The sequence below is a fragment of the Streptomyces marokkonensis genome (assembly GCF_008312835.1).
Taxonomy (GTDB): domain Bacteria; phylum Actinomycetota; class Actinomycetes; order Streptomycetales; family Streptomycetaceae; genus Streptomyces; species Streptomyces marokkonensis_A.
In genome coordinates, this window is the sequence record NZ_VSKS01000028.1 from 1 (window position 1) to 56,589 (window position 56,589).

At 72.1% G+C, this 56,589-nt stretch carries 52 protein-coding genes, 1 tRNA gene and 1 pseudogene (1 of these 54 only partly in view); 27 read left to right on the forward strand and 27 right to left on the reverse strand.

Annotated elements, in window-relative coordinates; translation table 11 throughout:
• Positions 1–171: 171 nt before the first annotated feature.
• The 3 genes from F1615_RS32360 to F1615_RS32370 all read right to left on the reverse strand — a co-directional run bounded on the left by F1615_RS32360 (position 172) and on the right by F1615_RS32370 (position 2,210).
• Entirely contained in the window at positions 172–975 is an 804-nt protein-coding gene (locus tag F1615_RS32360; protein WP_149552601.1) for an SAM-dependent methyltransferase, read from the reverse strand.
• Between the two features lie 89 nt (positions 976–1,064).
• Positions 1,065–1,349 (reverse strand): DUF397 domain-containing protein, encoded by a 285-nt coding sequence (locus F1615_RS32365; protein ID WP_208818461.1) that lies wholly within the window; start codon positions 1,347–1,349, stop codon positions 1,065–1,067.
• Positions 1,350–2,210, reverse strand: a complete 861-nt coding sequence (locus F1615_RS32370) for a helix-turn-helix domain-containing protein (protein ID WP_149552602.1) — start codon at positions 2,208–2,210, stop codon at positions 1,350–1,352.
• Between the two features lie 223 nt (positions 2,211–2,433).
• Here F1615_RS32370 and F1615_RS32375 point away from each other — a divergent pair, with 223 nt between their 5' ends.
• Both F1615_RS32375 and F1615_RS32380 read left to right on the forward strand, forming a co-directional pair.
• A complete protein-coding gene (locus F1615_RS32375) occupies positions 2,434–3,147 on the forward strand; it encodes an ATP-binding protein (protein ID WP_149552603.1) in 714 nt (237 codons plus the stop codon).
• Complete coding sequence (locus tag F1615_RS32380) at positions 3,144–3,584, forward strand: hypothetical protein (RefSeq protein ID WP_149552604.1); 441 nt, start codon at positions 3,144–3,146, stop codon at positions 3,582–3,584. The genes F1615_RS32375 and F1615_RS32380 overlap by 4 nt, the downstream gene beginning before the upstream one ends.
• A 27-nt stretch (positions 3,585–3,611) precedes the next feature.
• On the opposite strand, the gene F1615_RS32385 is transcribed toward F1615_RS32380, so the two are convergent.
• Both F1615_RS32385 and F1615_RS32390 read right to left on the reverse strand, forming a co-directional pair.
• Positions 3,612–3,794, reverse strand: a complete 183-nt coding sequence (locus F1615_RS32385) for a hypothetical protein (protein WP_149552605.1) — start codon at positions 3,792–3,794, stop codon at positions 3,612–3,614.
• 407 nt (positions 3,795–4,201) lie between these two features.
• Positions 4,202–6,061 (reverse strand): FUSC family protein, encoded by a 1,860-nt coding sequence (locus F1615_RS32390; protein ID WP_149552606.1) that lies wholly within the window; start codon positions 6,059–6,061, stop codon positions 4,202–4,204.
• 449 nt (positions 6,062–6,510) lie between these two features.
• On the opposite strand from F1615_RS32390, the gene F1615_RS32395 reads away from it, so the two are divergent.
• The gene (locus tag F1615_RS32395; RefSeq protein WP_208818462.1) at positions 6,511–7,344 is read left to right on the forward strand and encodes an MIP/aquaporin family protein; all 834 of its coding nucleotides are present in this window, start codon (positions 6,511–6,513) and stop codon (positions 7,342–7,344) included.
• 32 nt (positions 7,345–7,376) lie between these two features.
• Positions 7,377–8,894, forward strand: a complete 1,518-nt coding sequence (gene glpK / locus F1615_RS32400) for a glycerol kinase GlpK (protein ID WP_149552608.1) — start codon at positions 7,377–7,379, stop codon at positions 8,892–8,894.
• Positions 8,895–8,911: 17 nt separating this feature from the next.
• Here glpK and F1615_RS32405 read toward each other — a convergent pair whose 3' ends face one another.
• Complete coding sequence (locus tag F1615_RS32405) at positions 8,912–9,103, reverse strand: hypothetical protein (protein ID WP_149552609.1); 192 nt, start codon at positions 9,101–9,103, stop codon at positions 8,912–8,914.
• A gap of 207 nt (positions 9,104–9,310) precedes the next feature.
• Here F1615_RS32405 and F1615_RS32410 point away from each other — a divergent pair, with 207 nt between their 5' ends.
• From F1615_RS32410 to F1615_RS32420, 3 genes are all read left to right on the forward strand, one after another.
• On the forward strand, positions 9,311–10,447 hold the full coding sequence (locus F1615_RS32410) for a glutathione-independent formaldehyde dehydrogenase (RefSeq protein ID WP_149552610.1): 1,137 nt from the start codon (positions 9,311–9,313) through the stop codon (positions 10,445–10,447).
• A gap of 90 nt (positions 10,448–10,537) precedes the next feature.
• Positions 10,538–10,951, forward strand: coding sequence for a RidA family protein (locus tag F1615_RS32415; protein WP_149552611.1), 414 nt, complete (start codon positions 10,538–10,540; stop codon positions 10,949–10,951).
• Positions 10,948–11,412, forward strand: a complete 465-nt coding sequence (locus F1615_RS32420) for a GNAT family N-acetyltransferase (protein ID WP_149552612.1) — start codon at positions 10,948–10,950, stop codon at positions 11,410–11,412. The genes F1615_RS32415 and F1615_RS32420 overlap by 4 nt, the downstream gene beginning before the upstream one ends.
• 10 nt (positions 11,413–11,422) lie before the next feature.
• Here F1615_RS32420 and pip read toward each other — a convergent pair whose 3' ends face one another.
• Positions 11,423–12,394 carry a prolyl aminopeptidase gene (gene pip, locus F1615_RS32425; protein ID WP_149552613.1) on the reverse strand — a complete coding sequence of 324 codons (972 nt, stop codon included), beginning with the start codon at positions 12,392–12,394 and terminating at the stop codon, positions 11,423–11,425.
• Positions 12,395–12,426: 32 nt separating this feature from the next.
• Positions 12,427–13,149: a uracil-DNA glycosylase gene (locus F1615_RS32430; protein WP_149552614.1), complete on the reverse strand. Its 723-nt coding sequence runs from the start codon at positions 13,147–13,149 to the stop codon at positions 12,427–12,429.
• Positions 13,150–13,224: 75 nt separating this feature from the next.
• On the opposite strand from F1615_RS32430, the gene F1615_RS32435 reads away from it, so the two are divergent.
• Positions 13,225–13,893 carry an RNA-binding S4 domain-containing protein gene (locus tag F1615_RS32435; protein WP_149552615.1) on the forward strand — a complete coding sequence of 223 codons (669 nt, stop codon included), beginning with the start codon at positions 13,225–13,227 and terminating at the stop codon, positions 13,891–13,893.
• Positions 13,894–13,935: 42 nt separating this feature from the next.
• On the opposite strand, the gene F1615_RS32440 is transcribed toward F1615_RS32435, so the two are convergent.
• The gene (locus tag F1615_RS32440; RefSeq protein WP_149552616.1) at positions 13,936–14,409 is read right to left on the reverse strand and encodes a DoxX family protein; all 474 of its coding nucleotides are present in this window, start codon (positions 14,407–14,409) and stop codon (positions 13,936–13,938) included.
• Between the two features lie 93 nt (positions 14,410–14,502).
• Positions 14,503–15,189, reverse strand: coding sequence for a class I SAM-dependent methyltransferase (locus F1615_RS32445; protein WP_149552617.1), 687 nt, complete (start codon positions 15,187–15,189; stop codon positions 14,503–14,505).
• 172 nt (positions 15,190–15,361) lie between these two features.
• Between F1615_RS32445 and F1615_RS32450 the strand changes: the two genes are divergently transcribed.
• A complete protein-coding gene (locus F1615_RS32450; RefSeq protein WP_208818463.1) occupies positions 15,362–15,616 on the forward strand; it encodes a DUF6343 family protein in 255 nt (84 codons plus the stop codon).
• 31 nt (positions 15,617–15,647) lie between these two features.
• Here F1615_RS32450 and F1615_RS32455 read toward each other — a convergent pair whose 3' ends face one another.
• The 4 genes from F1615_RS32455 to rpsA form a co-directional block, all read right to left on the reverse strand.
• The gene (locus F1615_RS32455; RefSeq protein ID WP_149552619.1) at positions 15,648–16,028 is read right to left on the reverse strand and encodes a tetratricopeptide repeat protein; all 381 of its coding nucleotides are present in this window, start codon (positions 16,026–16,028) and stop codon (positions 15,648–15,650) included.
• A 50-nt stretch (positions 16,029–16,078) separates the two neighbouring features.
• Positions 16,079–16,699, reverse strand: a complete 621-nt coding sequence (gene coaE, locus F1615_RS32460) for a dephospho-CoA kinase (RefSeq protein WP_149552620.1) — start codon at positions 16,697–16,699, stop codon at positions 16,079–16,081.
• Between the two features lie 45 nt (positions 16,700–16,744).
• Positions 16,745–17,683, reverse strand: a complete 939-nt coding sequence (locus F1615_RS32465; RefSeq protein ID WP_149552621.1) for a PAC2 family protein — start codon at positions 17,681–17,683, stop codon at positions 16,745–16,747.
• Between the two features lie 257 nt (positions 17,684–17,940).
• The gene (gene rpsA / locus F1615_RS32470; RefSeq protein WP_037937712.1) at positions 17,941–19,434 is read right to left on the reverse strand and encodes a 30S ribosomal protein S1; all 1,494 of its coding nucleotides are present in this window, start codon (positions 19,432–19,434) and stop codon (positions 17,941–17,943) included.
• 365 nt (positions 19,435–19,799) lie between these two features.
• On the opposite strand from rpsA, the gene F1615_RS32475 reads away from it, so the two are divergent.
• Both F1615_RS32475 and F1615_RS32480 read left to right on the forward strand, forming a co-directional pair.
• The gene (locus F1615_RS32475; RefSeq protein ID WP_149552622.1) at positions 19,800–20,612 is read left to right on the forward strand and encodes a class I SAM-dependent methyltransferase; all 813 of its coding nucleotides are present in this window, start codon (positions 19,800–19,802) and stop codon (positions 20,610–20,612) included.
• Between the two features lie 4 nt (positions 20,613–20,616).
• On the forward strand, positions 20,617–23,367 hold the full coding sequence (locus F1615_RS32480; protein ID WP_149552623.1) for an ATP-dependent RNA helicase: 2,751 nt from the start codon (positions 20,617–20,619) through the stop codon (positions 23,365–23,367).
• A 108-nt stretch (positions 23,368–23,475) separates the two neighbouring features.
• Here the strand turns inward: F1615_RS32480 and F1615_RS32485 are convergent, their stop codons facing one another.
• Complete coding sequence (locus F1615_RS32485) at positions 23,476–25,209, reverse strand: lytic transglycosylase domain-containing protein (RefSeq protein ID WP_149552624.1); 1,734 nt, start codon at positions 25,207–25,209, stop codon at positions 23,476–23,478.
• 287 nt (positions 25,210–25,496) lie between these two features.
• Between F1615_RS32485 and F1615_RS32490 the strand changes: the two genes are divergently transcribed.
• Positions 25,497–26,360, forward strand: coding sequence for a DUF4184 family protein (locus F1615_RS32490; protein WP_149552625.1), 864 nt, complete (start codon positions 25,497–25,499; stop codon positions 26,358–26,360).
• Here the strand turns inward: F1615_RS32490 and F1615_RS32495 are convergent.
• Together F1615_RS32495 and polA are read right to left on the reverse strand one after the other, a co-directional pair.
• Positions 26,278–26,712, reverse strand: coding sequence for a hypothetical protein (locus F1615_RS32495; RefSeq protein ID WP_208818464.1), 435 nt, complete (start codon positions 26,710–26,712; stop codon positions 26,278–26,280). The genes F1615_RS32490 and F1615_RS32495 overlap by 83 nt on opposite strands.
• Positions 26,713–27,457: 745 nt before the next feature.
• Positions 27,458–30,184 carry a DNA polymerase I gene (polA, locus tag F1615_RS32500; protein ID WP_149552626.1) on the reverse strand — a complete coding sequence of 909 codons (2,727 nt, stop codon included), beginning with the start codon at positions 30,182–30,184 and terminating at the stop codon, positions 27,458–27,460.
• A gap of 193 nt (positions 30,185–30,377) precedes the next feature.
• Between polA and F1615_RS32505 the strand changes: the two genes are divergently transcribed.
• The 9 genes from F1615_RS32505 (at position 30,378) to F1615_RS32545 (ending at position 40,329) form a co-directional block, all read left to right on the forward strand.
• On the forward strand, positions 30,378–32,657 hold the full coding sequence (locus tag F1615_RS32505; RefSeq protein WP_149552627.1) for an FdhF/YdeP family oxidoreductase: 2,280 nt from the start codon (positions 30,378–30,380) through the stop codon (positions 32,655–32,657).
• A gap of 52 nt (positions 32,658–32,709) precedes the next feature.
• The gene (locus F1615_RS32510) at positions 32,710–33,192 is read left to right on the forward strand and encodes a PaaI family thioesterase (protein ID WP_149552628.1); all 483 of its coding nucleotides are present in this window, start codon (positions 32,710–32,712) and stop codon (positions 33,190–33,192) included.
• A 77-nt stretch (positions 33,193–33,269) separates the two neighbouring features.
• On the forward strand, positions 33,270–33,704 hold the full coding sequence (locus F1615_RS32515; protein WP_149552629.1) for a hypothetical protein: 435 nt from the start codon (positions 33,270–33,272) through the stop codon (positions 33,702–33,704).
• Positions 33,701–34,303 carry a Tat pathway signal sequence domain protein gene (locus tag F1615_RS36630; protein WP_149552630.1) on the forward strand — a complete coding sequence of 201 codons (603 nt, stop codon included), beginning with the start codon at positions 33,701–33,703 and terminating at the stop codon, positions 34,301–34,303. The genes F1615_RS32515 and F1615_RS36630 overlap by 4 nt, the downstream gene beginning before the upstream one ends.
• A gap of 288 nt (positions 34,304–34,591) precedes the next feature.
• A complete protein-coding gene (locus F1615_RS32525) occupies positions 34,592–35,827 on the forward strand; it encodes a branched-chain amino acid ABC transporter substrate-binding protein (RefSeq protein ID WP_149552631.1) in 1,236 nt (411 codons plus the stop codon).
• A 110-nt stretch (positions 35,828–35,937) separates the two neighbouring features.
• Complete coding sequence (locus tag F1615_RS32530; protein WP_149552632.1) at positions 35,938–36,870, forward strand: branched-chain amino acid ABC transporter permease; 933 nt, start codon at positions 35,938–35,940, stop codon at positions 36,868–36,870.
• A gap of 5 nt (positions 36,871–36,875) precedes the next feature.
• Positions 36,876–38,702, forward strand: a complete 1,827-nt coding sequence (locus tag F1615_RS32535) for a branched-chain amino acid ABC transporter permease (RefSeq protein WP_149552633.1) — start codon at positions 36,876–36,878, stop codon at positions 38,700–38,702.
• Between the two features lie 5 nt (positions 38,703–38,707).
• Positions 38,708–39,616 carry an ABC transporter ATP-binding protein gene (locus tag F1615_RS32540; RefSeq protein WP_149552634.1) on the forward strand — a complete coding sequence of 303 codons (909 nt, stop codon included), beginning with the start codon at positions 38,708–38,710 and terminating at the stop codon, positions 39,614–39,616.
• Positions 39,613–40,329 (forward strand): ABC transporter ATP-binding protein, encoded by a 717-nt coding sequence (locus F1615_RS32545; RefSeq protein WP_149552635.1) that lies wholly within the window; start codon positions 39,613–39,615, stop codon positions 40,327–40,329. Before F1615_RS32540 ends, F1615_RS32545 begins: the two co-directional genes overlap by 4 nt.
• 89 nt (positions 40,330–40,418) lie before the next feature.
• On the opposite strand, the gene F1615_RS32550 is transcribed toward F1615_RS32545, so the two are convergent.
• The gene (locus tag F1615_RS32550; RefSeq protein ID WP_149552636.1) at positions 40,419–41,075 is read right to left on the reverse strand and encodes an ANTAR domain-containing response regulator; all 657 of its coding nucleotides are present in this window, start codon (positions 41,073–41,075) and stop codon (positions 40,419–40,421) included.
• A 105-nt stretch (positions 41,076–41,180) separates the two neighbouring features.
• On the opposite strand from F1615_RS32550, the gene F1615_RS32555 reads away from it, so the two are divergent.
• Positions 41,181–41,253: transfer RNA gene (locus F1615_RS32555), tRNA-Leu, on the forward strand.
• Positions 41,254–41,354: 101 nt separating this feature from the next.
• Here F1615_RS32555 and pyk read toward each other — a convergent pair.
• Positions 41,355–42,791: a pyruvate kinase gene (gene pyk / locus F1615_RS32560; RefSeq protein ID WP_149552637.1), complete on the reverse strand. Its 1,437-nt coding sequence runs from the start codon at positions 42,789–42,791 to the stop codon at positions 41,355–41,357.
• Positions 42,792–42,918: 127 nt separating this feature from the next.
• Positions 42,919–43,605 carry an SIMPL domain-containing protein gene (locus tag F1615_RS32565; protein ID WP_149552638.1) on the reverse strand — a complete coding sequence of 229 codons (687 nt, stop codon included), beginning with the start codon at positions 43,603–43,605 and terminating at the stop codon, positions 42,919–42,921.
• Positions 43,606–43,756: 151 nt separating this feature from the next.
• On the opposite strand from F1615_RS32565, the gene F1615_RS32570 reads away from it, so the two are divergent.
• Positions 43,757–45,562 (forward strand): 5'-nucleotidase C-terminal domain-containing protein, encoded by a 1,806-nt coding sequence (locus F1615_RS32570; RefSeq protein ID WP_149552639.1) that lies wholly within the window; start codon positions 43,757–43,759, stop codon positions 45,560–45,562.
• Positions 45,563–45,575: 13 nt separating this feature from the next.
• Here the strand turns inward: F1615_RS32570 and F1615_RS32575 are convergent, their stop codons facing one another.
• From F1615_RS32575 to F1615_RS32595, 5 genes are all read right to left on the reverse strand, one after another.
• The gene (locus F1615_RS32575) at positions 45,576–47,003 is read right to left on the reverse strand and encodes a lysine N(6)-hydroxylase/L-ornithine N(5)-oxygenase family protein (RefSeq protein WP_149552640.1); all 1,428 of its coding nucleotides are present in this window, start codon (positions 47,001–47,003) and stop codon (positions 45,576–45,578) included.
• On the reverse strand, positions 47,000–48,370 hold the full coding sequence (locus F1615_RS32580; protein ID WP_149552641.1) for a pyridoxal phosphate-dependent decarboxylase family protein: 1,371 nt from the start codon (positions 48,368–48,370) through the stop codon (positions 47,000–47,002). The genes F1615_RS32575 and F1615_RS32580 overlap by 4 nt, the downstream gene beginning before the upstream one ends.
• A 167-nt stretch (positions 48,371–48,537) precedes the next feature.
• A complete protein-coding gene (gene pepN, locus F1615_RS32585) occupies positions 48,538–51,033 on the reverse strand; it encodes an aminopeptidase N (RefSeq protein WP_149552642.1) in 2,496 nt (831 codons plus the stop codon).
• 48 nt (positions 51,034–51,081) lie between these two features.
• Positions 51,082–51,624: a response regulator gene (locus F1615_RS32590; protein WP_149552643.1), complete on the reverse strand. Its 543-nt coding sequence runs from the start codon at positions 51,622–51,624 to the stop codon at positions 51,082–51,084.
• Positions 51,625–51,735: 111 nt separating this feature from the next.
• On the reverse strand, positions 51,736–52,113 hold the full coding sequence (locus tag F1615_RS32595) for a chorismate mutase (RefSeq protein ID WP_149552644.1): 378 nt from the start codon (positions 52,111–52,113) through the stop codon (positions 51,736–51,738).
• Between the two features lie 109 nt (positions 52,114–52,222).
• On the opposite strand from F1615_RS32595, the gene F1615_RS32600 reads away from it, so the two are divergent.
• Positions 52,223–53,122, forward strand: a complete 900-nt coding sequence (locus F1615_RS32600) for a hypothetical protein (protein ID WP_149552645.1) — start codon at positions 52,223–52,225, stop codon at positions 53,120–53,122.
• Positions 53,123–53,154: 32 nt separating this feature from the next.
• Here the strand turns inward: F1615_RS32600 and F1615_RS32605 are convergent, their stop codons facing one another.
• Entirely contained in the window at positions 53,155–53,877 is a 723-nt protein-coding gene (locus F1615_RS32605; RefSeq protein WP_149552684.1) for a vWA domain-containing protein, read from the reverse strand.
• A gap of 142 nt (positions 53,878–54,019) precedes the next feature.
• Here F1615_RS32605 and F1615_RS32610 point away from each other — a divergent pair, with 142 nt between their 5' ends.
• The 3 genes and pseudogenes from F1615_RS32610 (at position 54,020) to F1615_RS37235 (ending at position 55,439) form a co-directional block, all read left to right on the forward strand.
• On the forward strand, positions 54,020–54,940 hold the full coding sequence (locus F1615_RS32610; protein WP_149552646.1) for a rhomboid family intramembrane serine protease: 921 nt from the start codon (positions 54,020–54,022) through the stop codon (positions 54,938–54,940).
• Positions 54,941–55,065: 125 nt separating this feature from the next.
• Positions 55,066–55,245: pseudogene (locus F1615_RS37230) on the forward strand (chitosanase); the annotation flags it as partial.
• A 59-nt stretch (positions 55,246–55,304) separates the two neighbouring features.
• Positions 55,305–55,439 carry a hypothetical protein gene (locus tag F1615_RS37235; protein WP_425385674.1) on the forward strand — a complete coding sequence of 45 codons (135 nt, stop codon included), beginning with the start codon at positions 55,305–55,307 and terminating at the stop codon, positions 55,437–55,439.
• Positions 55,440–55,568: 129 nt separating this feature from the next.
• Here F1615_RS37235 and F1615_RS32620 read toward each other — a convergent pair whose 3' ends face one another.
• Positions 55,569–56,589, reverse strand: partial view of a glutamate synthase subunit beta gene (locus F1615_RS32620; protein ID WP_149552647.1) — the 3' portion only. It continues 443 nt past the right edge of the window; the window shows 1,021 of its 1,464 coding nt (coding positions 444–1,464); its start codon lies off the right edge, out of view — the gene reads right to left on this strand; its stop codon occupies positions 55,569–55,571.

Consider the following 56,589-nt stretch of genomic DNA (forward strand, 5'->3'; position numbering starts at 1 on the left):
CCCTCCTCCGCCTCGCCCGCCACCGCATCAGCGTCCTCTTCGCCATGCTCCGCGACGGAACCTTCTACGAGCCGAGGAGCCGTCGGCTCGCTTGACGAAGGACATAGAGGCACCCCCCCCGGTTGCCCGGCCGGGGGAGGTCGTGCGGCCCGCGTGCGGCAGCAGCGGTGTTTACGGTTTGCGGGCCACCGCTCCGTAGCCGGGGATCACGCCGTCGTCCTGGCCCGGGACCGGGTCGCCCAGTTCGGGGTGCCACTCGTGCGGGACCCGGACGCCCGGGTCGACGAGGTCCAGGCCGTCGAAGAAGCGGGTGAACTCGTCCCGGGAGCGCAGGGCCAGGGTGACGCCCGCGGCCTTGAGCTTCTCGGTCGCCTTCTTCGACTCCGCGGGTGTGAAGTCGGCCGTCGCGTGGGTGACGACCAGGTGACTGCCGGAGGGAAGGGCCGCCAGCAGCCGCCCGACCAGTTCGTGCGCGCCGTCCTCGTCGGGGACGAAGTGCAGCAGCGCGATGAGCGAGAGCGCGACCGGCTCGTCGAAGTCGAGGATCTTCCGCGCGCCCTCCAGGATGGCGTCCGGTTCGCGCACGTCGGCCTGGAGGTACTCGGTCACCCCCTCGTCCGTGCCCCGCAGCAGCGCCGCCGCGTGGGCCAGCACGATGGGGTCGTTGTCGCAGTACACGACGCGGGCGTCCGGCACGATCCCCTGAGCCACCTGGTGGAGGTTGGGCTCGGTGGGGATGCCGGTGCCGATGTCGAGGAACTGGCGTATGCCGTGCCCGGCCAGCCAGCGCGTGGCCCGCTGCATGAACGCGCGGTTCACCCGTGCCATCACCGGCACCCGCGGGTCCAGCGCCAGCATCTGCCGGCCCATGGCCTCGTCGACCGGATAGTTGTCCTTGCCGCCGAGGTACCAGTCGTACATCCGAGCGGGGTGCGGCCTGCTCGTGTCGATCTCCGCGGGGTGCTGCCCGGTCATGACGGACTCCGTGATTCTTCGCAACTGTTAGTAGTCAAGTCAGTGCCACATCAGAAAGCGGAACGCAAAGGTAGAGCGGACAACAGGTCTCAGGACAGCAGGAAATCCGCCTCTCCCGCCTTCGCTCCCTCGATGAAGGCCGTCATCTCGGCGGAGGTGTAGATGAGCGCGGGGCCGTCCGGGTCGGTGGACTGGCGTACGGCGATCCGGCCGTCGTCGAGCTTCATCGCCTCCAGGCAGTTCCCTCCGTTGCCGCCGCTCCACGGCTTGTGCCAGCCCTCGCTGCCCAGGTCCCGCGCGGGCATGCCGTTGTAGATCCTTCCGGCGTGCGCCTGCGGGCGGGGCAGCGCCTTCGGGGGCTTCATGAGTTCCATTCACAGCTCCTTGCGGAGATCCCGGAGGATCTCCTTCGTGCGATGTGCCGTAGCGGCCTGCGCCGCCATGCGGTCCATGACCTCGAGGTGGGTCGCCACCTCGGTGCGCGCGTCCAGGTAGACGGCGCCGGTCAGGTACTCGCTGTAGACCATGTCCGGCAGTTCGGGCATGGCAAATCGGAACAGCACGAACGGCCCGTACGTGCCGGGGTGCGGCCCACAGGCGAAGGTCGCGACCTGCAGCGTCACATTGGGCAGCTTCGTGGCCTCGAGCAACTTGTCGATCTGGGCACGCATCACCTCCGGGCCGCCGACCTGGCGGCGGAGCACGGTCTCGTCCATCACGACCCACAGTCGGGGCGCGTCCTTACGGGTGAGCAGTTCCTGCCGTTGCATGCGCAGGTCGACGTGGCGCTCGATGTCCTCGGGCCGGGTCTGCCCTATGGCGCCGGAGCGCAGCACGCCACGCGCGTAGTCCTCGGTCTGGAGCACTCCGGGGACGAAATGGGGTTCGTAACTGCGGATGAGGGAGGCCGCGCCCTCCAGGCTGACGTACATCGAGAACCAGCCGGGCAGGATGTCGTGGAAGCGCTGCCACCAGCCGGGGCGGTTGGCGTCCTCCGCCAGTTGCACGAAGGCGTCGGCCTCGTCGTCGGAGACGCCGTACGCCTTCAGCAGGAGCTGGAGGTAGGGGATCTTGAGCGCGACCTCGGCCATCTCCATGCGGCGCACGGTGGCGGGGGCGACCCGGAGGATGCGGGCGGCCTCCTCGCGCTTCAGTCCCGCGCGTTCCCGCAGGTCCAGCAGGCGCCGGCCGAGGACGACCTGACCCACCGTCGGCGCGGACCGGGGTTCGCTCACACTCCACCTCCCTCGAACAAATGCTGACAGCCCGGCGGCGCCATTCGAAGATCTTTTCGAAGATCCATTCGACACGAACTCTCGTTCGAATAAATCTCCGGCGATCCCAACTGGCGCCGCGTGAGGTGCTGTTGCGAGCAGTGTGCCACGGCCGTCCAGACCGTCACACAGCACTCTGCATTTTTCAGAGTGACACTTGCCAAGTGTTCACGGCGGGGCGATAGTGGCAAGCGTGATTCCGTCCGCGCCCTTAGGAACAGACGCCGCCGCAGGTTCCATCGGCCTCGGTGCCGCCTCGGCACCCGCCCCGTCGGGGACCCTTGCCGAGCGCCGGTTCCGCTTCGAACTGGCCGCTCATCCGGGTTCCCCGGCTCATGCCAGACGCCTGACGAGGGCACGGCTGACCGGCTGGTCGGTGTGCGAGGACATCTGCGACACGGCGGAACTGGTCGTCTCCGAACTGGTCACCAACGCCATCGTGCACACCGCGAGCAGCCACATAGTCTGCGAGCTGCACGACGGTGACGATCTCGTGCGCATAGCCGTGCGGGACGAGGGCTGCGCACCGGGCCGGCCGCGGGCGAACACCCGGCAGCGGCCGGAGGAGGAGCACGGGAGGGGACTGCTCCTCGTCGACGCCCTGTGTCATGCCTGGGGCGCCCACGAGCACGGCCCCGGACTGCTGGTCTGGGCCGATCTCCCCCGCGCGGCGGTCACCCCGCGCGCCCCCGCGGAGCCCCGCGACGACCTGGGGTGGGGCGCCCGCCCGAAGCCCGGCCCGGGCGGCGACCCGGACGACGGTGGTGGCGAGGACGACGAGACCACCCGGTCGCACCGGGTCACGGCGACCCCGGCGACAGCCCGGGACGCACACCCGGCGGCGACCGCGGACTCGCCCCCGCACCAGCGCGTCCACCGGGACGGGGGACGGGCGTGACAGGAGCCGCCGGCACCCGCGTGCTGAGCCTGGACTCGCTGGTCCGCCTCCGGCGCGGACGGAACGCCTCGGCCACCCCCCGGCGGCTGCCGGTACCCGACGGCATGACGGCACCCATGGGCTGCGACGCGGTGGCGGTACCCGCCCGCTTCGGCCCGCTGGTGCTGCCCCGCCTGCCCAGGGTGGGCTGCGTCTACGCCGATGAGGCGCACTGGTGGTGGCTCGTTCCGTCCGACTCCGACTACGCGCTGGAGTGGCCCGCGCCCGCGCACTACGCCGCCGGCGCGGTCCTCCCCGACGCCGGGGCGCCCGAACTGCCCGGTCTGATCCACCGCCCCGACGGCACGCTCCCCTACACGCCGCCGATACCGCTCTACCTGGCCCTGTGCCGCCTGACCGACACGACTCCGACCTGGTCCCGCCCGGTCAGCGCGTAGCAGCCCTCGGCCGTCCCCCGCGTCCGCTCACGCCGTCACGTCACCGCCGCCGTCGCCACGGACGATCACCAGGAACATGTCGGTAGCGAGGTCCATGACAACCTCGGCGGGCAGTCCCTCCAGGCGCCGCGCGTGCGCGAACTCCTCCGCCGGCCACGAGCCACGCGGTCCACCTGCGGGAAAGCGTTCGAGCACTGTTCGCCCGTTCACCCTGCCACCTCCATGTTGCGCTGTACTCGTAGAGTTAAACGCCAACCATGGGGCGAACGCCTCGCCCAGTGACGGTACTGAGACGTAGTTGACACCCGTTCACCGCCAAGTGTGAGCGGGCTCTCGGCTTTCCGGAGCAATCCGTCACCGTCCGTGCCGGCCGCCGTACTCGCCGTGGCAGCGGACATGCTCACCTTCCGCCGGCGCCCCGGGAGCCGACGCGCGCCCCTCGGGTCACCGACACGTTCAGGCCGGCGGGCAGCCGTCGCCCCGCCGCGACGTTCCGCTCAGGTGTCGTACTCCTGGATCCGCCGCCCGTGACTCCGGTGGTCGCGTGGTGCAGGGCCTGACGCGCGGCGCGGCGGGCTCGGACCACGCGCCGGTGTGGGTGGCCTGAGCGGGGCGCTTCACCCGGCGACGCGCAGCTGGGGAACCTTCAGGCCCACGCGGTCGTGGCGCCGGGCGAGTTCGTCCCGGAGTTCGGCGAGCCGCGCCACGTGCCGGGGGTCGAGCCGGCCGGTGTCGTCGAGGTGGACGGCGCAGGCTGTGGTGGTGTCGACGAGCAGTTCGAGGGTGGCGGCGATCTCGTCGGTGCCGTCGGCGTGCCGGGCGAGCGTGGGCAGTTCGGCCGAGGCGAGGGCGATGGCCGTACGGGCTTCCGCGAGGGTGCGGTACGCCTCGCGGCGCAGGGCCCAGCGGGCCTCGCGGTCGTCGGACCCGCCGAGGACGTGGTCGAGGTAGGCCCGGGCGGCACCGCCCGCTTCCGCGAGCCGGGCGCGGATGGCGTCGCCGCGCTGTCCCGGCATCGGAAGATGGCCGACGACCAGCACGATGGCGCAGGCCAGCAGGGTCTCGCCGATCCGGCCGACGGAGGCCTGCGGTTCGCCGCCGGCCATCACCAGGGCGAGCACCAGCACGGTGACGACGGCGGTCTGCGCGGCGAAGTGCCGTGCGGCGAAGGGGATCAGCGCCCCGCTGACCACGACCAGGGCGACGAGCCCTTCCGGCCGGGGCAGTACCGCGGCGAAGGGGGCGAACAGGAGCGCCCCGAGCACGGTTCCGGCGGCCCGGGACAGCACCCGGGAGGCGAGCGGACCGAGGTCGGGCTTGACGAGGAAGACGGCGGTGGCGGGCAGCCAGTACCAGTGGGTGTGCTGCCCGTACCAGCGGGCGTGGTGCAGGGCCTGGGCGACGGCGACGCTCACCCCGAAGCAGAGGGCGACCCGCATCCCGTACTCCCGGCCCCGGGCGCCGAGGACGGTCCGCAGACGGTCGGCCCGGGACCGCTTGCGACTGTGCAGGTCGCCGCCCTCGCCTCCGTCGAAGGCCTCGGCGGCGCGCAGCAGGGCGTCGTCGAGGGCGCGCAGGGCCGGCGCGGAGCGGGAAGGAGCCGGCAGCGGCCCGGTCGGGATGCCGCCGCGTACGGCGGCGGCGAGGCGCCGGGGGCCTTCGGACGCGCGGGCCGGTACCGCCTCCCCCGCCCAGGCCAGCGCGGTCGCGGCCTCGGCGAGCGGCAGGGCGGCCGCGTACTGGGCGTGGAGCCGGCGTTCGGCCGCGGAGGAGACGTAGCGGCGCAGCCGGGGTCCGGCGAGCGCGTCCTGTGCCTGGTCGAGGGCGGCGGTGAGCGCGGCCCTGCGTGCGGTGGCGGCGTCCGTCCCGGTGGCGTCGAGCAGCGCGGCGACGGCGTCGTACACCCCGGCGACGGCGCCCCGCTCACCGTCGAAGCGGAAGTCCAGCCGGAAGGTGCCGGCCAGTGAGCCCGGCAGCGCCAGCCGGAGCCCCAGCAGCCACCCGGCGCCGGCGAGGAGGGCGAGCGCCCGCTGCCATCCCGGTTCGGGCAGCGGCATTCCGGCCCCGACGGCCGCGCCGACCAGCAACTGCGTGCCGACGGCGGATCCCACGGGCCCCGGCGCGCTGACCGCGCCGGCGACCAGTCCGAGCGCGGTCAGCAGCAGCGTGAGCAGTACGGCGGACAGATGGTCCCCGGCATACGTTCCGATGATCAGCCCGGCCGCCCCCGCGAGAGCGGGTCCCCCGATCCGTCCCACCGAGGCCCGCCGGCTGCCGGGCCGGTCGTTGATCCCGGCGAACATGGCCCCGATCGCGGCGACGACCCCCAGGGTGGGCCGCCCGGCGAGAACCGCCGCGAGCAGCAGGGGCCCGCCACCCAGCGCGCCCCGCACGACCGCACTCCAGGGAACCGGCCCTCGCTGGGTCCGCAGGGCATGGGCGAGCCACGGGGGCACGGCGGGGGCGTGACGGCTCACGGGGCTCCAGGGGTCACATCGAGGGACTTCGCATCGAAAGCGGGCGACGGTGACCGGGCGGAAAGCCGGGTCCCACGGTAACCGACGGCGCTGACGACGAGTGCCCGCGCGTGTTTCCGGGAGGTGACGACGCCGACGCCACGAGCACTCCGGGCACCGGCACGCACGACCGGAGGAAGCACGCGTTCCGTGCGCTCGGTGCCGCTGCCGCGCTGAGCACCGCATGCGGCGAGCACGAGGGGAGCCGGGCGGCCACTCGAGAGGTCGCGCATTGCTCTGTTGGACGGAAAGATGACGCCCCGCGCGCCCGATCACCGTGCTACGCATACGCTTCCGGCAGGGGGAGGAAAGGCCCACGCCATTCCTGCCGAGGAGAGCCGATGGCTGAACGCATTACGGCTGAACGCAATACACGCCGACGTGGTTATCGAGAAGGTGTCGGCGGTGAGATGCTCGCCGAATTCCTAGGAACCTTCGTCCTGCTTCTGCTGGGCATCGGGTCGGTGGCCGTCGCCGTCGTCGGTCTGCCCGGATCCGGCCGACAGGCGGTGGAGTTCGGGCCGGCGAACTGGCTCATCATCTCGTGGGGCTGGGGTCTCGCCGTCGTCTTCGGCGTCTATGTCGCCGGCGGCATCAGCGGCGCCCACATCAATCCCGCGGTGACGCTCGCCTTCGCCGTGCGCAAGGACTTCCCCTGGCGGAAGGTCCTGCCCTACTGGCTGGCCCAGGTCCTGGGCGCCTTCGTCGCCGCCGCGCTCATCTACGCCTGTTACCGGTGGGCCATCGACGCGGCCGACACGAAGGCGGGAATCCCGCGGGACGAATCGCTGGGCACGTATTCCATCTTCGCCACGTTCCCCGCCGAATACTTCGGTGATTCCTGGTGGGGCCCGTTGCTCGACCAGATCGTGGGAACGGCGATTCTTCTCCTGCTCATCTGCGCCCTCATCGACACCCGGAACACGGCTCCGATGTCGAATCTCCACCCGTTCCTCATCGGCCTGGTGGTCGTCGCGATCGGATTGACGTTCGGCACCAATGCCGGATACGCGATCAATCCCGCACGAGATTTCGGACCGCGACTGTTCACCTACTTCGAGGGCTGGGGCGACATCGCTCTTCCCGGCACATTCGGGTGGTTCAGCGGCTACTGGTGGATCCCCATCGTCGGACCGCTGATCGGCGGGGTCGTCGGTGTCCTGGTGTACGACCTGATCATCAAGCCGGTGATCAGGGCCAGGGCGGGGGCGCAGGAAGAAGGCCCGGCCACCGAGGAAGCCTAGTCCCTGTCGTCACACCATGAGAGGTGGCAGCGATGCCCGAATTCGTCGGCGCGGTGGATCAGGGGACCACCAGCACGCGCTTCATGATCTTCGACCACGACGGGAACGAGGTGGCGAAGCACCAGCTCGAGCACCAGCAGATCCTGCCGCGGTCCGGCTGGGTCGAGCACGACCCGGTGGAGATCTGGGAGCGCACCAACACGGTGATCCAGAACGGCCTGCGGGACGGCGGTCTCACGGCCGCCGACCTGCAAGCCGTCGGCATCACCAACCAGCGCGAGACGACGGTGGTCTGGGACCCGCGCACCGGCCGCCCGTACTACAACGCCATCGTCTGGCAGGACACCCGCACCGACAGCATCGCCGCCGCCCTCGAACGCGACGGCCACGGCGACGTCATCCGGCACAAGGCCGGTCTGCCGCCGGCCACCTACTTCTCCGGCGGCAAGATCAAGTGGCTCCTCGAGAACGTGGACGGGCTGCGCGAGGCCGCCGAGGCGGGCCACGCCCTGTTCGGCAACACGGACGCCTGGGTGCTGTGGAACCTCACCGGCGGGCCCAACGGCGGGGTGCACGCCACCGACGTGACCAACGCCAGCCGCACCATGCTGATGAACCTGGAGACCCTGGACTGGGACGACGAGCTGCTGGCGATCTTCGGCATCCCGCGCTCCATGCTGCCGGCCATCCACCCCTCGTCCGACCCCGAGGCGTTCGGCGAGGCCCGCACCTCCCGGCCGCTGGGCGCCGCCGTCCCGATCACCGGTGTGCTCGGCGACCAGCACGCGGCGACCGTCGGCCAGGTCTGCTTCTCCCCCGGCGAGGCCAAGAACACCTACGGCACCGGCAACTTCCTCGTACTCAACACCGGTACGGAGCTGGTGCGTTCCCAGAACGGTCTGCTGACGACGGTGGCGTACCAGTTCGCGGGCAGCCCCGCGGTCTACGCCCTGGAGGGCTCCATCGCCGTCACGGGCGCGGCCGTGCAGTGGCTGCGCGACCAGTTGAAGATCATCGGGAGCGCCCCGGACAGCGAGCAGCTCGCGCGTTCGGTGGAGGACAACGGCGGAATGTACTTCGTCCCGGCCTTCTCCGGTCTGTTCGCCCCCTACTGGCGCTCCGACGCCCGCGGCGCCATGGTGGGGCTGGCCCGGTACAACACCGGCGGGCACATCGCGCGGGCCACGCTGGAGGCCATCTGCTACCAGAGCCGTGACGTGGTCGAGGCCATGGAGCAGGACTCCGGTGTGCACCTGGACGTGCTCAAGGTCGACGGCGGCGTCACCGCCAACGACCTGTGCATGCAGATCCAGGCCGATGTGCTGGGCGTGCCGGTCAGCCGTCCCGTGGTCGCCGAGACCACCGCGCTGGGCGCCGCCTACGCCGCGGGGCTCGCCACCGGCTTCTGGCGCGACACCGACGAACTGCGCACGCACTGGCAGGAGTCGAAGCGCTGGGAACCGCAGTGGAGCGAGGACCGGCGCCAGCAGGGCTACCAGGACTGGAAGCGGGCCGTGGAGCGCACCCTGGACTGGGTCAAGGTCACCTGACGCGGAGGGGCAGCGGCTCAGCGGTCGGCGATGTCCTCGCGGAGGCCGTCGGAGAACTCCCACCACGCCAGCGGAAGCCAGTCGCCGTTCACATACCCGTCGACGGTGGCGCCGCGACCGCGGACCGTCACCGTCGTGCCCGGCGGATAGGTGGTGCCGGACAGCCCGGGCACGGAAACAAGCAGGGTACCCAGCCGCTGCGCTGCCATGTCGCCCCTCTCCATTCTCGCAAGAACATTCCCCGTACGGCATTCCTTCTCGTACGACATTCTCCGTACGACGCCGGACGATATTCCAGGAAATTTTACCGGCTTGCCCCATCGGGCAGACCGGAGAATCATGAGATATCGGTCACGCGAAACATCGGGAGAGGCGCGACAACCGGACACGTACGCCACCGAGTGGAGGTCGTAGCCATGAAGGCCGTCGTGTACAAGGGACCGTTCGAAGTCGCGGTCGAAGAAGTCGACAACCCCACCATCCAGCATCCGAACGACGTGATCGTAAAGGTCACCTCCACCGCGATCTGCGGCTCCGACCTGCACATGTACGAGGGCCGTACCGCTGCCGAGCCCGGCATCACGTTCGGCCACGAGAACATGGGAACCATCGCGGAGGTCGGTCCGGGTGTCACCGGGCTCAAGGAGGGCGACCGCGTGGTCATGCCCTTCAACGTCGCCTGCGGGTTCTGCACCAACTGCGTCGAGGGATTCACCGGATACTGTCTGACCGTCAATCCCGGCTTCCCGGGCGGCGCTTACGGCTATGTCGCCATGGGACCGTGGAAGGGCGGCCAGGCCGAATACCTGCGTGTTCCCTACGCCGACTTCAACTGCCTGAAACTGCCGCCGGGGAAGGAGCACGAGAACGACTTCATTCTGCTCGCCGACATCTTCCCCACGGGCTACCACGGCTGTGAACTCGCCCAGGTCCGCCCCGGCGAGAGCGTCACGGTCTACGGCGCCGGCCCGGTCGGTCTCATGGCCGCCTACTCGGCGCTGCTGCGCGGCGCGCGGAAGGTGTTCGTCGTGGACCGCGTCGCCGAGCGGCTGCAGAAGGCCGAGGAGATCGGCGCGGTGCCCATCAACTTCGCCGAGGGCGACCCGGTCGAGCAGATCCACGCGCAGACCGAGGGCATGGGCACCGACAAGGGCGTCGACGCCGTCGGCTACCAGGCGGCGGCGGGCGGCGGCACGGACCGCGAGGAACCGGCGACCGTCCTGAACTCCCTCATCCGCACGGTCCGGGCCACCGGCATGCTCGGCGTGCCCGGGCTCTACGTCCCGTCCGACCCCGGCGCCCCGGACGAGCAGTCCAAGCAGGGCATGCTCCTCGTGGCGGTCGGCAAGCTCTTCGAGAAGGGCCTGCGGATGGGGACCGGGCAGTGCAACGTGAAGCGCTACAACCGGTTCCTGCGCGACATGATCATCGAGGGCCGGGCGAAGCCCAGCTTCGTCGTCTCCCACGAGCTGCCCCTGGACCAGGCACCGTCGGCCTACGACAAGTTCGACAAGCGGATCGAGGGCTACACGAAGGTGGTGCTGCACCCGTAGCCGCGGGACGACGGGAGTAATTGGGATGCGGCGGCGGCCGGGCCGAAGGACCATCGACGGCGTCGACCGTCCGCCGCTCCAGGAGTCCTCGTGATTCAGCGCGTCACCGTGCCCTCCCTGTTCCCGCCCCCCGTCTACTCCCACGCCTCGGTGGTCGAGGCGGGCACCAGGCTGGCGTTCCTCGCCGGATCGGTCCCGCTGGACGCCGCCGGGAAGCTGGTCGGCGAGGGCGACCCGGTGCGTCAGGCCCGGCAGGTGATCGCCAACCTCGAGGAACAGCTGCGGGCGGTGGGCAGCGGCCTGGAGCAGGTCGTCTCGACGGATGTGTACGTCGTGAGTGCCGATCCTGCCGTGCTCTCCGCCGTGTGGGACGTCGTGGAGGCGTCCGGGCTGAGCACGGGGCCCCACTCGTCGACGCTGCTCGGTGTGGCCTGCCTCGGGTACACCGGGCAGCTCGTGGAGATCACGGCGACGGCGGTCGTGCCCGACGCCGCCGGCGCATGACGGCCGGCGAGGGGGCCGTGGAGTTGCGTCGCGCCCTTCTCCCCGATGCCGGGCCGGCGGCCGGCGTCTGGCTGCGGTCCTTCGCCGCCGCGCTGCCGAGCGTGGTCCGGCCCCGGTCCGACGACGAGGTCCTGGAGTACTTCCGGCACGTCCTGGTGCCCCTGCGTGAGACGTGGGTGGCTCAGGCGGCGGACGAGGGCGTCATCGGTGTGCTGGTGCTGGACGGCGAGGAACTGGAGCAGCTGTACCTCGACCCCGCCTGGCGCGGGTGCGGGGTCGGTGACCGGTTCGTCGCCCTCGCCAAGGAGCGCAGCCCCGGGGGTCTCTCCCTGTGGACCTTCCAGGTCAACGCGCCCGCGCACCGCTTCTACGAGCGGCACGGCTTCACGGCCGTGGAGTGGACGGACGGCTCCGGGAACGAGGAGCGGGAGCCGGACGTGCGGTACGTGTGGCGGCCGTAGGCGCGGGGCGTCAGCCGTGGCGGCGGGCGTACCGGTCCGTCGCCGCCACCAGGGCGTCGTCGCCGGCCGCGCCCGCGTCGTGGCCCGCCTCGTCGACGATCACCAGCTCGCTGTCCGGCCAGGCGTGGTGGAGCCGCCAGACGATGCCGAGGAGGTTGCCGAAGTCCAGGCTGCCCTGGACCAGGGTGCCCGGGATGCCCGTCAGCAGGTGGGCGTCGCGGAGGACGACGCCCGCGGCGTCGTCCTCGCCCGCGCCGAGGAAGTGGTCGTTGCCCCAGTAGTGGGTGACGGTACGCGCGAAGCCCCTGCGGAAGTCGGGGTCCTGGAAGCGGGCGACCGAGCCCGGCGGGGCGGGGATGATCGCCGTCTCCCAGTCGGTCCAGGCCCGCGCGGCCCGTTCCCTGACCTCCGGGTCGGGTGACTCGAGCAGTCCGTTGCAGGCGGCGGCCAGGTTGCCGTCGCGCTCGCCGGGAGGCAGTTCGGCGAGGAAGCGTGCGAAGGCCTCCGGGAAGATCTTGCCCAGCCCGCGGGTCAGAAGCGCCACTTCGGCGTTCGAGCCGGTGGCGACCCCGGTCAGGACGAGTTCCGAGACCACGCCCGGGTGCGTCTGCGCGTACCGCAGTCCCAGGGCCGACCCCCACGACACGCCCCACACGAGCCACCGCTCGATGCCCAGGTGGGCGCGCAGCCGCTCGAGGTCCGCCATGAGGTGCGCGGTCGTGTTGACGCTCATGTCGGTGGCGGGGTCGCTCGCGGGCGGCAGCGACCGTCCTGCGCCGCGCTGGTCCAGCATGACGATCCGGTAGGCGGCCGGGTCGAAGTAGCGCCGGAGGTTCGGACCGGTCCCCGAGCCCGGCCCGCCGTGCAGCACCAGCGCGGGCTTGCCGTGCGGGTTCCCGCTGGTCTCCCAGTGGACGCGGTTGCCGTCACCGACGTCGAGCATGCCGTGGTCGTACGGTTCGATCTCCGGGTACCTGGCCATCGGAGCACCGTAGCGCCCTGGGCCGGGGCCGCTCATCCCCTTTTCGCCGTGCCCAGTCCCGCCGCGTCGGCGGCGGTACGCAGCACCGCCCGGAGCATCTCGGGCGTGAGCCGGCCGGTGAAGGTGTTGCGCTGGCTGACGTGGAAGCAGCCGAAGAGGTCGAGGCCGGGCCCGTCGGCGGCGTCCAGCGTCACGCGGGCGCCGTGCGCGAAGGCGGGCCGTGGCCGGGGAACGGTCCAGCCCGCCTCGGCGAACGCGGGCAGCGCGGCCTGCCAGCCGAAGGCACCGAGGGCGAGCGCGGCCCGGACCGTCGGCCGCAGGAGGCGCAGCTCCCGCACCAGCCAGGGCCGGCAGGCGTCCCGTTCCCCGGGCGTGGGTTTGTTGGCGGGCGGGGCGCAGTGCACGGGCGACGTGACGCGGACGCCGTACAGCTCCAGGCCGTCCCCGGCGTGCACGGACGTCGGCTGCGAGGCGAGCCCGATATCGTACAGCGCCCGGTACAGCACGTCCCCGGAGCGGTCCCCGGTGAACATCCGGCCCGTGCGGTTCCCGCCGTGCGCCGCGGGTGCCAGTCCGACGATCAGCAGCCGGGCGTCCGGCGGGCCGAACCCGGGCACCGGCCTGCCCCAGTACGTCCAGTCCGCGAACGCGGCACGCTTGGTACGGGCGACCTCCTCACGCCAGTCGACCAGCCGGGGGCAGGCACGGCAGCCCGCGATGCGCCGGTCGAGACGGGAAAGGCCACTGGGGTCCATGGCTCCACGGTAGGCGCCGCCGGGAGCCGGAAAATCCCCGCACCGCCGGTCGGCCCGGCGACTAAGGTCGGAACCATGGCTTCTGAGAGTGCCGAGGACCCCAGGACCGCCGCTGCCGTGGCCGCCGCCGACGCGGCCGGGCCGGGGGCCGGTGAGTCCGTACGGATCGACAGCTGGATCTGGTCGGTGCGCCTGGTCAAGACGCGGTCCCTCGGTGCCGCCGCCTGCCGGGGCGGGCACGTCCGGGTGAACGGCGAGCGGGTGAAGCCCTCGCACTCCGTCCGCGTCGGTGACGAGGTGCGGCTGCGGGCCGAGACCCGGGAGCGGATCGTCGTCGTCAAGCGGCTGATCCGCAAGCGGGTGGGCGCGCCGGTGGCGGTCCAGTGCTACATCGACAACTCCCCGCCTCCCCCGCCCCGCGAGGCCGTCGCCCCGGCCGGTGTCCGCGACCGCGGCACGGGCCGCCCGACCAAACGCGACCGCCGCGACATGGAACGCCTGCGCGGGCTGGGCGCACCGGGCGGGTTCGCCGGCCCCGGCGGGAACGGTGGGGCGGGTGAGCCCGGTGACCCGGGAGCCGCGCCCGGTGGCCGCGGCGGGTCCGCGGGTCGCCGGGCGGCCGGTGGTGCGGGCGGCCGCGGCGGGGCGTCGGGCGGGACCGGTGGCCGCGGCGGGTCCGGTGCCCGGGGCGCGAAGGGTGACCGCACGTCCCGCGGCGGCGGCTCCGGCGGCGCACGGCCGTGACCGGGCGGGCGGCGGGAGCGGCCCGGCCCTCCCGTGGAACCGTCAGCCCTGCCGCCGCAGCAGTCGCAGCAGGTCCGCGTTGTGCGCCCGGCGGGCCCAGGCGACGAGGACGAGCGGCACGAGCAGGATGAGCGGGGTCGCCGCGTACTCGCCGTCGAACACCGTGATCTGCACGACGAACGCGCCCACCATCAGCGCGGCCAGTCCCGTCGCCGCCGCCGACTGCAGCACCGGCACCAGCAGGCCGATCGCTCCCGCGAGTTCGAGCACACCGATGACGTACATGCCCGTGCTGCCCCAGCCCATCTCGTCGAAGGGCTCCAGGGCGGAGGAGTGCGCGATCAGCTTGGGCAGCGCGCTCGCGACCGCGTAGAACAGCGCGAGCAGCACCTGCAGTCCGCGCAGCGCGAGACGGGCACGCCGCCCGCGGGCGGTCGCGGGCTCGGCGGCAACGGTGCTCGTGGAAGCGGCGGCAGAGGCTGCGGTGGTCGTGGCGCGGGTGGTGGTCTGCGACATCAGGGTCTCCTGAGGATGCGGTCCGTGCTGCTGTCACAGGGTCAGACCGCCCTTCGCCCGCGAACTCATCGCTCCCCGGTGTGAATTCCTCGCTCAGTGGCCGGCCGCCGGGACCGCTCTCACCCACATTCCGTCCTCCGTCAGATAGCGGTCCACCTTCAGGCCCGCCTCCCCGAGCGCCTCCTCGAACTGCTGCCTCGTCAGTGGGCGGGCGCGGAAGGTCTGGGTCCAGACCGCGTCCGGGAACACGTACTCCGCGCGCACCGAGTCCACGCCGTCGCCGACCGGCTCCGCGGACACGATCCGCACGGTGAATCCGGCCGGGTCGACCCGCTCGCGCGGCACATTGCTGTGGTAGTCCTCGCCCTCCCGCTGGATCAGCACGCAGCCGCCCTTCGCCAGATGCCGTACACAGGTGCGCAGCATGCCCCGCCGCACCTCGACGTCCCCCGCGTGCACCAGGAAGGAGGCGAGGAGCACCACGTCGAACGTCTCGCCGACGTCGAGGTCCTCTATGGGGCCGCATATCGTCCGCGCCCCGTGCACGCGCTCCAGCATCTCCGCGGACTCGTCCACCGCCGTGACGTCGAAGCCGCGCTCCAGCAGCGCGTGCGTCACGCGCCCCACACCGCTGCCCAGCTCCAGCACCCGCGCCCCGGCCGGCACCGCGGCGGCGATGACGTCCGGCTCCTCCCCCACGGGCAGGCGCGAGTAGAGCTCCACCGCGCAGCCGTCCGGGGTGATCACCCCGGGTCCTGTCCCCTCGTACCCCTCACGCATTCTCAGCTCCATGTCCGTCCAACGGACCGCGCCCGCACGCCCGTTCCCACCCCCCGTTGATTCACCCGTCCGAGTGAGCGCCGCTGTCCGGCCGGGCGGTGGGGCAACCGCTTCCGGGGCACCCGGATCGGGCAGGCTCGCGGGTCGCGGCGCGGAAACGGTGGTGAGGACGATGCGTACGGGCAGTGAACCGGCGACCGCGCGCAGTGCTCTGCGGATGCGGTTCTGGCTGAGTGTGTGGGGCGTGCTCTGGACGGTGGCCGGGACGGTGGGGTTCGCCCTCGCCGGGCACCCCGGCTGGGCGCTGGCGTGCGGGGTGCTGTGGCTGCTCGTCACGGTCGACCTGGTCGTCGTCCTCCGGCACATCCGCCAGGGTCCGCACTACCAGCCGGGGCCCGATGTCCCTCCGTACCGGCCGCCGGGGTGAGCGGCCCCGGTGCGGATCCGGCGTGGGTCCGTCAGCCGTCGAAGCGGGCCGCCTTCAGGTACTCCGGGTTCGGGTCCAGCGCCGCCGCCAGCCGGAAGTGGCGCTTGGCCGGGTGGGGGCGGCCCTGCCGCTGATAGGTGCGGGCGAGCGCGAAGTGGGCGAAGGCGTTGTCCGGCTCGCGCTCCAGGACGAGGGAGAACTCCAGCTCGGCGGGCCGCAGCTGGGCCGCGGCGAAGAAGGCACGGGCGCGCAGCAAGCGTGCGGCCGTGTTCTCGGGATGGACGTCGATCACACCGTCGAGCAGCTTGACCGCGCCCCGCGGGTCCCGGGAGGCGAGCAGGTGCTCGGCGGCACGGAAATCGATGACATGCGTCTCCGGCGTACGTCCGGTCGGACCACTGGTCTCGGGCACGGCGGAATCCTTCCCTCGCTGAACGGGTCCAACGCCCCGTCCGGCATCCGCTATTCCTGAGGGGACTGCCGGGGCACGCGCGCCCGGCGGACGAGCTCCGACCACACGTCCTTGACGCGTTGTTCCAGCTCGTCGAGGGGGACGTCGTTGTCGATGACGATGTCGGCGATCGCCCGGCGCTGCTCGCGGGTCGCCTGGGCCGCCATCCGCGCCCGTGCGTCCTCCTCGGTCATGCCGCGCCGGCCCACGAGCCGGTCGAGCTGGGTCCCGGGGCTCGCGTCCACGACGATCACCAGGTCGTAGAGGGGCGCGAGGCCGTTCTCCGTGAGGAGGGGGACGTCGTGGACGACGACGGCGTCCTCGGCCGCGGCCTCCTCCAGCTCACGGGAGCGGGCGCCCACCAGGGGGTGGACGATGGAGTTGAGGACGGCCAGTTTCTCGGGGTCGGCGAAGACGACGGAGCCCAGCTTCGGCCGGTCGAGGCCGCCGTCCGTGGTGAGGACCTCCTCGCCGAAGGCGTCCACGACCGCGGCGAGGCCGGGGGTGCCCGGTTCGACGACCTCGCGCGCGATGCGGTCCGCGTCGATCAGCACGGCACCGCACTCGACGAGCAGCCGCGACACCTCGCTCTTGCCGGCGCCGATACCGCCGGTCAGGCCCACTGTCAGCATGACCAGCAGCCTAGGCCCCGCCGTCGGCACCCGGTCCGCGGGGCGTCAGTTCTCACCCTCCCGCTCCGCCAGGAAGCGCTCGAACTCGCGCCCGATCTCGTCGGCGGACGGGATCTCCACGGGCTCCGCGAGCATGTTGCCCCGGCTCTCCGCCCCCGCGGCGGCGTCGTACTGGTGCTCGAGTCCCCGGACGAGGGCGGTGAGCTCGTCGTCGCCCTCCTGGATCTGGCGGTCGATCTCGGTCTGGGTGCGGTGGGCGTCGGTGCGCAGCGAGTGCGCGACACCGGGCAGGACCAGGCCGGTGGCGGCCGTGATGGTCTCCAGGGCGGTCAGTGCCGCGTCCGGGTACGGGGAGCGGGCGATGTAGTGCGGCACGTGGGCCGCGACGCCGAGGACGTCGTGCCCGGCCTGCATGAGCCGGTACTCGACGAGGGCCTCGGCGCTGCCGGGTACCTGCGCCTCGTCGAAGGGGCTGTTGCCCGCCGGGACGAGGTCGGTGCGGTTGCCGTGCGGGGTGATGCCCACGGGGCGGGTGTGCGGGACGCCCATGGGGATGCCGTGGAAGTTCACCGACAGGCGCACGCCGAGCCGCTCCACGATCTGCTGGACGGCCGCGGCGAAGCGCTCCCACTCGACGTCCGGCTCCGGCCCGGACAGCAGCAGGAAGGGCGCTCCGGTGGCGTCCTGGACGAGGCGCACCTCGATGGCGGGCACCTCGTAGTCGCTCCAGCGGTCGCGGGTGAAGGTCAGCAGCGGGCGCCGGGCGCGGTAGTCGACGAGCCGGTCGTGGTCGAACCGGGCCACGACCTGGTGGGGCAGCGAGTCGAGCAGCCGGTCCACGATCTGGTCCCCGGTCTCGCCCGCGTCGATGTATCCGTCGAAGTGGTAGAGCATGACAAGTCCGGCCGATTCCTGGGCCAGCGCCATGTCGACGACGCCGAGTCCCTTCGGCTCCCATGCGTACAAACCCTGCGGATCAAGCACAGTGACCGCTCCTCCTCGTGTTCGTACGACACAACGTGGCACGCGACACTGACATTCCCCGACGAGAGCGACGCCCCCTGAGGGGACGCGGCGACCTCTCATCAGAGGCGCCGGCGACTCCCTCAGGGGCGCGGGGAACCGATCGACCGGCCCTCACGGGCCCGCTGCCGCCCACAGCCCCCACAACGCAGCACTGAGGGGCCGAACCTCGAAAGGTCCGGCCCCTCAGTCAACGGCTAGGCGTCAGCGGAGAGCGTTCAGCTCTGACCGCCCGCCAGCTTCTCGCGCAGAGCGGCGAGCGCCTCGTCCGAGGCCAGCGCGCCGGACTGGTCGCCACCCTCGGAGGAGTACGAACCGCCACCGGACGCGGCCGGAGCGGCGGCCTCGCCACCCTCGGCGGCGGCCTTCTCGTCCGCCTCGCGGGACTTGATGACCTGCGCCTGGTGCTGCTCGAAGCGCTGCTGCGCCTCGGCGTACTGGGTCTCCCACGCCTCGCGCTGGGTCTCGTAGCCCTCGAGCCAGTCGTTGGTCTCGGGGTCGAAGCCCTCGGGGTAGATGTAGTTGCCCTGGTCGTCGTAGGACGCGGCCATGCCGTACAGGGTCGGGTCGAACTCGACCGTCGACGGGTCGGCACCGAAGGCCTCGTTGGCCTGCTTCAGCGAGAGGCTGATGCGACGGCGCTCGAGGTCGATGTCGATGACCTTGACGAAGATCTCGTCGTTGACCTGGACGACCTGCTCCGGGATCTCCACGTGGCGCTCGGCCAGCTCGGAGATGTGGACCAGACCCTCGATGCCCTCGTCCACGCGGACGAACGCACCGAACGGAACCAGCTTCGTGACCTTGCCGGGCACGACCTGGCCGATCTGGTGGGTGCGGGCGAACTGCTGCCACGGGTCTTCCTGGGTCGCCTTCAGCGACAGGGAGACACGCTCGCGGTCCATGTCGACGTCGAGGACCTCGACCGTGACCTCCTGGCCGACCTCGACGACCTCGGAGGGGTGGTCGATGTGCTTCCAGGACAGCTCGGAGACGTGAACCAGACCGTCGACGCCACCCAGGTCCACGAAGGCACCGAAGTTGACGATCGAGGAGACGACGCCGGACCGCACCTGGCCCTTCTGGAGGGTGGTGAGGAAGGTCTGGCGGACCTCGGACTGGGTCTGCTCCAGCCAGGCACGGCGGGACAGGACCACGTTGTTGCGGTTCTTGTCCAGCTCGATGATCTTGGCCTCGAGCTCCTTGCCCACGTAGGGCTGGAGGTCGCGGACGCGGCGCATCTCGACGAGGGAGGCCGGGAGGAAGCCACGGAGGCCGATGTCGAGGATGAGACCACCCTTGACGACCTCGATGACGGTACCGGTGACGATCCCGTCCTCTTCCTTGATCTTCTCGATGGTGCCCCAGGCACGCTCGTACTGGGCGCGCTTCTTCGAGAGGATCAGGCGGCCTTCCTTGTCCTCCTTCTGGAGAACAAGGGCTTCGATCTCGTCACCGACGGCGACGACCTCGTTGGGGTCGACGTCGTGCTTGATCGAGAGCTCACGGCTCGGGATCACGCCTTCGGTCTTGTAACCGATGTCGAGCAGGACCTCGTCCCGGTCGACCTTCACGATGACGCCGTCGACGATGTCGCCGTCGTTGAAGTACTTGATCGTCTCGTCGATCGCGGCGAGGAAGGCTTCCTCGTTACCGATGTCGTTGACCGCTACCTGCGGGGTGGTGGCGGTGGTCTCGGTGCTGCTCGTCATGTGGGAAAGGGCTCCGGTACGGACATTGAAGTCGTAGGTACTGCTACGCCGGAGCCCGTTTCGCTCTGCAGAAGCCGGACAGCCAAGGAAGCACCCCACCGTCTATCAGTGATGGCGCCTCGAAAACCGAGGGGACATACAACAGATGCGAGCGCAGCCTGCTACGTCTGAGGTGCGCAGGCTCGCAGCGCAACTTGTAGCATACGGGGGCGGCCGGGCAGGGTCAATGCGCGAAGCCGCCCACCCGGGGCGGATCGCCGCATAACCGGCACAATTCCCGTCATCCGAGGCCACACAGGGGCCAGGAACACCCTTCGGCGACACACCGGGGTCCGGCTGGACGGAAGAGTACGACGAGGGAGCCGATCATCCAAGAGTCCGAAGCGCCCGAACCGGAGGCGACCCGGCGGGAGGCCGGTGTCACGGAGAGTTCGCGCGCCAACCGGGGCTGGTGGGACCGCAACGCGGACGAGTACCAGACCGAGCACGGCACGTTCCTCGGCGACGACCGCTTCGTGTGGGGTCCCGAGGGTCTGGACGAGGTGGAGGCGGAGCTGCTCGGCCCGCCGGAGGAGCTGAAGGGGCGGGACGTCCTGGAGCTGGGCGCCGGCGCGGCACAGTGCTCGCGCTGGCTGGCCGCCCAGGGGGCGCGGCCGGTGGCCCTGGACATCTCGCACCGGCAGTTGCAGCACGCGCTGCGCATCGGCGGGCCGTTCCCCCTGGTGTGCGCCGACGCGGGCGCGCTGCCCTTCGCGGACGGCTCCTTCGACCTGGCCTGCTCGGCGTACGGGGCGCTGCCCTTCGTCGCCGATCCGCGGCTGGTGCTGCGGGAGGTGCGCCGGGTGCTGCGCCCCGGCGGCCGGCTCGTGTTCTCCGTGACGCATCCGATCCGCTGGGCGTTCCCCGACGAGCCGGGGCCGGAGGGGCTGAGCGTCTCCGCGTCGTACTTCGACCGCACCCCCTACGTCGAGCAGGACGAGGAGGGCCGGGCCGTGTACGTGGAGCACCACCGGACGCTCGGGGACCGGGTCCGGGACGTCGTCGCCTCGGGTTTCCGGCTGGTGGACCTGGTGGAACCGGAATGGCCGGCCTGGAACACCTCCGAATGGGGCGGCTGGTCCCCGCTGCGCGGGAACCTGGTCCCGGGGACGGCGATCTTCGTGTGCGTACGGGACTGAGCGCGTGATCCGTTACGACGCCCTGGACGTCCTTCCCGTACGCGACGCCCTGCCCGGGCTGGCCGACGCCCTCGACGCGCACGGCACGGCCGTGCTGGTGGCGCCGCCCGGGACCGGTAAGACGACCCTGGTGCCGCTGGCGCTCGCGGGGCTGCTCGGCACGGGGCCCGCGCGGCGGGTGGTGGTCGCCGAACCACGGCGGATCGCGGCGCGCGCGGCGGCGCGGCGGATGGCGTGGCTGCTGGGCGAACGGGTCGGCGAGTCGGTCGGTTTCACCGTGCGGGGGGAGCGGGCGGTCGGGCGGCACACGCGCGTGGAGGTCGTCACGACCGGTGTGCTGCTCCAGCGCCTGCAGCGCGACCAGGAGCTGACCGGGGTGGACGTGGTGGTGCTCGACGAGTGCCACGAGCGGCACCTGGACGCGGACACGGCGGCGGCGTTCCTGTGGGACGTGCGCGAGACGCTCCGTCCCGAGCTGCGACTGGTGGCCGCGTCGGCGACCACGGACGCGGAGGGCTGGGCGCGGCTGCTGGGCGGCGCGCCGGTGGTCGAGGCGCGTGGTACGGCGCACCCGGTGGAGGTGGTGTGGGCGCCTCCCGCGCGTGCGGTCCGGCCGCCGCACGGCATGCGGGTCGACCCGGTGCTGCTCGCGCACGTGGCGTCGGTGACACGGCGGGCGCTGGACGAGCGGGACGGCGACGTGCTCGCGTTCCTGCCCGGCGTGGGCGAGATCGCCCGGGTGGCCGGGCAGCTGGGCGGCCTCGGCGGCGTCGAGGTGCTCCAGGTGCACGGCCACGCGCCGGCCGCCGTGCAGGACGCGGTGCTGTCTCCCGGGCAGCGGCGGCGGGTGGTCCTGGCGACGTCGGTGGCGGAGTCGTCGCTGACCGTCCCCGGGGTGCGGGTGGTCGTGGACTCGGGGCTCGCGCGGGAGCCGCGTGTCGATCACGCGCGAGGGCTGAGCGCGCTGACGACGGTACGGGCCTCGCGGGCCGCAGGACGGCAGCGGGCGGGCCGTGCCGGGCGTGAGGCGCCCGGGGCGGTGTACCGCTGCTGGGCGGAGGCGGAGGACGCGCGGCTGCCGCGGTTCCCCTCCCCCGAGATCGAGGTGGCCGACCTGACGGCGTTCGCGCTCCAGGCGGCCTGCTGGGGTGATCCGGACGCCTCCGGGCTGGCGCTGCTGGATCCCCCACCGGGCGGGGCGATGGCCGCGGCCCGCTCCGTGCTCGCGGCGATCGGGGCGGTGGGCCCCGACGGGCGTGCCACCGGACGGGGGTCACGGCTGGCGCGGCTGGGACTGCATCCCCGGCTGGGGCGGGCGCTGCTGGACGCGGCGCCGGTCGTGGGACCGGACCTCGCCGCCGAGGTGGTCGCCCTGATCAGCGAGGAACCCCCGCGCGACTACGGGGACGATCTCGTGGGCGCGCTGCGCACCGCGCGCCGCGGGGGCGACGCGTACGCCGCGCGGTGGCGCACGGAGACCCGCCGCCTGCGGCGGGCGGCCTCCGAGTCCGCCGACCGGCCGCCGGCACCGGGTTCCCCTCGCTCCGCGGAGGACGGCGCCGCGCACACCAAGGCTGCGGGGGCGCCGTCCGCGCCGGACCGGAAGGACGCCGTCCGGCCCCCGGGCCCGGCACACCGGCCGGCACCGGTCGTCCCGCAGGGGGCGTCGGGACCCGTGTCCCGTGCCACGGTGGCCCCGCCGGCGGCGTCCGCACCGGGGTCCCCGCCCGTGCGGGCGGACGGAGGCGGTGCACCGGTGCCGGCGACCGGGCTCCCCGCGGGGGAGGACGGGCGGGTCGGGCTGGTGGTGGCGCTCGCTTTCCCCGAGCGGGTGGCGCGGATGGACGGCGGGGCCCATCTGATGGTGGCCGGGACACGGGCCGACATGGGGGCGGCGTCGGGGCTGCGGGGAGCGGAGTGGGTGGCCGTCGCCGTGGCCGACCGGCCCGTGGGGCGCGGGCACGCGCGCGTGGGGCTCGGAGCGGTGGTCGACGAGGGCATCGCGCGGTACGCGGCGGGCGCCCTGCTGGAGAACCACGAGGAGGTGCGCTGGGCCGACGGGGACGTCGTCGCACGGCGGGTCGAGCGGCTCGGGGCGGTGGAGCTGGCGGTCCGGCCGCACACCGGCGCCGGCCCCTCGCTCGTGCGGGCCGCGCTGCTGGACGGGCTGCGGCGGGAGGGGTTCGGGCTGCTGCGGTGGCCGGCCGGGGCGGTCGTGCTGCGGCAGCGGCTGGCCTTTCTGCACGGCCGGCTCGGTGAGCCGTGGCCCGACGTGTCCGACGCGGGGCTGCACGCGCGCGTGGAGGAGTGGCTGGAGCCGGAGCTGAGCCGGGCCCGGCGGCGGGCGGATCTCGCGCGGATCGACGCGGGGCAGGCGCTCGGGCGGCTGCTGCCCTGGGCCTGCGGTGAGGCCGCGCGGCTCGACGAGCTCGCGCCCGAGCGGATCACCGTGCCCAGTGGGTCCGGGATCCGGATCGACTACTCCGACCCGGAGCAGCCGGTGCTCGCGGTCAAGCTCCAGGAGATGTTCGGGCTCCAGGAGTCGCCCCGGGTGGCCGGGGTGCCGCTGCTGGTGCATCTGCTGTCCCCGGCCGGACGGCCGGCCGCCGTGACCGCCGACCTCGCCTCCTTCTGGCGGGACGGCTACCGGGGCGTACGGGCCGAACTGCGCGGGCGCTACCCCAGACACCCGTGGCCGGAGGACCCGGCCACCGCCGAGCCGACCCGGCACACCAAGGCCCGGCTCGGACGGTGAGCCGTTCCGGTTCCGGCCGGACTCCCGCACGGAAGCGTCGACGCGCGGGTGCGAAGGCGCCCCTCCGCCGTGCGGGGAGGGGCGCCTTCGTCCGGGTGCGGTGCCGCGTCAGGCGGTGGGGCTCGTCGACGGGCTCGGGGACGGCGTCGCGGCCGCCGCCACGGTCAGCTCGACGGTGAGGGTCGCTCCGCCCGCGGTGGTGATGCGGAGCAGGAACGTGCCGGCGGTGTCGTCCGCGTACAGCCGGGGCAGCTTCAGCAGCCCGTCGGCGTCCGTCTCGAGGCCGTTCAGCGTGCGGACCGCGTTGCCGGCGGCGTCCTTGAAGTAGGGGCCCTTGTCGTTCTCGGTCGCGTTGTCGGCCGACGTGATGAGCGTGGCGGTGGCGGCGACCCCGTCGGCGGCGGCACCGCCGTACGTGGCCTTCACCTCGACCGCTTCGGCGAACTCGCCGCCCGCGGTGCAGGTGAGCGCCGTGTCTCCGGTGCGGACGAGGGTGTCGGCGGCGCGTTCGGTGACCGTCGCCTGGTAGGCGACGCCCGGGATGTCCCGGCCCACGACGACGGCGCGGACGGCGAACGCGCCCGTCTTCTCGCCGGCCTGGAGCGCCGGAGCCACGGCGACGCCCGACGCGTTGGTGACGACGGTGGCCACGCTCTCGCCGCCCGCGAAGGTGGTGTCGGTGTCGCCGAAGACGGTGAAGCGGATCCGTACCCTGGCCACCGCCTTGCCGGCGTCCGTCTCCGCGCGGGTGCTGATCCGCTCGGTGAACGGGTCGCCCGCCATCGCGGTGAGCTTCGCGGTGCCGGCGTCCTCCAGGTGGTCCACCGTGTCGGTGGGCGTCGGCCGGGTGGTGGGCGGCGGCGTCGTGGGCGGCGGCGTGGTCGGGCTGCCGCTGCCGGGGGTGTTCGGCTTGGGGCTCTGGCCGGCTCCGCCCGGCTTGTCGGCGGGCCGGGGGCCGGGCTTCGGCGCCGGAGGCGTGGCCGAGGCCGACGGGGAGGGCCGCACCGGGTCGCCGTCGCTGCGGTCCACCGGCAGCGTGCCCGTGCCGTCCGGGATCTCGTGGGTGCCCTTGCGGTAGTACTCCAGCCACGACAGGACGGTGTTCAGGTACTCCGTCGACTGGTTGTAGCTGAGGATCGCCCTGTTGAGGTCGCCCCGGTCGGACAGGTCCCAGTCGAAGCGGCACAGGTAGTGGCCGGCGGCGAGGGCGGCGTCGTAGATGTTGTTGGGGTCCTCGCGGCCGTCGCCGTTGCCGTCGCGGCCCGCCCACTCCCAGGTGGAGGGGATGAACTGCATGGGGCCGACGGCCTGGTCGTAGGTGCTGTTGCCGTCGTGGGCACCGTTGTCGGTGTCCTTGATGAGGGCGAAGCCGTTGCCGTCGAGCTGGGGGCCGAGGATCGGGGAGAGCGTGGTGCCGTCGGCCGAGACGCGTCCGCCGCGGGCCTGGCCCGACTCCACCTTGCCGATGGCGGCGAGGAGTTGCCAGGGCAGGTTGCAGCCGGGCTTCTTCTCCCGCAGCGCCGCCTCGGCCTTCTTGTAGGCGTCGAGGACGGTCGCGGGTATGCCGGCCTCCGTGACGCCCGGGGCGACCGGGCCGGTGCCGGCGCTCGGGGACGGGTTGGGGCTGTTGAGGGGCGGCAGGTCCGTGTAGTAAGGCGAGTTGCCGGTCGCGCCGCCGGCGGTCTCCTCGGGCGAGGGCGTGGCGTCGGCGGTGGTCTGTCTGCCCTGGTCGTCGACCGTCACGCCCGGAGCCTGGGATGCGGACAGGGCCGCCACCGCTGCCGCGGCCACGGCGGTGGTTGCCGCTCCCTTGCGCATCCTCCTGCCGAAATGCGCCGCCATAGAGTGAACCCCTCCCGTGGGCGTCGTGGCGCCCGTCACCGTGTGTTGTGTCCGCCCTTTTGTGACGTTCCGCGCGCCCCGCCGGTTGCGCTTCGCGGCCACCCGGCGTGACGACCCTCGAGACCCTACGACAACTTCCTTTGCCCGGACACCCGTTCGTGCCCGATATTCACCGGTTGGCCACGTTGATGGTGCGGCGGGGCTCGGGTCGGGGGGTCGCGCATACTGGGGCCTTCCGAACAGCGGGCCCTCGCGGGCCCGGTCAACGCCTCTCGCGAGGAGTCGAGTTGCCCTTCACGCTGAGCCACGCCGCGGCGGTCCTGCCGGCCGTGCGCGCCGACGGGACCGGCCGGGGCGCCCTGGTTCCCGCCGTGCTGGTCGCGGGCAGCTTCGCTCCCGACATGACCTATTACGCGGCGAGTGTCCTGCCGGGGGCGATGGAGTTCGGCGACGTGACGCACACCTTCCGGGGCGTGCTCACGGTCGATGTGCTCATCGCCTGGGCGCTGGTGGGGCTGTGGCTGCTGGTGCGCGAACCGCTGGTGGCGCTGTTGCCTCGGGCCCGGCAGGGGCGGACGGCGGCGCTTCTGCGCTGCGGGGCGCCCCGGGCACGCGTACGGGCGTCGCTGGTGGCGCGCTGGTACGTCTCGGCCGTGCTGGGGGCGTCGACGCACGTGGTCTGGGACGCGTTCACGCATCTCGACCGGTGGGGGATGCGGATGTTTCCCGTGCTGGGCGAGGAGATCGCGGGCTCGCCGCTGTACTGGTACCTGCAGTACGGCGGTTCGGCGGTGGCCGCGGCCGTGATCGCGCTGTTCGTGGCGCGGGCGCTGCGCCGTACGGCACCCGGGGCGGCCGGACCGGCCGGGGTGCCCGTGCTCTCCGCCGGCGACCGGTGGTGGGCGGTCGCGCTGCTCGGCGGGTGCGCGGTGGTGGGGGCGGTGCGGCGGGCCTCGCGGTGGTGGGCCTACTGGGGGCCGGCCGCGAAGCCCTGGGAACTGATCCCGACGGTGTGCTTCGGTGCGGGCGCGGGGCTCTTCCTCGCGCTGCCGTTGTACGCGGTGGCCGTCAGGGCGTGGCGTCCGGTCCCGGCCGTGGAGGGCCCTGCGGACGCCGGTACGCGGCGGACGAGCCGTACGGCCGCACGCTGAGGGTCTCGCTCGCCGCGACGAACACGGTGACGGTGCGGACGGGGCGGGGCCGGGGCAGCCAGGTGACCACGAGGGTGAGGTAGGCGCGGGCCAGTTCGGCCCACAGCCGCCAGGGTGGCTGCTCATCGGGGAGTACGGCGCCGGCGGCGCGGCCGGCGCGCCATCTGCCGTCGGTGATGCGGCGGCCGAGGTCCGCGGTGGCGTTCCGCAGCGCGGTCGCGAGGGTGGCGGGGACACGGGCGGTACTTGCGGCGGCCGCGAAGACCGGAACCGGCGGAAACGCCTTGAGGGTGGGTCCGTCGGCGTCGGCCCGCGGGGGTGCCGCTCTGCGGTGAAGCATGCGTATACCCATGCGTCGCATCCTGTCGGCCAACCCGCCCACCGGCGCCTCCGCGAGGGCCACGCGAGTGAAGACCCCTCCGGGCACGCGGAGCGGCGGGCCCGTGCCGACGGTACGTCGCCGCACCGCGCCCCCGCGCGCGCTCACGCCACTGCGGACGCGGCGCTGCTGAGCCCGGCAGGCGCGGTGCCGCGCCGGGCCTGTGCCCGGACCGCTTCCCGCCGCCCCGGCCGCGCCCCACGGACCTGGTGGATCCGGTGCACCGAGCCCGGTCGGCCGCCCGCCGGGCCTCACCGCTGCGAAAACACGCCGCCCGCGACGAACGGCGCGGCACCCGCTCCGCCCCGACCACGCCGGGCTCCCCCGCCCGACGGTCGCCCCGGCCGCACCCCGCAGGCACGGTGCACCCCGTGCGCTGCGCCCGGCCGGCCGCGCGCCGGCCCCCGTCCCGCGGGCGCTCCCCGCCGCGACGGACGCACCGCCCCGGCGCGACACCGCACCGCCTCGACCGCGCCAAGCCCCGCCGGGCGGTCCGCCCCGGCTGTCCCGGCGCGGTGGCTTCGGTGCGTCGGCGCCCGGCCGGCCGCGCGCCGGACGGCGCCGCCGCGACGGACGCACCGCCTCGACCACGTGCCCGGTGAGCCCCCGCCGGGCGCGGGTGCGGGGGAACCGGCCGGGACGGGCGCCCACCGGGCCGCACGGCCCCGGTCGCGCCGTGTGGCCGGGTGGCGGACCGGCGTGTACCGCCCCGGCCGGGCTAGTGGGCCGCGGACTCCCAGTCCGGGCCCGCGCCCACCGAGACGCCCAGGGGGACGCGGAGCCGGACCGCGGACGCCATCTCGCGGCGGACCAGGTCCTCCACCGCGGAGCGCTCGCCGGGGGCCAGTTCCAGGACGATTTCGTCGTGGACCTGGAGGAGCATGCGGGAGCGCAGGTCCGCCTCGCGCAGCGCGCGGTCCACGTTCAGCATGGCGATCTTGACGATGTCCGCCGCCGTGCCCTGGATCGGCGCGTTGAGCGCCATGCGCTCCGCCGCCTCGCGGCGCTGGCGGTTGTCGCTGTTGAGGTCGGGCAGATAACGGCGGCGGCCGAAGAGCGTCGCCGTGTACCCGGTCGCCCTCGCCTCGTCGACGACCCGGCGCAGATAGTCCCGCACACCGCCGAACCGCTCGAAGTACGCGTCCATCAGGGCGCGCGCCTCGGCCGCCTCGATGTTCAGCTGCTGGGAGAGGCCGAAGGCCGACAGCCCGTACGCCAGGCCGTACGACATCGCCTTGATCTTGCGGCGCATCTCCGCGTCGACCGCGGACCGCTCGACCGAGAACACCTGCGCGGCCGCCGTGGTGTGCAGGTCCTCGCCCGAGGTGAACGCCTCGATGAGGCCGGCGTCCTCGGAGAGGTGGGCCATCACGCGCAGTTCGATCTGGCTGTAGTCCGCGGTGAGGAGGGACTCGAAGCCCTCACCGACCACGAACCCGCGGCGGATCGCGCGGCCCTCGTCCGTGCGGACGGGGATGTTCTGCAGGTTCGGGTCGGTGGACGACAGCCGGCCGGTGGCGGCGACCGTCTGGTTGAACGTGGTGTGAATACGGCCGTCCGCGGCGATCGTCTTGATCAGACCCTCGACGGTGACGCGCAGCTTGGCCTGCTCCCGGTGCCGGAGCATGATCACCGGCAGCTCGTTGTCGGTCTGGCCGGCGAGCCAGGCCAGGGCGTCGGCGTCGGTGGTGTAGCCGGTCTTCGTCTTCTTGGTCTTCGGCAGGGCCAGCTCGCCGAAGAGGACCTCCTGGAGCTGCTTGGGCGAGCCCAGGTTGAACTCGTGTCCCGCCGCCGCGTGCGCCTCCTTCACCGCCTGCTGCACGGCGCCCGCGAACATCTGCTCCATGGCCTCCAGATGCGCCCGGTCGGCGGCGATGCCGTGCCGCTCCATGCGGGCGAGCAGCGCGGACGTGGGCAGCTCCATGTCGCGGAGCAGGTCCGCCGCGCCCACGTCCTCCAGGCGGCCGCCGAAGGCCTCGCCCAGGTCGAGGATGGTGCGGGCCTGCAGCATCAGCGCCTCGGCCTCCGCGCCGTCGTCCGCGCCGAAGGCCAGCTGGCCGTCGGGCGCGGCGGCGGGCGCCAGCTCACGGTGCAGGTACTCCAGGGAGAGGGCGTCCAGGTCGAAGGAGCGGCGGCCCGGCTTCACCAGGTAGGCGGCGAGCGCGGTGTCCATGGTGACACCCTCGATGCTCCAGCCGTGCTCGGCGAAGACGCGCATCGCGCCCTTGGCGTTGTGGAACACCTTGGGCCGCTCCCGGTCGGCGAGCCAGGCCGCGAACGCCCGCTCGTCCGCCTCGTCCAGCTCGGCGGGGTCGAACCAGGCGGCCGGACCGCCCGCCGCGGCCAGCGCGACCTCGGCGACCGAGCCGGCGCCCAGCGCCCAGGTGTCGACGGTGGCGACCCCGAGGGGGCCCGTGCCGTGGCCGGTGAGCCAGCCGGCCAGCTCGCCGGCGCCCAGCACGGTGCCGTCCAGCTCCACGCCGGCGGTGACGACCGGGGTGGTCTCCGCCTCCTCCGCGCCCGGGTCGACGGCGAACAGACGCTCGCGCAGCGACGGGTTCCTGATCTCCAGGGTGTCCAGGATCATCGCCACGGCCTTGCGGTCGTAGGCGGTCCGCTCCAGGTGGGGGACGCCCTTGGGCAGCTCGACCCCGCGCTCCAGCTCGGTGAGCCGGCGGTTCAGCTTGACCGCTTCCAGGTGGTCGCGCAGGTTCTGCCCGGCCTTGCCCTTGACCTCGTCGACGCGGTCGACCAGCTCGGCGAAGGAACCGAACTGGTTGATCCACTTCGCGGCCGTCTTCTCGCCGACGCCCGGGATGCCGGGCAGGTTGTCGGACGGGTCGCCGCGCAGCGCCGCGAAGTCGGGGTACTGCGCGGGCGTCAGCCCGTACTTCTCGAAGACCTTCTCCGGGGTGAAGCGGGTCAGCTCGGAGACGCCCTTCGTGGGGTACAGCACCGTGGTGTGCTCGGAGACCAGCTGGAAGGAGTCCCGGTCGCCGGTGACGATCAGTACCTCGAAGCCCTCGGCCTCGGCCTGGGTGGCGAGGGTGGCGATGACGTCGTCCGCCTCGTACCCCTCGACGGCGAAGCGCTCGGCGTGCATCGCGTCGAGCAGCTCTCCGATCAGCTCGACCTGCCCCTTGAACTCGTCCGGGGTCTTGGAGCGGTTCGCCTTGTACTCGGTGAACTCCTCGGAGCGCCATGTCTTGCGGGAGACGTCGAAGGCGACCGCGAAGTGCGTGGGCGCCTCGTCACGCAACGTGTTGGCGAGCATCGACGCGAAGCCGTAGATCGCGTTCGTCGGCTGGCCGGTCGCGGTGGTGAAGTTCTCCGCGGGCAGCGCGAAGAACGCGCGGTACGCGAGCGAGTGCCCGTCCATGAGCATCAGTCGCGGGCGGGCCCCGCCGGGGGTCTGGTCGGTCTTCTTCGATGCTGTGTCTGCCACGTACCCGATCCTGCCATGTGGCACTGACAGTCGGTTCCGCCCGCGTGCGACGCGGTGGATTCGCCCCTCCGCCCCCTCCTTTCCCTTCGCCGGGGCTGCGTCCCGGGGCCCCGTCCCCGGACGCCCGACGGGCTGAAGGGACGTGGCAGGATCGGAGACGTACCTCACACGTGTGCGTGAACAGGAGTGCGCGATGGCAACGAAGCCGCCCAAGGGTGATCCCGTTCAGGACGCACCGCAGGTCACCGAACCGAAGCGGGTGGCCGCCGGACTCCCCGCGGTCGGCCACACCCTGCGGATGGCCCGGCAGCAGATGGGTGTGAAGCGCACGGCGCTGACGTTGCTCGGCGTCAACCAGAAGGACGGCTTCGACTGCCCGGGCTGCGCCTGGCCGGAGCCGGAGCACCGGCACAGGGCGGAGTTCTGCGAGAACGGCGCGAAGGCCGTGGCCGAGGAGGCCACCCTGCGCCGGGTCACCCCCGAGTTCTTCGCCGCGCACTCCGTCGCCGACCTGGCCGGCCGCAGCGGGTACTGGCTGGGCCAGCAGGGCCGGCTGACCCACCCCATGTACCTCCCCGAGGGCGGCGGCCACTACGAGCCGGTCACCTGGGAGCGCGCCTTCGACATCGTCGCCGAGGAGCTCGCCGCCCTCGACTCCCCCGACGAGGCCGTCTTCTACACCTCGGGGCGCACCAGCAACGAGGCCGCGTTCCTCTACCAGCTCTTCGCCCGCCGGCTCGGCACCAACAACCTGCCGGACTGCTCGAACATGTGCCACGAGTCGTCCGGCTCGGCCCTGTCCGAGACGATCGGCGTGGGCAAGGGCAGCGTCCTGCTGGAGGACCTGTACCGGGCCGATCTGATCATCGTGGCCGGGCAGAACCCCGGCACCAACCATCCGCGCATGCTGTCCGCCCTGGAGAAGGCCAAGGCGAACGGCGCGCGGATCATCAGCGTCAACCCGCTGCCGGAGGCAGGTCTGGAGCGCTTCAAGAACCCGCAGACGCCCAGGGGGCTCACCACCGGTGCCGCCCTGACCGACCTGTTCCTGCAGATCCGCATCGGCGGGGACCAGGCCCTCTTCCGCCTCCTCAACCGGCTGATCCTCGACACGCCGGGTGCGGTCGACGAGGCTTTCGTGCGCGAACACACGCACGGGTACGAGGAGTTCGCCGAGGCCGCGCGTGCCGCAGACTGGGACGGGACGCTCACCGCGACCGGTCTCACGCGCGGGGACATCGAGCAGTGCCTGCGGATGGTCCTCGCGTCGGAGCGCGTCATCGTCTGCTGGGCGATGGGCCTCACCCAGCACAAGCACTCCGTGCCGATGATCCGCGAGGTCGTCAACTTCCTCCTGCTGCGCGGCAACATCGGCCGCCCGGGCGCGGGCGTGTGCCCGGTGCGCGGCCACTCCAACGTGCAGGGCGACCGTACCATGGGCATCTTCGAGCGCCCCGCGCCGGCGTTCCTGGACGCCCTGGAGGCGGAGTTCGGCTTCGCGCCGCCGCGCGAGCACGGCTACGACGTCGTACGGGCCATCCGCGCGCTGCGCGACGGGAAGGCGAAGGTCTTCTTCGCCATGGGCGGCAACTTCGTCTCCGCCTCGCCCGACACGGAGGTCACCGAGGCGGCGATGCGCCGGGCCCGGCTGACGGTGCACGTCTCGACCAAGCTGAACCGCTCGCACACCGTGACGGGCGCGCGTGCGCTGATCCTGCCGACGCTCGGCCGCACGGAACGCGATGTCCAGGGCGGCGTCGAGCAGTTCGTGACGGTCGAGGACTCCATGGGGATGGTGCACGCCTCGCGCGGGCGCCTCGAACCGGCGAGCCCGCACCTGCTGTCCGAGCCGGCCATCGTGTGCCGGCTGGCCCGCCGGGTCCTCGGTGAGGGCGGCACGGTGCCGTGGGAGGAGTTCGAGAGGGACTACGCGGCGATCCGCGACCGCATCGCGCGGGTGGTCCCCGGGTTCGAGGACTTCAACGCGCGCGTGGCGCGTCCCGGGGGCTTCGCGCTCCCCCACGCCCCGCGCGACGAGCGCCGCTTCCCCACCGCGACCGGCAAGGCCAACTTCACCGCGGCGCCGGTGGAGTACCCCGAACTGCCGGCGGGGCGGCTGCTGTTGCAGACGCTGCGCTCGCACGACCAGTACAACACCACGATCTACGGCCTCGACGACCGTTACCGGGGCATCAAAAACGGCCGCCGGGTGGTGCTGGTCCATCCCGAGGACGCCCGCGAGCTGCGCCTGGTGGACGGCGACTACGTCGATCTCGTGAGCGAGTGGAAGGACGGCGTGGAGCGCAGGGCGCCCGGCTTCCGCGTCGTGCACTACCCGACGGCACGGGGCTGCGCCGCGGCGTACTACCCGGAGACGAACGTCCTGGTGCCGCTGGACGCCACCGCGGACACCAGCAACACCCCGGCCAGCAAGTCGGTCGTGGTGCGTCTGGAACAATCGGCGACCGACTGAGCGTTCGCTCAGCAGACAGCCGTACCGACGCACGACGAATGGAGCCGGGCCCATGGGAGAGCAGCAGCAGGTGAAGTTCCCGCAGGAGGTCATCGACGAGTACGCCGCGCTCGGTGTGGACCTGCCGGCGCTGTTCTCCGCGGGCCACCTGGGCACCCGCATGGGTGTGCAGATCCTGGAGGCCTCGGCCGAGCGGATCGTCGGGACGATGCCGGTGGAGGGCAACACGCAGCCGTACGGGCTGCTGCACGGCGGCGCGTCGGCCGTGCTGGCCGAGACGCTCGGGTCGGTGGGTTCGATGCTGCACGGCGGCAGCTCCAGGATCGCGGTGGGCGTCGACCTGAACTGCACGCACCACCGCGGTGTCCGCTCCGGTCTGGTCACCGGGGTCGCCACACCGGTGCACCGGGGGCGGTCCACGGCGACGTACGAGATCGTCATCACCGACGAGGCGGACAAGCGGGTGTGCACCGCGCGGCTGACCTGTCTGCTGCGGGAGCTGAACCCCGGCGGCGGGGAGCAGGCCGCGGGCTGACGTCCGCCGGGGTGCGGGTCCTCCCCGCACCCCCACCGCCATTGCCTCCGGCCGGCCGGCGCCCTAGCGTTCGGGGCATGCGACGGGGAGGCACCTCTCGGGCGTGGGCGGGGGCATGCGCCGCGCCCCTCGCGGCCGCGCTTCTGACGGGACTGACGGTGACCGGCTGCGACACGACGGGTTCCGGCCACACGGGCCGGGATCCCTCGGCCGCAGCGGACGGCGGGCGCACGGCCTCGCCGTCACCGCGGGTGACGTCCGACGAGGACCTGTGCGCCGCGCTCGTCGGCCACTGGTCGCGCGAGGTGCTGGACGGCGGCACCTATGGCGACTACCAGTCCATGGGGCTGTCCGGCGGGCAGTACGAGATCCTGCGCGAGGTGGTCGATTCCGCGCGGGCCGCCAAGCGTCAAGGGGCCGACGACGTCGGCGGGCTGATCGACCGTGAGGCGCGCGAGGGGTGCGTGGAGTGGTACCGCGCCGGCGGGCCGGGCGAGGGGCCCTGGCAGTGAGCGGGGTCGGCCCGGTCGAGCCGGGCGAGGGCACCCACGTCCAGGACGCCCCACCTGCGCCCCTCCCCCAACGGGGGCCCCTGGCCGGGCACTTCGAGCGCCACCGCAGGGTTGTGCTCGGCGCCCTGATCACCTCCGCCGTACTCGCGGGCAGCGGCTACCTGTACGTCACCCGGCCCCGGCCGGAACCACCGCCCGCTCCGCCGTACCCGAACCAGGTGACCGACATCGCGTACCTTCGGCCGGGGACCACGAGCTCCAACACCGCCTCGCGCGGCTTCACTTTCGAGGTGGAAGTGATCACGGAATCCGGACCTCCGGTTACCGTCACCCGGATTTCCCAGCCGTACGCGGGACTGTCCGTGACCTCCAGCCCACGCACCCCTTTCCGGACAAAAGCAGGATCCCCCCGCAAGATCACGGTCACCCTGCGGGTGACGGAATGCGGAAATGTGCCACGGAACGCCGGACTCCCTTTCCTGGATGTAACGCTGCGTAATACGCGAGCAATACAAGTACACAGCTTCATCCTCGGACCCCAGTACGCACAGGACCTCTCCCGAGCCCTGCAAGTAGCCTGCAGCAACAAGTTCGGGTAATCACCAAAACGGCTGATGCACCTGAACCAACCCCGTCGAGTCCTGCGGTTTCTCACCATCCGGACAGGGCAAAACGGCGAGAATTCTGCCCTTCCCCCCACTCAGTACCGCTCTGCAATACGTCGTGTCATAACAAGAGCGTCACAGCCTTGGCCAGAGTCTCCTCCGCATTCCCCACCCACGCTTAGAGTCACGGCCAGTCACCGCGCCGTCCGATTGTCTCGTCGGCCCAGCGCTCGACTCGGCCGTTTCCACCGGGAGACGGCTGTCAGGGGAAAGGACTGGATCGTGCGTCAACGTTCACTCATCGCCATCACCGCCGCGCTGGCGGCGGGAGCGCTCACCCTCACCGCCTGCGGCTCACGCGACGAGGACGGCGGCGGCAGCTCGGACTCCGGCAACGGTGGCACCACCGTGGTCATCGGCGTCGACGCGCCGCTGACCGGCGACCTCTCCGCGCTGGGCCTCGGCATCAAGAACTCCGTGGACCTCGCGGCCAAGACCGCCAACAAGGAGAAGTTCGTCGAGGGCGTCACCTTCAAGATCGAGGCCCTCGACGACCAGGCGCAGCCCTCCTCCGGCCAGCAGAACGCCTCCACGCTCGTCGCCGACAAGGACGTCCTCGGCGTGGTCGGCCCGCTGAACTCCAGCGTCGCCGAGTCCATGCAGCGCGTCTTCAACGACGCCAAGCTCGTCCAGGTCTCGCCCGCCAACACCGGCCCGAGCCTGAGCCAGGGCCAGGACTGGCAGACCTCGAAGAAGCGCCCGTACGAGTCGTACTTCCGCACCTCCACCACGGACGCCATCCAGGGCCCGTTCGCGGCGCAGTACCTCTACAACGACTCCAAGAAGCGCAAGGTCTTCGTCATCGACGACAAGAAGACCTACGGCGCGGGCCTCGCCGGCACCTTCACCGCGGAGTTCAAGAAGCTCGGCGGCAAGGTGGTCGGCACCGAGCACATCAACCCCGACGCCAAGGACTTCTCCGCGGTCGCCACCAAGGTGAAGAGCTCGGGCGCCGACGTCGTCTACTACGGCGGCGAGTACCCGCAGGCCGGCCCGCTGAGCAAGCAGATCAAGGCCGCGGGCTCCAAGGTGCCGCTGGTCGGCGGCGACGGCATCTACGACCCCACCTTCATCTCGCTGGCCGGCAAGGGCAGCGACGGTGACCTGGCCACCTCCGTCGGTGTCCCGCTCGACCAGCTCGACTCCGCCAAGAAGTTCACCGCCGACTACAAGGCAGCGGGCTACAAGGAGGACTTCGCGGCCTACGGCGGCTACTCCTACGACGCCGCCTGGTCGATCATCGAGGCCGTGAAGAAGGTCGTCGACGCCAACGACGGCAAGCTCCCCGACGACGCCCGCGCCAAGGTCGTCGAGGCCATGTCCGGCGTCTCCTTCGACGGTGTGACCGGCAAGGTCTCCTACGACGAGTTCGGCGACACGACGAACAAGCAGCTGACCGTCTACGCCGTCAAGAACGGCGCGTGGGAGCCGGTCAAGTCCGGTACCTACACCGGCTGACCCACACCCGCAGCACCCAGGGCCGCGCGGGGCGCCGCATCACTGGCGCCCCGCGCGGACCCGCATCCGGCCCCATCCGTCGAATATCCGAACGTCTCGGAGGACATGCGGTGAACGAACTGCCGCAGCAGCTGGTCAACGGCCTGCTACTGGGATCCATGTACGGCCTGGTCGCCATCGGCTACACAATGGTCTACGGCATTGTCCAGCTCATCAACTTCGCCCACGGCGAGATCTTCATGACCGGGGCCTTCGGGGCGATCACGGTCTACCTGTACGTCCTGCCCGACGGCACCTCGATGGCCATCGCGCTGCCCCTGATGATCCTCGGGGCCATGCTGGTCGCCACCACGGTCGCCGTAGGGGCGGAACGCTTCGCCTACCGCCCCCTCCGCGGCGCACCACGGCTGGCACCCCTCATCACGGCCATCGGCCTCTCCCTCGCCCTCCAGCAGGCCGTGTGGGCCTGGTACCCCGACGCCCGCTCCGCGATCGAGTTCCCGCAGATCGACGGCGGTCCCTTCGAGATCGGCAACGTCACCATCCAGACCGGTGACGTCTTCCTGCTGCTCGCCGCCCCCCTCAGCATGGCGATCCTCGCCTACTTCGTCATGAAGACGCGCACCGGGCGCGGCATGCAGGCCACGGCCCAGGACCCGGACACCGCCAAGCTGATGGGTGTCAACACCGACCGCATCATCGTCGTCGCCTTCGCCCTGGGCGCCATCTTCGCGGCCGTCGGCGGTGTCGCCTACGGCCTCAAGTACGGCCAGATCGACTTCCGCATGGGCTTCATCCTCGGTCTCAAGGCCTTCACCGCGGCCGTCCTCGGCGGCATCGGCAACATCTACGGAGCCATGCTCGGCGGCATCGTCCTCGGCATCGCCGAGGCCCTCTCCACGGCCTACATCGCCGACATCCCCGGCCTCGACCAGTTCGGAAGCCAGTCCTGGGCCGACGTCTGGGCCTTCGTACTCCTCATCCTCGTGCTCCTGTTCAGGCCCCAGGGCCTGCTCGGTGAGCGAGTCGCGGACAGGGCGTGACACCGATGACCACACAGACCACAGCAGCACAGACCGCCGGCACCCCGGCCGCCGACACCCCCAAGGGCCTGATCGGCATCCCCGAGACCATCGGCCGCGCCCTCGCCACCGCCGGCGGCGCCCTCGCCGTCGTCTCCACCTTCCTCGCCTGGACCTGGACCTCCGAGTTCCCCGGCGACCTGACCGTGTACGGCTACCCCGGCGGCCTGCAGGTCCTCGTCCTCATCGGCGGTGCCCTCACCGCGCTGTTCGGCCTCGCCTCCTACGGCGTCAAGGGCCTGCGCTGGCTCGTCCCCGCCGGGGCCGACAGCGCCCTCAAGCTCGCCGCGCTCGGCACCTTCGTCACCGCCTGGTACACGATCATCGCGATCAGCACCACGCTCGGCGGACTCGTCAACCTCGAGCCCGGCGGCTGGATCGCGGCCGTCACCACCCTCGCCGCCCTCGTCGGCGCGCTGGCCCTTCCCTTCGAACGGCCCGTGCTCGACGCCGCGGACCCCGACGACTCCGGCTGGGAGGCGTTCCGCCACAACGCCCGCAACCAGGGCGCCGTCCTCAAGGCGGCCATCGCCTCGGGCACCGCCTCCCCCGCGCGCAAGCTCCCGTCCTACGCCGAGATCCTGATCATCGTCGCCGCCCTCGCCGTCGGCCTGATCGTCTTCACCTACGGCATCGGCACCGAGTACGACGAGCTGTTCGTCGGCTTCCTCATCACCGCCGGCTTCGGCTTCGCCGCCGTGGCCAAGGCCGGACTGGTCGGACGCCTCTCCGCGATCACCGCGAAGCACCGCACCGTCACCATGGTCGGCGCCTTCGTCGCGGCCGCGGCCTTCCCCTTCACCCAGTCGGACGACCGGTACGCCACCATCGGCGTCTACATCCTGATCTTCGCCACCGTCGCCCTGGGTCTCAACATCGTCGTCGGCCTCGCCGGCCTCCTCGACCTCGGGTACGTCGCCTTCCTCGGTGTCGGCGCCTACACGGCGGCGATGGTCTCCGGCTCCCCCACCTCGCCCTTCGACATCCACCTGCCGTTCTGGCTGTCCGCCCTGATCGGCGCCGCCGTCGCCATGGTCTTCGGCGTCGTCATCGGCGCCCCCACCCTGCGGCTGCGCGGCGACTACCTCGCCATCGTCACCCTCGGCTTCGGCGAGATCTTCCGCATCGCCGTCCTCAACATGGACGGCACCTCAGGACCGGACATCACCAACGGCTCCAACGGCATCTCGTCCGTGCCGAACCTCAACATCCTCGGCTTCGACTTCGGCCAGCAGCACGACATCCTGGGCGTCTCCATCGGCCGGTTCTCGAACTACTTCCTGCTGATGCTGCTCATCACGCTGGTCGTGGTCGTGGTCTTCCGGCGCAGCAGCGACTCCCGCATCGGCCGTGCCTGGATCGCCATCCGCGAGGACGAGACCGCCGCGCTGGCCATGGGCATCAACGGCTTCCGGGTCAAGCTGATCGCCTTCGCCCTCGGCGCCACCCTGGCCGGCCTCGCCGGCACCGTCCAGGCGCACGTCACCTACACCGTCACCCCCGAGCAGTACCAGTTCGCCCACGTCGTCCCGCCCAACAGCGCCTTCCTGCTCGCCGCGGTCGTCCTCGGCGGCATGGGCACCATCAGCGGACCCCTCGTCGGCGCGGCACTGCTCTACCTCATCCCCGCCAAGCTCCAGTTCCTCGGCGACTACCAGCTCTTCGCCTTCGGCCTCGCGCTCGTGCTCCTGATGCGCTTCCGGCCGGAAGGTCTCATCCCGAACCGGCGTCGCCAGCTCGAATTCCACGAAGAGGCCGAAGCGCCGACAGTCCTCAGCAAGGCAGGGGCCTGACCACCATGACCACCGACACCACGACCAAGAGCGCCGCCTCCGGCGCCACCCCCGGCGAGACCGTCCTCGACGCCCGCGGCGTCACGATGCGCTTCGGCGGCCTCACCGCCGTCAGCGACGTCGACCTCACGGTCAACAGCGGCGAGATCGTCGGCCTGATCGGCCCCAACGGCGCCGGCAAGACCACGTTCTTCAACTGCCTCACGGGCCTCTACATCCCCACCGAGGGCGAGGTCCGCTACAAGAACCAGGTGCTGCCGCCCAAGTCCTTCAAGGTCACCGCCGCCGGCATCGCCCGTACCTTCCAGAACATCCGCCTGTTCGCCAACATGACGGTCCTCGAGAACGTCCTCGTCGGCCGGCACACCAGGACGAGGGAAGGCCTCTGGTCGGCGCTGCTCCGCGGCCCCGGCTTCCACAAGGCCGAAGCCGCCTCCCGCGCACGCGCCATGGAGCTCCTCGAGTTCGTGGGGCTCGCCGCCAAGGCCGACCACCTCGCCCGCAACCTCCCCTACGGCGAGCAGCGCAAGCTCGAGATCGCCCGCGCGCTCGCCAGCGAACCGGGCCTCCTCCTGCTGGACGAGCCCACCGCCGGCATGAACCCGCAGGAGACCCGGGCCGCGGAGGAACTCATCTTCGCCATCCGGGACAGGGGCATCGCCGTGCTCGTCATCGAGCACGACATGCGGTTCATCATGAACCTCTGCGACCGCGTCGCCGTGCTCGTGCAGGGCAAGAAGCTCATCGAGGGCGACGCGGCCACCGTCCAGCGCGACGAACGGGTCATCGCCGCCTACCTCGGAGAACCCCTCGCGAACGACCCCGGCGCCGAGGAAGCGGCCGAGGTCGAAGCCGCCGAAGCCGCGGCCGAGGCCACCACGGACGCAGCGCCCGGCAAGGAGAACGACCGATGACCGCACTCCTCGAAGTCGAAGACCTCCGGGTCGCCTACGGCAAGATCGAAGCCGTCAAGGGCATCTCGTTCAAGGTCGACGCCGGCGAAGTGGTCACCCTCATCGGCACCAACGGCGCCGGCAAGACCACCACCCTGCGCACCCTCTCCGGCCTCCTCAAGCCGGCCGGGGGCCAGATCAAGTTCAACGGGAAGTCCCTCAAGAAGGTCCCCGCCCACGAGATCGTCTCGCAGGGTCTCGCCCACTCCCCCGAGGGGCGGCACATCTTCCCGCGCATGACCATCGAGGACAACCTCCGCCTCGGCGCCTTCCTCCGTAACGACAAGGCGGGCATCGAGAAGGACATCCAGCGCGCCTACGACCTCTTCCCCATCCTCGGGGAACGCCGCAAGCAGGCCGCCGGAACCCTCTCCGGCGGAGAGCAGCAGATGCTCGCCATGGGCAGGGCCCTCATGTCCCAGCCCCAGCTGCTGATGCTCGACGAACCCTCCATGGGCCTCTCGCCGATCATGATGCAGAAGATCATGGCGACCATCGCCGAGCTGAAGTCCCAGGGCACCACCATCCTGCTCGTCGAGCAGAACGCCCAGGCCGCCCTCTCCCTGGCCGACCACGGCCACGTCATGGAGGTCGGCAACATCGTCCTCTCCGGCAGCGGGCAGGACCTCCTGCACGACGAGTCGGTCCGCAAGGCCTACCTCGGCGAGGACTGAGGCACACGACGAGGCCCGCGTCCCCCGCCGAGCGGGGAACGCGGGCCTCTCGCCTGCCCGTCGGGGCCTGGGGCCTGTTGTGAAAGGTCCTAGCCCTTCGACGCCTTCTTCTCCTCGGCGTCGTCGATGACCGCCTGCGCCACCTGCTGCATCGACATCCGCCGGTCCATCGAGGTCTTCTGGATCCACCGGAACGCCGCCGGCTCCGTCAGTCCGTACTGGGTCTGCAGCACCGACTTCGCCCGGTCCACCAGCTTGCGCGTCTCCAGCCGCAGACTCAGGTCCGCGACCTCGCGCTCCAGCTCCTTGAGCTCCGTGAACCGCGACACCGCCATCTCGATCGCCGGCACGACGTCGCTCTTGCTGAACGGCTTCACCAAGTACGCCATCGCGCCCGCGTCCCGCGCCCGCTCCACCAGGTCACGCTGGGAGAACGCGGTCAGCATCAGCACCGGGGCGATGCTCTCCTCGGCGATCTTCTCCGCCGCGGAGATACCGTCCAGCTTGGGCATCTTCACATCGAGGATCACCAGGTCGGGCCGGTGCTCCCGGGCCAGTTCGATGGCCTGCTCGCCGTCCCCCGCCTCACCGACGACGGAGTAGCCCTCCTCCTCCAGCATCTCTTTGAGATCGAGCCGGATCAGGGCCTCGTCCTCGGCGATCACGACGCGCGTCGTCATCGGAGGCACGTGCGACTTGTCGTCGTCGGGCGCGTCTACAGGCTGGGGCGACTCGGGGGCGCTCACGTGGGCTCCTTGGTGCGGGGCAGACCGGTACTGCTGACAAGAGCGTACCCAGCTGCGGTAGGGTGGGGGCACGGCGGGTGACCGTCGACCTTCGTTTTGCAGGGCGCCCCGGTAGCCCAGCGGTAGAGGCAATGGTCTCAAACACCATCCAGCGTCGGTTCGAATCCGACCCGGGGTACTTTTCCTCTGTATCCAAGGTCACCATTTGAGAGCGGATGTCCCCCTTTTCGGTGAACATCCGCTCTTTGTCGCGCGGCGGACGTGCTCGCGCTCCGGCCGTCACCGTGGGCGGTCGTCCTCGCCGATGTGGTGGACCCGGACGAGATTCGTCGAGCCGGGGACTCCCGGGGGCGAGCCGGCGGTGATCACCACCGTGTCGCCCTTCCGGCAGCGGGCGTACTCCAGGAGCAGCTCGTCGACCTGGTCCACCATCGCGTCCGTGGTGTTCACGTGGGGGCCGAGGAAGGTCTCCACGCCCCAGGTGAGGCTCAGTTGGGAGCGGGTGGCCGGGTCGGGGGTGAAGGCGAGGACGGGGATCGGGGAGCGGTAGCGGGACAGGCGGCGGGCGGTGTCGCCCGACTGGGTGAAGGCGACCAGGAACCGGGCGCCGAGGAAGTCGCCCATCTCGGCCGCCGCGCGGGCGACCGCGCCGCCCTGGGTGCGGGGCTTGTTGCGTTCCGTCAGGGGCGGGAGGCCCTTGGCGAGGATGTCCTCCTCGGCCGCCTCCACGATGCGCGCCATGGTGCGGACCGTGTCGACGGCGTGCTTGCCGACGCTGGTCTCGCCGGAGAGCATGACCGCGTCGGTGCCGTCGATGACGGCGTTGGCGACGTCGGACGCCTCGGCGCGGGTGGGTCGCGCGTTGTCGATCATCGAGTCGAGCATCTGGGTGGCGACGATGACGGGTTTGGCGTTCCGCCTGGCGAGCTTGATCGCGCGCTTCTGGACGATGGGCACCTGTTCGAGGGGCATCTCGACGCCGAGGTCGCCGCGGGCGACCATGATGCCGTCGAAGGCGGCGACGATGTCGTCGATGCTGTCGACCGCCTGGGGCTTCTCGACCTTGGCGATGACGGGGAGGCGGCGGCCCTCCTCGTCCATGATGCGGTGCACGTCCCTGATGTCGCGCCCGCTGCGGACGAAGGAGAGGGCGATGACGTCGAAGCCGGTGCGCAGGGCCCAGCGGAGGTCGTCCTCGTCCTTCTTGGAGAGCGCGGGGACGGAGACGGCGACGCCGGGGAGGTTGAGGCCCTTGTGGTCGGAGACCACGCCGCCCTCGATGACGGTGGTGCGGACGCGGGGGCCGTCCACGGCGGTGACCTCGAGGGTGACCCGGCCGTCGTCGACGAGGATGCGCTCGCCGGTGGTGACGTCGGTGGCGAGGCCGGCGTAGGTGGTGCCGCAGGTGTGGCGGTCGCCCTCGGCGCCTTCTTCCACGGTGATGGTGAAGCTGTCGCCGCGTTCGAGGAGTACGGGGCCTTCGGTGAAGCGGCCGAGCCGGATTTTCGGGCCTTGAAGGTCGGCGAGGAGGCCGACACTGCGGCCGGTCTCGTCGGCGGCCTTGCGTACGCGCTGGTAGCGCTCCTCGTGCTCGGCGTGACCACCGTGGCTGAGGTTGAATCGGGCCACGTCCATTCCGGCGTCGACCAGCGCCTTGATCTGGTCGTACGAGTCGGTGGCGGGGCCCAGTGTGCAGACGATCTTCGCTCGGCGCATGGTTCGAGCCTAGGCCTTACCGGCCGGTAGCGATTTGGTTGCCGGTGACGACTCAACGGCGCGCGGCTGAAGGGTTATTGACAAGTGTTGAAGTGTGCGCCGGGCCGCTCCGATGAGCACTGGGGCGTCAGTCCTGGAGCCGGGGCGGCACCAGGGTGAAGCGGGCGTCGACCTCGGCGTGCAGATGCTGCCGCTGGGGTTCGAGGTCGAGTGGCGGGGGCGTGCCGTCCTCCGGGGGCCCGGCGAAGGCGGTGGCCCGCATCCGGGTGAGGGGTTCGGGGTGTCCGGTCCCCGTGTCGGTGAGTTCGACGAGGGCGGCGAGGGTGGTGCCGAGCGCCCCGGCGTACTCACGGGCGCGCCGGACGGCGTCGTCGACCGCCTCCCGGCGGGCCCGGCGGTGCGCCGGGGAGTCGGGACGCAGGCTCCACCAGGGGCCGTCGACACGGGTGAGGTCGAGGTCGGCGAGGCGGGCGGTGAGTTCGCCGAGGGCCGTGAAGTCGCTGAGCCCGGCGGTGAGGCGCACGGTGCCGTGGTGGGCGCGGACGCGTTCGCCGCGGCCGTGCGCGGTGAGTTCGGGGACGAGGGTGAGGGCGCCGGTCTCGAGCTGCTCGACGGCGTCGCCGCAGGACTTGATCAGGTCGAGGGCGGTGGTGTTGCGGCGGGTGAGGTCGTCGAGGGTGGCGCGCCGGTCGCGGCCGCGAGCGGTGAGGGTGACCGTGATGTGGGCGAGGTCGGGGGCGGCTTCGAGGTGGGCCACGCCGCGGACGGTGAGGTGGGGGGCGTCGGGCGTGCCGTAGGGGTGAGGGGTCGCCATACGTCCCACTGTGTCACCGGTCGCGGGGATGCGGGACGGGTCCCGGACACCGGATCGCAACCTGTGAGGGCTGTTCCGGTCGACGTGCTCAGGTCAGAATCGTCGGGCGAATCTACGCGCGTTGTTCGTCGTGGTACGAGGAGAGCCTGACATGCCGTTGAACCGTCGCAAGTTTCTGAAGAGGTCCGCTGTGACGGGGGCGGGGGTGGCGCTGGCGGGTACGACGGCGGTCCCCGCGGCCGAGGCAGCCGGGGCGGGACGGGGGAGGAAGCCGGTGAAGCGGTACGCGCTGACCGTGATGGGGACGACCGATCTGCACGGGCACGTCTTCAACTGGGACTACTTCAAGGACGCCGAGTACGCCGACGCGGCCGGCAACGCACAGGGCCTGGCGCGGGTGTCGACCCTGGTGGACCAGGTCCGCGCGGAGAAGGGCCGGCGCAACACGCTGCTGCTGGACGCGGGTGACACCATCCAGGGCACGCCGCTGACGTACTACTACGCCAAGGTCGACCCGATCACCGCCGAGGGCGGTCCGGTGCATCCGATGGCGCAGGCGATGAACGCCATCGGGTACGACGCGGTGGCACTCGGCAACCACGAGTTCAACTACGGCATCGAGACGCTGCGGAAGTTCGAGGAGCAGTGCGACTTCCCGCTGCTGGGCGCGAACGCGCTGGACGCGAAGACGCTGAAGCCCGCCTTCCCTCCGTACTTCATGAAGACGTTCCGCGTGAAGGGCGCTCCCCCGGTGAAGGTGGCGGTGCTGGGGCTGACCAACCCCGGCATCGCGATCTGGGACAAGGCGTACGTGCAGGGGAAGCTGACCTTCCCGGGCCTGGAGGAGCAGGCGGCGAAGTGGGTGCCGAAGCTCCGGTCGATGGGTGCGGACGTGGTGGTGGTCTCGGCGCACTCGGGGTCGTCGGGGACGTCGTCGTACGGTGACCAGTTGCCGTACGTGGAGAACGCGGCGGCGAACGTGGCGCGGCAGGTGCCGGGGATCGACGCGATCCTGGTCGGGCACGCGCACGTGGAGATCCCGGAGCTGCGGGTCACCAACGAGGAGACCGGCAGGGACGTCGTGCTGTCGGAGCCGCTGTGCTACGCGGAGCGGCTGTCGCTGTTCGACTTCGAGCTGGTCCTCGAGCGGGGCCGCTGGCGGGTGGAGTCGGTGAGGGCGTCGCTGCGGGACGCGGCGTCCGTGGCGGACGACCCGGGGATCACCCGCCTGCTGGGCGACGAGCACGCGCGGGTCGTGGCGTACGTCAACCAGGTGGTGGGGACGGCGACCCGGGCGCTGACGACGGTGGAGGCGCGGTACAAGGACGTGCCGGTCATCGACCTGATCAGCAAGGTGCAGGAGGACGTGGTCCGGGCGGCGCTCGCCGGGACGGAGTACGCGTCGCTGCTGGTGCTGTCCCAGGCGTCGCCGTTCTCGCGGACGTCCAGGATCCCGGCGGGCGAGGTGACGATCCGGGATCTGTCGGGCCTGTACGTGTACGACAACACGCTGGTGGCCAAGCTGATGACGGGGGCGCAGGTCCGGGCGTACCTGGAGTACTCGGCGGAGTACTTCACCCGGACGGCGGCCGGTGAGCCGGTGGACGTCGGCAGGCTGACGAACGCGAACGGCCGCCCCGACTACAACTACGACTACGTGTCGGGGCTGCGCTACGACATCGACATCGCGCAGCCCGCCGGGTCGCGGATCAGGAACGTCACCTACGACGGCGCCCCCCTGGACGACGCACAGCGGTTCGTGTTCGCGGTCAACAACTACCGGGCGAACGGCGGCGGCGCGTTCCCGCACGTGGCGTCGGCGCGGGAGCTGTGGTCGGAGTCGACGGAGATCCGGACGCGGATCGCGGAATGGGTGACGGCGAGGGGCGTGCTGGACCCGGAGGACTTCGCGTCGGTGGACTGGAGGCTGACGCGGGACGGTACGCCGGTGTTCTGACCGTCGTCCGCCGCTACGGACGACTCGGGGTCCCGTCCGCCAGTGGGGTGAGCCGTGTGGTTCGCCGGGCGGGCGGGACCTCCGGCGTCGGGGGGTGGAGGCCGAAGGTGGTGAAGGCGGTCCGGGTGGGGAGCGGGTAGGTCCGGCGGCCGGTGAGGTGGTTGAGGATCGTGGCGCTGCGCCAGGCGGCGAGTCCCAGGTCGGGTGTTCCGACGCCGTGGGTGTGCAGTTCGGCGTTCTGGACGTAGACGCTGCCGGTGACGGAGCGGTCGAGGCCGAGGCGGAAGTGCGCGTCGACCCGGGGCCGCCCGGCGCGGTCGCGGCGCAGGTGGGGTTCCAGGGGGGCGAGGAGCCGGTCCAGGGGGCGTGCCCGATGGCCGGTGGCGAGGACGACGGCGTCGGTGGTGAGGGTGGCGCGCGTGCGCTGCCGGGTGTGCTCGAGGTGGAGCTCGATCCTCGGGCCGCCGGTGGGGCCGGTGCGGCGTGCGGCGCGGACGTGGACGGCGGGGGTGAGGACGGTGTCGGGCCAGCCGCCGTGGAGGGAGCGCCGGTAGAGCTCGTCGTGGATGGCCGCGAGGGTGGCGGCGTCGATGCCCTTGTGGAGCTGCCACTGTGCGGGCACGAGGCGGTCGCGGACGGGTTCGGGGAGGGCGTGGAAGTAGCGGGTGTGGTCGGGGGTGAAGTGTTCGAGGCCGAGTTTGGAGTACTCCATGGGGGCGAAGGCCTCGGTGCGGCCGATCCAGTGGAGCCGTTCCCGGCCGGCGGGCCGGCGGCGCAGCAGGTCGAGGTAGATCTCCGCGCCGGACTGTCCGGTGCCGACGACGGTGATGTGGCCCGCTGCGAGGAGGGTGTCGCGGTGGGTGAGGTAGTCGTCGGCGTGGACGACGGGGAGCCCGGGGGTGCCGGCGAGGGGGCGGAAAGCTTCGGGCGTCCAGGGTTCGGTGCCGATGCCGAGGACGATGTTGCGTGCGTGGACGCGGTCGGCGGACCCGGCTGGGCCGTCGGGGCCGAGCCGGGTGACGTCGGCCTCGAAGAGGGCGCGTTCGGGGTTCCAGCGGACGGTGTCGACGTGGTGGCCGAAGCGGAGCGCGGGGAGGTGGGCCGCGACCCAGCGGCAGTAGGCGTCGTACTCGGTGCGGCGGATGTGGAAGTGCTCGGCGAAGTAGAAGGGGTAGAGGCGCTCGCGGGATCTGAGGTGGTTCAGGAAGGTCCAGGGGCTGGTGGGGTCGGCGAGGGTGACGAGGTCGGCGAGGAAGGGGACCTGGACGGTGGCGTCGTCGAGGAGCAGGCCGGGGTGCCAGGTGAAGCCGGGGCGCCGGTCGTAGAAGGCGGTGCGGAGCGCGGGGAGGGGCTGGGCGAGGGCGGCCAGGGAGAGGTTGAAGGGGCCGATGCCGATGCCGACGAGGTCGTGGGGGGCGTCGTGGGGTGCGGGGCCAGTCATCGGGGTCCTTCCGCGTGGGCCTGGTGGACGAGGGTGAGGAGGCCCGCCAGGTCCTCGGGCCGGGCGGTGGGGTTGAGGAGGGTGGCCTTGAGCCAGAGCCGGCCGTCGGCGCGGGCGCGGCCGAGCACGGCGCGGCCGGTGGTGAGGAGGTGCCGGCGCAGCGCCGCGACGTCGGTGTCGGTGGCGTGGGCGGGCCGGAAGAGGACGGTGCTGATGACGGGCCGGTCGTGGAGTTCGAGGCGGGGGTCGTCCTGGACGAGGCGGGCGAACTCCTGGGCGTGGGCGCAGACCCGGTCGACCAGGGCGCCGAGGCCCGCGCGGCCGAGGGTTCTGAGCGTGACGGCGAGTTTGAGGACGTCGGGGCGCCGGGTGGTGCGCAGGGACCGGCCGAGGAGGTCGGGGAATCCGGCCTCGGTGTCGTCGTCGGCGTTGAGGTAGTCGGCCCGGTGGCGCAGGACGGTGAGGTCCTGCGCGTCGCGGACCGTGAGGAGGCCGGCGGGGACGGGCTGCCAGCCGAGTTTGTGCAGGTCGAGGGTGATGGTGTGGGCGGCTTCGAGTCCGGTGAGTCCGGGCCGGTGGAGGTCGCTGAAGAGGAGGGGTCCGCCGTAGGCCGCGTCGACGTGGAGGCGGGCGCCGTGGGCGGCGCAGCGGGCGGCGATCTCGGGGAGGGGGTCGATGAGGCCGGCGTCGGTGGTGCCGGCGGTGGCGGCGACCAGGTGGGGGCCGGGCAGGCGGGTGAGGGCGTCGTCGAGGGCGGCCGGGTCGAGGGTGCCGGTGGGGGCGGGGATCTCGACGGGGTCGGGCAGGCCGAGGAGCCAGGCGGCGCGGGGCAGCGAGTGGTGGGCGCCGGCGCCGTGGACGAGCCGTACGGTGCCGCCGAGCGCTTCGCGGGCGAGGAGCAGGGCGAGCTGGTTGGACTCGGTGCCGCCGCTGGTGACGACGCTGTCGGTGTGGCCGGCCTCGTGGGCGAGGGCCCGGGTGACGAGGGCTTCCAGGGCGGAGGCGGCCGGGGCCTGGTCCCAGGAGTCGAGGGAGGGGTTGAGGGCACTGGCGGCGAGGTCGGCGGCGGCCGCGACGGCGAGGGGCGGGCAGTGCAGGTGCGCGGCGCAGAGGGGGTGGGCGGGGTCGGCGGCGCCTTCGGCGAAGACGTGGACGAGGGTGCGCAGGGCGTCGGGGTCGCCCTGGTCGGGCAGGACGTCGCCGACCGCGTCCCGGACCGCCGCGGTGACGGCGCCGGGTCCCCCGGCGGGCAGGGGGCCGCCACGGGCCCGGCCGCCGGTGTGCAGGGCGTCGAGGACGGTGTCCAGCAACGGCCTCAGGTGGTACGGGCCTTCAGGGCCCGAGGCAAGGGGTGGCGGCGTGCTCATGGCGGTCCTCCGGGGCGGTGCGCGGGAGGTCTCCAGCGTGTACGCGCAGGGGGCACCGCGGCCCGGAAAGCCCGGGAATGCGACCCGAAAGGGGGTACGTCCCGGTTGGTGAAATACGTGCGGGGGCGCCGCCGAACGGGTCGGCGACGCCCCCGCGAGCAGCCGGGTCAGGCCTGCTGCACCCGCAGTGCGCGGGCCAGGTCGTCGAGTTGGTCGACGAGCCTGCGGCGCAGGGCGGGGGTCGGATCGGCCTTGCGCAGGCACTTCTCGCCGAGCTTGAGGTGCTCGGCGTCGACGGCGTGGGCGGGGAACGCCCAGCGGCCCACGGCCTCGGCGATGGCGGGGCCGCGGCGGGCGGCGAGGGCGACGGCGTCCTTGTAGTACCGGGCCACGTAGGGGCGTACGAGGTCGGCCTGTTCGGGCTGCCAGAAACCCTGGGCGGTGGCGGTGAACAGGTAGTTGGACAGGTCGTCGGAGCCGAACATGGCGTCCCAGGCGCGGGCCTTGGCCTCCTCGCCGGGCAGGGCGGCGCGGCAGCGGGCGGCGCCTTCCCGGCCGGTGGCGCTGGGGTCGCGGCGCAGTTCCTCGGCGATGGCCCCCTCGTCGACGGCGCCGAGTACGGCGAGCCGGGCGAGGACGCGCCAGCGCAGTTCGGGGTCGAGTTCGGGGCCGCCGGGGACGGTGCCGTCGGCGAGCCAGGCGGCGATGGTGTCGGGGTGGGCGGCGGCGTCGATGAACTGGCGTACGGCGATGAGGCGCAGACCGGGGTTGTCGCCGTCCTCGGTGCGGCGGACGATGCCGCGGCACAGGGTGGTGAGGGTGGCGAGCGCGGCGGGCCGCCGGCCGGGGGCGAGGTAGCGGTCGGCGAGGTGGACGGAGGCGAAGGCGAGGACGCCCTGGACGAGGGCGAGGTCGGTCTCCTCGGGCAGGTGGGCGGCGGCGGTCGCCAGGTAGTCCTCGGGGCCGAGTTCGCCGTCGCGGACCATGTCGCGCAGCGCGTTCCACACGACGGCGCGGGTGAGCGCGTCGGGGATGCCGGACAGGCCGCGCAGGACGGTCTCCAGGGAGGTGTCGTCGAGGCGGATCTTGGCGTAGGTCAGGTCCAGGTCGTTGGGGACGACCAGGGCGGGACGGGTCCCGGGCCGCGGTTCGGGGGCGATGTCCCGGGGGACGTCGGTCTCGTAGCGTTCCCGCAGCAGAAGGGTGCGGCCGTCGCTGAGGTCACGGTCGTACACGCCGACGGTGACGCGGTGGGGGCGGCCGCCGTCGCGGTCGAGGGCGAGGGTCCACTGCCCGGGGCGGGAGTCGACGGACGCGGTGAGGGTGTCGACGCCGGTGGTGCGCAGCCAGGCGTCGGCCCAGGCGTGCACGTCGCGTTCGGTGGCGGCGGCGAGGGAGTCGATGAAGTCGGCGAGGGTCGCGTTGGCGAACCGGTGCCGGGCGAAGTGGGTGTTGATGCCGGCGAGGAAGTCCTTCTCGCCGAGCCAGGCGACGAGCTGACGCAGGGCGGAGGCGCCCTTGGCGTAGGAGATGCCGTCGAAGTTGAGCAGGGCGGAGGCGGTGTCCGGCACGTGCTCCGGGGCGACGGGGTGGGTGGAGGGGCGCTGGTCGGCGTCGTAGCCCCAGGCCTTGCGGACGACGCCGAAGTCGGTCCAGGTGTCGGTGAAGCGCGTGGCCTCGGTGAGGGTCTGGTAGCCCATGTACTCGGCGAAGGACTCGTTGAGCCAGATGTCGTCCCACCACTTCAGGGTGACGAGGTCGCCGAACCACATGTGGGCCATCTCGTGGGCGACGACCATGGCGCGCGTCTGGCGTTCGGTGTCGGTGACCGCGGAACGGTAGACGAACTCGTCGCGGAAGGTGACCAGCCCGGGGTTCTCCATGGCGCCCGCGTTGAACTCGGGGACGAAGGCCTGGTCGTAGGAGTCGAAGGGGTAGGGCTCCTCGAACTTCTCGTGGTAGCGGTCGAAGCAGGCGCGGGTGATGTCGAGGAGTTCCTCGGCGTCCGTGTCGAGGTACGGGGCGAGCGAGCGGCGGCAGTGGATGCCGAAGGGCAGTCCGCGGTGCTCGGTGCGAACGGAGTGCCAGGGGCCGGCGGCCACGGCGACGAGGTAGGTGGAGATCAGCGGGGTGGGCGCGGCCCGCCACACGCCGTCGCCGGTGTGTTCGGTGATGCCGTTGGCGAGGACGGTCCAGCCCTCGGGGGCGGTGACGGTCAGCTCGAAGACGGCCTTGAGGTCGGGCTGGTCGAAGGCGGCGAAGACGCGCTGGACGTCCTCCATGAACAGCTGGGTGTAGACGTAGGTCTCGCCGTCGGTGGGGTCGGTGAAGCGGTGCATGCCCTCGCCGGTGCGGGAGTAGCGCATGGCGGCCTCGATGCGCAGTTCGTGTTCGCCGGCGGCGAGGTCCTTCAGGGTCAGCCGGTTGCCGTCCAGGGTGCCGGGGTCCAGCGGCTGTCCGTCGAGGGTGACGGAGCGCAGCTCGGCGGGCCTGATCTCGACGAAGGTGTCCGCGTCCGTGCGGGCGCTGAACCTGATCAGGGTGCGGGAGTCGAACGTCTCGTCCCCGGTGGTCAGGTCGAGCTCGACCGTGTAGCGGTGGACGTCGAGGAGCTGTGCTCGGTTCTGCGCTTCGTCGCGCGTCAGTACGGACATGCAGGCCATGCTGCCTGATGCCGTTGCCGGGGCACAGGGGCGGATCGGGTACGCGTCCTATGTCCGGTCTCGTTCGAGCTCCCCGGACTGCGCCCCCGCGGGCTGTCCGGGCGCCACGTGCGCGTGCGGGTGGGGCAGGGCGGGATGTCCGGGGACGGCGGTGCGTTCCTCGAGCCGGGCGCGCAGGGCGCGGATCTCGGCCTCCAGGGCGAGCCGGCGCTGGTGCGCGTCGTAGAGGTGGCGGATCTTGGTGCGCAGGGCCCAGGGGTCCACGGGCTTGGTGACGAGGTCGGCGACGCCGAGGGCGTAGGCGGCGGCGCCGAGCTGCCGGTCACGGGCGAAGCCGGTGAGCAGGACGACGGGGATGTGCTGGGTCTGCTCCAGGCGCCGCATGTAGCGCACGACGTCGAGGCCGCCGGTGCCGGGCATGTGGACGTCGAGCAGCAACAGGCCCACGTTCCCGCGCAGCAGCTGTTTGAGGGCCTCGTCGCCACTGGTGGCCCGGCCCAGCAGATGACCCAGCGGGGCCAGGGCGCTCTCCAGGGCGTACAGGGTGTCCTCGTGGTCGTCGACGATGAGGATCCGGGCGGTGGGCGGCATGGCGCACGTCCCTCCTCGTTAGGGACCGGACGGCTGTCCGGACGCTGACGGGCGGTGCTCGCCGGCTGACAAGGAGTGCACAGCGCAGCATGCCTCGCGCGGGCCGCCGTGTCACTCCCCGGCGGCGGAGGTCGTGGTCCGGTTCGCCGAGGGCGTGACGCCGCCCGTGGAGTCGTCCGCGATGCGTTCGTGGTGGCGGATCACCTCGGCGATGATGAAGTTGAGGAACTTCTCCGCGAAGGCCGGGTCGAGTTTGGCGTTCTCGGCGAGGGCGCGCAGCCGGGCGATCTGGCGGGCCTCGCGGCCCGGGTCGGCGGGCGGCAGCCGGTGCTCGGCCTTGAGGCGGCCGACCTGCTGGGTGCACTTGAAGCGTTCGGCGAGCATGTGGACGACGGCCGCGTCGATGTTGTCGATGCTGTCGCGCAGCCGGGTGAGTTCCTCGCGGACGGCGGGGTCGACGTCACCGGTGGCGGCGTTGCTGGTGGTCATGGGGTGTCAGCCTACGACGCGGGCGGTGGCGCGGTTCCCGGTGGCCGGGGCGGTGGCCGGGGCGGGCCCGTACAGTGGAACCGGGTTCTCGGCGTGGCGGGGGTGCGACGTGGCGAACGGCGGGCCGGTGGAGCACGGCTACCCGCATCTGGAGACGGTGCGGGATGCGGTCACGGCGCTGTACAGGCGGCTGTCGTACGACACGGTCCGCACGTTCTCGGTGAGTGTGGCGCCCGCCGACGTGGCGTTCTGCGACACGGACGATCTTCATCTGGGGGCGCAGCGGGTGGCCCGCGAGATGGTGCGGCACTACCGGTTGCCGGACGCGCGGCTGATCGTCGGGTTCCGTGAGATGACGCATGCGGCGAATGTCGAGCTGGCGGCGGGGCCGGAGTACTTCGTCGAGCTGAACGACCGGTTCCGTACGCACCGGCGGGACATCGGGGCGGCGCTGGCGCACGAGGTTGCGCACGTGTATCTGCACCGTCTGGGACTGTCGTTCCCGGGGACGCGGGACAACGAGATCCTGACGGACACCGCGGCGACGTATCTCGGGGCGGGGTGGCTGCTGCTGGACGCGTTCCGGGAGGACGGGGCGTCGTCGCAGAAGCTGGGGTACCTCACGCCGGAGGAGTTCGGGTACGTGCTGGCGAAGCGGTCGCTGCTGTTCGGGGAGGACCCGTCGGTGTGGTTCACCAGCGCGCAGGCGTACACGGCGTACGGGAAGGGCATGACGCTGGCCCGGCACGACGAGCAGCAGCCGCCGCTGACCGCGGCCGGCTGGGCGGGCCGGCGGCGGTACGCGCGGGATCGGCGGCACGCCCGGGAGCACACCGCCCGGGCCGGGGCGCGGCAGGAGGTGCCGTACAGCTTCACGGCGGACGGTCACGGCCCGCTGCGGGTGTCGTTCCCGTGCCCGACCTGCCACCAGCGGATCCGCGTTCCGGTGAGGGGGCGGGTACGGGCACGGTGCGGGCTGTGCCGGACGGTACTGGAGTGCGACACGTGACGGGCGCCTCGCACGCGCCGTCACCCGTGGCGTCAGGGCCGTACGATGCCCTGCGCGCGCGCCGCCGCCAGCCATGCCGGGAACTCGCCCACCAGGCGGTCGTACAGGTCGGCGTCCGACACCCGGCTCGGGTCCTGACCGGCGTGGAAGAAGCCCGCGTTGTCCACGACGCGCTTGGCCGGTACGGCCAGTTCGTCGAGTCTGCGGAGGTAGTCGAACTGCTTGCTGTGCGGGTCGCCGAAGCCGATGAACTGCCAGAAGAGGGGCAGGCGGGCGGCCTTGCACAGGTACCGCTCGGCGGCGAGCTTGTTGATCGGGCCGCCGTCGGTCTGGAAGACGACGAGGGCGGGGTCGGTGGAGCCGCTGTCCAGGTAGTGGTCGATGACCGCGTCCATCGCCAGGTGGTAGCTGGTCCTGCCCATGTGGCCGAGACCGGCCACGATCCGTTCGACGCGGCCCCGGTGGTCGGCCAGGGTGATGCCGGTGACGGCGTCGACGTCGGTGGAGAAGAAGACGACGGGGACCGTGCCGTCGTCGTCGAGGTGGGCCGACAGGCCCAGCACGCGGTCGGCGAGCGCCTGCACGCTGCCGTCCTTGTAGTACGGCTTCATCGAGCCGGAGTAGTCGACGACCAGGTAGACCGCGGCGCGCAGGCCGTCCAGGCCGTGCTCGGCCAGTGAGACCCCGGCGGTCTTGTAGAGGCTGACCAGCGCGGGCGCGGTCTCCTCGATCTTGCGCAGACTGATCGCGGCCATCGACTCCCCCTCGGTCACGGAACCAGCCCCGAGCGTACGGCACCCTCACCCCACCTCCCGCTCCGTCCACCGGCGTTCGCTATTTTGTTCGCCGCCGTCCCCACCGGCTCATGTCCGTCCCGTCCCCCCGAGGAGCCGGCCCGTGGATTCCGAGTCCACCGTCACCACCTGCTACCGCCATCCCCAGGTGGAGTGCCACGTCCGGTGCACGCGCTGCGAGCGCCACATCTGCCCGGACTGCATGCGGGAGGCGGCCGTGGGTTACCAGTGCCCCGACTGCGTGAAGGAGGGCGCGCGCTCCGTCCGGCAGGCCCGCACCGTGGTGGGCGGCACCGTCTCGGCGGTGCCCGTCGTGACGTACGCGCTGATCGCCCTCAACGTGCTGGTGTACCTGGCGGAGCTGGTGCGGCCGGAGATCGTGGACCGGTTCGCGATGGTGGGCGCGGGGCTGCTCGGTCCTGACGGGGAGCACTACGTGTGGGCCGACCCGTACCCCTGGGGTTTCACTCCGGAGGGGGTGGTGGACGGGGAGTGGTACCGGATGCTGACCGGCGCGTTCCTGCATCTGCCGCCCACCGAGGGGACGTTCGGCGTCTTCCACGTCGTGATGAACATGGTGGCGCTGTGGAACCTGGGCCGGCTCGTCGAGCCGATGCTGGGCCGGGTGCACTACCTCGCCCTGTATCTGCTGTCGGCGCTGGGCGGTTCGGTGCTGGTGCTGCTGATCGCGCCCGAGGACGCCGTGGTCGGCGCGTCCGGTGCGATCTTCGGCGTGGGCGCCGCGTACTACGTGGTGGCGCGGCGCGTCGGCGCCGACCTGGCCCAGGTCAACCGCTACATGGCCGGGCTGCTGCTGTGGCTGGTGATCTCCGCGGTCGTCACGTCCTGGGAGGGGCACCTCGGCGGGCTGCTGGCGGGCGGCGCGGTGGCGCTGGTCTTCGCGTACGTGCCCCGCGGCGAGCGCCGGGTGCTGATCCAGGCGGCGGCCTGTGCCGCCCTGCTGGCGCTCCTGGCCGTACTGGCCCTGGGGAAGGCCGCGGCGCTGGGCGGCGGCGCCGTGTGAACCGTCTCTTCCGTACGCTCGGCCCCTGAAGCGTGCCCTGCTCACGGCCCTGTCCGTCGTCGCGAGGGCCCGGACCCGGGGTTCACGGCGGCGTGGAAGGGCGGAGGCGGAGCGCCCGGGGTTCCGTGCCGCGCAGGACGCCGAGCGGGACACGGTGTACTTCGGTCCGGCGGGCCGAGCGCGACGGGCTGTCGGCACTGGGCCAGTTCATCTACTGCGACGCGATCGTCCACCACGGCCCCGGAGACGGTTCCACGAGCTTCGGCGGCATCCGCGCGGACGCCGTGCAGCGGGCGGACACCCCGGCCGAGGGCGGCGACGAAAAGGCGTACCTCTCCGCCTTCCTCGACGTCCGCCGCAGGCGATGCGGGTGCTGCACCCCGGCCACGACACCGGCCGCGTCGACACCGGCCGGCGCCGCTTCCTCGACGAGGGCAACCTGGACCTGGCGACCCCGCTGGAGTGGACGATGCACGGGACGCGCTGCGAGGTGGCGTGAGCCGGACATGCGGCGGCGCCTGCCCAGTCGTCCGGTCGGGGACTGGCGGGCAGGCGCCACCAGGTGTTCCGTACGCCTTTGTACGGGACGCATATGAGGGACCGTCAGGTCTCCTTGGGGGCCGCTTGGTCAGACCATGAGCGAGCGGTCCGTCGGACGGATCGGGGCCGGCAGCTCGCTCGCCCCGGTGAGGAAGCGGTCGCAGCCCCGCGCGGCCGAACGGCCCTCGGCGATGGCCCACACGATGAGCGACTGGCCGCGGCCGGCGTCACCGGCGACGAACACACCCGGCACGTTGGTCTGGAAGTCGGCGTCGCGGGCGATGTTACCGCGCTCGTCGAGCTCCAGGCCGAACTGCTCGACCAGACCGTTGTCCCGGTCGGTGCCGGTGAAGCCCATGGCGAGGGTGACCAGCTGGGCCGGGATCTTGCGCTCGGTGCCCGGCTTCGGCGTCAGCCTGCCGTCGACGAACTCGACCTCGCTCATGTGCAGCCACTGGACGTTGCCGTCCTCGTCGCCCTCGAAGTGGGTGGTGGAGACGGAGTAGATCCGCTCACCGCCCTCCTCGTGGGCGCTGGTGACCTTGTAGAGCATCGGGAAGGTCGGCCACGGCTGGGAGACCGGGTTCCGCTCCTCGTCCGGGCGGGGCATGATCTCCAGCTGCGTCACGGACGCGGCGCCCTGGCGGTGGGCGGTGCCCACGCAGTCGGCGCCGGTGTCACCGCCGCCGATCACCACGACGTGCTTGCCCTCGGCGGAGATCGGCGGGGCTACGTAGTCGCCCTCCTGCACCTTGTTGGCCAGCGGCAGGTACTCCATGGCCTGGTGGATGCCCTTGAGCTCCCGGCCCGGCACCGGCAGGTCGCGCGCCGTCGTGGCGCCGACGGCGAGGACCACGGCGTCGTACCGCTTGCGCAGCGCCGTCGCCGGCATGTCGCGGCCGATCTCCACGCCGGTGCGGAACTTGGTGCCCTCCGCGCGCATCTGCTCGATGCGGCGGTTGATGTGCCGCTTCTCCATCTTGAACTCGGGGATCCCGTACCGGAGCAGGCCGCCGATGCGGTCGGCGCGCTCGTAGACGGCGACCGTGTGGCCGGCCCGGGTCAGCTGCTGGGCGGCGGCCAGACCCGCGGGGCCGGAGCCGACCACC

Coding starts and splice junctions, on each gene's coding strand:
- F1615_RS32365 (WP_208818461.1), bottom strand. CDS start 1,349: ATGGAACTCATGAAGCCCCCGAAGGCGCTGCCCCGCCCGCAGGCGCAC.
- F1615_RS32445 (WP_149552617.1), bottom strand. CDS start 15,189: ATGCGTGAGGGGTACGAGGGGACAGGACCCGGGGTGATCACCCCGGAC.
- F1615_RS32605 (WP_149552684.1), bottom strand. CDS start 53,877: ATGGCCGCGATCAGTCTGCGCAAGATCGAGGAGACCGCGCCCGCGCTG.
- glpK (WP_149552608.1), top strand. CDS start 7,377: ATGCCCGAATTCGTCGGCGCGGTGGATCAGGGGACCACCAGCACGCGC.
- F1615_RS32430 (WP_149552614.1), bottom strand. CDS start 13,149: ATGGACCCCAGTGGCCTTTCCCGTCTCGACCGGCGCATCGCGGGCTGC.
- F1615_RS32590 (WP_149552643.1), bottom strand. CDS start 51,624: ATGCCGCCCACCGCCCGGATCCTCATCGTCGACGACCACGAGGACACC.
- F1615_RS32395 (WP_208818462.1), top strand. CDS start 6,511: ATGCTCGCCGAATTCCTAGGAACCTTCGTCCTGCTTCTGCTGGGCATC.
- F1615_RS32540 (WP_149552634.1), top strand. CDS start 38,708: ATGACCACCGACACCACGACCAAGAGCGCCGCCTCCGGCGCCACCCCC.
- pepN (WP_149552642.1), bottom strand. CDS start 51,033: ATGGCCTGCATGTCCGTACTGACGCGCGACGAAGCGCAGAACCGAGCA.
- F1615_RS32510 (WP_149552628.1), top strand. CDS start 32,710: ATGGGAGAGCAGCAGCAGGTGAAGTTCCCGCAGGAGGTCATCGACGAG.
- F1615_RS32450 (WP_208818463.1), top strand. CDS start 15,362: ATGCGTACGGGCAGTGAACCGGCGACCGCGCGCAGTGCTCTGCGGATG.
- pyk (WP_149552637.1), bottom strand. CDS start 42,791: ATGCGCCGAGCGAAGATCGTCTGCACACTGGGCCCCGCCACCGACTCG.
- F1615_RS32535 (WP_149552633.1), top strand. CDS start 36,876: ATGACCACACAGACCACAGCAGCACAGACCGCCGGCACCCCGGCCGCC.
- F1615_RS37235 (WP_425385674.1), top strand. CDS start 55,305: ATGCGGGTGCTGCACCCCGGCCACGACACCGGCCGCGTCGACACCGGC.
- F1615_RS32360 (WP_149552601.1), bottom strand. CDS start 975: ATGACCGGGCAGCACCCCGCGGAGATCGACACGAGCAGGCCGCACCCC.
- F1615_RS32595 (WP_149552644.1), bottom strand. CDS start 52,113: ATGACCACCAGCAACGCCGCCACCGGTGACGTCGACCCCGCCGTCCGC.
- F1615_RS32505 (WP_149552627.1), top strand. CDS start 30,378: ATGGCAACGAAGCCGCCCAAGGGTGATCCCGTTCAGGACGCACCGCAG.
- coaE (WP_149552620.1), bottom strand. CDS start 16,699: ATGCTGACAGTGGGCCTGACCGGCGGTATCGGCGCCGGCAAGAGCGAG.
- F1615_RS32440 (WP_149552616.1), bottom strand. CDS start 14,409: ATGTCGCAGACCACCACCCGCGCCACGACCACCGCAGCCTCTGCCGCC.
- rpsA (WP_037937712.1), bottom strand. CDS start 19,434: ATGACGAGCAGCACCGAGACCACCGCCACCACCCCGCAGGTAGCGGTC.
- F1615_RS32405 (WP_149552609.1), bottom strand. CDS start 9,103: ATGGCAGCGCAGCGGCTGGGTACCCTGCTTGTTTCCGTGCCCGGGCTG.
- F1615_RS32575 (WP_149552640.1), bottom strand. CDS start 47,003: ATGACTGGCCCCGCACCCCACGACGCCCCCCACGACCTCGTCGGCATC.
- F1615_RS32420 (WP_149552612.1), top strand. CDS start 10,948: ATGACGGCCGGCGAGGGGGCCGTGGAGTTGCGTCGCGCCCTTCTCCCC.
- F1615_RS32545 (WP_149552635.1), top strand. CDS start 39,613: ATGACCGCACTCCTCGAAGTCGAAGACCTCCGGGTCGCCTACGGCAAG.
- F1615_RS32410 (WP_149552610.1), top strand. CDS start 9,311: ATGAAGGCCGTCGTGTACAAGGGACCGTTCGAAGTCGCGGTCGAAGAA.
- F1615_RS32580 (WP_149552641.1), bottom strand. CDS start 48,370: ATGAGCACGCCGCCACCCCTTGCCTCGGGCCCTGAAGGCCCGTACCAC.
- pip (WP_149552613.1), bottom strand. CDS start 12,394: ATGGCCAGGTACCCGGAGATCGAACCGTACGACCACGGCATGCTCGAC.
- F1615_RS32485 (WP_149552624.1), bottom strand. CDS start 25,209: ATGGCGGCGCATTTCGGCAGGAGGATGCGCAAGGGAGCGGCAACCACC.
- F1615_RS32515 (WP_149552629.1), top strand. CDS start 33,270: ATGCGACGGGGAGGCACCTCTCGGGCGTGGGCGGGGGCATGCGCCGCG.
- F1615_RS32565 (WP_149552638.1), bottom strand. CDS start 43,605: ATGGCGACCCCTCACCCCTACGGCACGCCCGACGCCCCCCACCTCACC.
- F1615_RS32435 (WP_149552615.1), top strand. CDS start 13,225: ATGGCTTCTGAGAGTGCCGAGGACCCCAGGACCGCCGCTGCCGTGGCC.
- F1615_RS32495 (WP_208818464.1), bottom strand. CDS start 26,712: ATGGGTATACGCATGCTTCACCGCAGAGCGGCACCCCCGCGGGCCGAC.
- F1615_RS32570 (WP_149552639.1), top strand. CDS start 43,757: ATGCCGTTGAACCGTCGCAAGTTTCTGAAGAGGTCCGCTGTGACGGGG.